We start from the raw sequence: 52,482 nt of genomic DNA on the forward strand, positions 1-52,482 counted from the left end.
AGGACATTCCGCTGAGCGAAACCGACGAGCGATATCTGGTGGAGGTGGTCGCGGATGACGGAGAGACGGTCGTTCGGTCCCAGATGGTCAGCGTGCCCGTGTGGGTCTATCCGTCAGCCGAAATCTTGGGCGACTTCGGCGTGATGCCGGATGCCGTCACCCTGCGGGTGAGGCAGATCAGCGTGAGGGTCGGGCCCGGAGTGGCCGCCGAACGCAGATTCAATCTGGCGTAAGTGTGGCATTGGCCGGGCCGATGGTTTTATGCTTAATTACGCTCCACGTTCATTCACCATTCATACGTGCTATCCTAAACCTCGCCTCATGACAAACGCCCGCCTGACCATTTTCGGACTCTTCGCCGCAGCAGCAACCCTGCTGGTTGCCGCGCCTGCCCGTGCTGCGGAGGACAATGCCCCGCTGGTTCTGGCGCAGGGCGCCGATTGCTATGCGATCGGGCAACGGGTCGCCGCCCAGATGGGAGGACAGCTCGCCGCCGCCAATGCGGAGAATCAGGGCGGACAGATCGTGTGCCGGATCGTCGTACTGATCCCGGGCGGGAATGGCGAGCGACCACGCCGCGAGGAAGTGGTGGTGCCCGCCCGATGAGCCAGCCGTTCATGTGACCGCAGTCAGTCAGAGACCGTCCCGCGATGAGAATCCTTGTTGTTGAAGACGATCGGGAGCTGAACCGCCAGATTACCACGGCGCTGGAGAATGCGAGCTACGTGGTCGACCGCGCCTTCGACGGCGAGGAGGGGCATTTCCTGGGAGACACCGAGCCCTATGACGCTGTCATCCTGGATATCGGCCTGCCGCGCATGGATGGCATCAGCGTGCTGGAACGCTGGCGGCGTGACGGGCGAAAGATGCCCGTGCTGATCCTGACCGCGCGCGACCGCTGGAGCGACAAGGTCGCCGGCATCGACGCCGGTGCCGACGACTATGTCACAAAACCTTTCCACATGGAGGAAATCCTGGCCCGAGTGCGGGCCCTGATCCGCAGGGCGGCGGGGCATGCGAGTTCAGAGCTCACCTGCGGGCCGCTGCGGCTCGACACGACCACGTCAAAGGCGGATGTAAACGGCATTCCGCTCAAGCTCACGTCGCACGAATACCGGATGCTCGCCTATCTCATGCACCACAAGGGCGCCGTCGTGTCCCGCACCGAGCTGGTGGAGCACCTCTATGACCAGGACTTCGACCGCGACTCCAACACGATCGAAGTGTTTGTCGGACGGTTGAGGAAGAAGATCGGCGCGGATCTGATCGAAACCGTACGCGGCATGGGCTACCGCATACGGGAACCGAATGAGTGAGAATACGCCCCATCCGTTCTCACTGAAGGGGCTCGCTGCCCGGCTGCGGGGCCTCGGCCAGCGGCTGACCTTCCGCGTCGTCGCCATTTCCTCCCTGTGGGCGATCATCTCGCTCATCGTCATCGCCACGGTCATCACCGCACTCTTCAGGCAGGTCAGTCACCGCGGTTTCGAGACCGTCCTTTCAGCTCACCTCTTCAACCTGATCGCTTCCGTCAGCGCCAACGAGGACGGATGGATCTCGGGCTCGCCCAATCTCGGCGATCTGCGTTTCTCCGAACCGCTCTCCGGCTGGTACTGGTCGGTGGAGCCCGTCTCTCCCGGCTTGAGCAACGCGCTGCGTTCCTCATCGCTCGCGGGCTTTCCGCCTCCTCCGGAGGATCCTTCCGTTCCGTTCGATTCCGACTACCGGCGGCAGTATCTGTCGACCGGGCCCCGCGGCGAGCAGGTCGAGGTGATCGAGGCCGAGGTGGTGCTGGGTCAGGGCGACCGGATCGTGCGGTTTCGCGTGATGGGTAACCGGACGGAACTTGAACGCGAGATCACAAGCTTCACCCGGCGGCTGCTCGCCTATCTCGCCATGTTCGGCGCCGGAATGGTAATCATCAACGTGGCGGCCATCCTGCTGGCGCTGAAGCCGCTTCGCAGCATCCGCGACGCGCTGGCGAACATCCGCGCCGGCACCGCCGAGAAGCTCACCGGACCTTTCCCCGCCGAAATCGCACCGCTCGCCGATGAAACCAACGCCCTCATCGACAGCAACCGCCGGATCATCGAGCGGTCGCGCAAGCAGGTAGGCAACCTTGCGCATTCGCTGAAGACGCCGCTCACCGTCATCATGAACGAGGGCCGCGCGATGGGCGACCAGCGCGGCGAGCTCATCAGCAACCAGGCGGAGGCGATGCAGAAGCAGATTGATCACTATCTGCAGCGCGCCCGCGCGGCCGCGCAACGCAGCACGCTGTCCGTCCGCACCGACGTGAACGATACCGTGCAGCGGCTGGCACGCGTGTTCGCCAAGCTGGCGCGCGACAAACAGCTGGCGCTGGACCTGCCCGAACGCCCGCTCTTCTTCGCCGGAGAGAAAGAGGACCTTGAGGAAATCATCGGCAATCTGCTGGAGAACGCGGCCAAGTGGGCGCAGAGCAGAATTGCCGTTTCGCTGACATCCACCGGCATGACACGGGTGGACCGGACGATGTTCCAGATCGCGATCGAGGACGACGGCCCGGGCATTCCGGAAGATCAGGCAAAGCAGGCGCTCAAGCGGGGGCGGCGCCTCGACGAGACGAAACAGGGAAGCGGCCTTGGCCTCGCCATCGTGGCGGATCTGGTCGATGAGTATGGTGGAGAACTGCGCCTCGTCCGGTCGGAACTTGGCGGATTGCGCGCAGAGGTGGAGTTGCGCATTGCTTGATTATAACGGGCTTATGCGCCTAAGTAGAACCTCCAGCAGATTCCGGTCTGGAAGGGCAGGGACGGTAAGGGATCTGACGTCTGGGAACTGGACGTGAGAATGAGGAGTTTCATGCGTCACGCATGTCTGATGATCAGCTCTCTGGCAGCGATGCTTCTCGCCGGATGCTCTGGCAGCAGGATCCCTGTTGCATCAGGAAGTGTCGCGTTCACGCCACCGCTGATGGGTGGCGCTGCGGCAACGTCCGGTCTCGTCTCCCAGGCGAACGTTCGGTTGTCGCGGGCCGATCTCGCTTCCGCGCTGGCGGCTGAGCAGCGCGCGCTGGAGGCGGCTCCCGCCGGCCAGCCGGTGGAGTGGCAGGGTAGCGGCGGCAGCAGCGGTACGGTCATCGCCGCCCAGCCCTACCGGGTGGGTTCGCAGGATTGCCGTCCCTACTCGCACGTGGTCCGCGCGGGCGGTCCCGCCCAGTCGCTGCGCGGCACGGCATGCCGCAACCCTGACGGGACATGGTCGCTGCTCAATTAGCGCCCGAATTCACCAAATCTTGTCAAAAGGCCGCAACCGCCTCGGTTGGCAGTGCTGGGAATTGTCGCTATTTGAGGCGCTATGCTGTTCTGGATCATAACCGCCGTTCTCACCGCTGCCGCCTCGCTGGCGGTGATGTATCCGTTTCTGCGGCGGGACAAGGGAGCTGCGGAAGCCGCCTATGACCTTGCCGTCTACAAGGACCAGCTGGCCGAGCTCGAGAACGAGGTGAAGCGCGGCCTGATCTCCGAGGCCGACGCCGCGGAGGCGCGCGCCGAAATAGGTCGTCGCATCCTCAAGCTAAACGCGACCCAGGAGCGTTCTGCAGCTGCCGGGACTTCCAGCAAGGCCGTCCGCGCGATCGCCGTCCTGGGCGTTCTTGCCGTGCCGGTGGTCAGCTGGGCGGTCTATTCCTATCTCGGCTCTCCCGGTGTGCCGGCCATGCCGCTGGCGGCCCGGCTGCAGGAAGATCCGGCGAACGCGCCGATTTCGGAACTCATCGCCAGGGCAGAGGCCCATCTGGCGAGCAATCCGGATGACCGGCGCGGCTGGGAGGCGCTTGCGCCGATTTACATGCGTCTCGGCCGCTTCGCCGATGCGGCGCGTGCTTACCAGCAGATCATTGCGCTCGGCGGGGCGACGGCCAATACCTACGCCATGCTTGGCGAGGCGCTCGTGGGTATCGAACAGGGCATCGTCACCGCGGAGGCTGTGAAGGCGTTCGAGAACGCGCTTGCCGAGGATCCGGCGGAGCCGCGGTCGCGCTTCTTCGTCGCGCTGGCCAAGGCGCAGGAGGGCAAGATCGAGGAAGCCCGCGCGCTCTGGACCCAGATGGTGGCCGACCTGCCCGAGGGATCGCCCTGGCGCGGCATCGCCGAGGAAGCTTTGAAGGGAAGGGGACCGGACGGCGAGGCATCCGCACAGGACCAGGCTGGCAGCGCGGGGCCTCGGGCTGATGGCGGCAGTCAGCAGTCGCCGGATGGCCAGCAGCAGATGATCGAGGAGATGGTGGCCAGGCTTGATGCCCGGCTGCGGGAAAGCCCCAACGATCCGGAGGGTTGGCAGCGCCTCGTGCGTTCCTATATCGTCCTGCAGCGCACTGACGCTGCCCGGGACGCCCTTCAGCGCGGAGTGAAGGCGCTGGGCGAGAACACGGAAGCTGCCAGGGATTTGAGCTCCTTCGCCAGGGGGCTCGGCCTTGTACTGCCTGAGGATGAGCAATGACGCGCAAACAGAAGCGGGCGATCGTGATCGCCGCCGGCATGTGTTTTCTCGCCCTGGCCGCGGGCCTTACCCTGGTCGCCCTCGGCCAGCAGACATCCTATTTTTACATGCCAGCGGATGTGCTGGCCAATCCCGTCCAGGCGGGTGAGCGCATCCGGCTCGGCGGACTTGTCGAAGACGGATCGGTCGAGCGGATCGACGGGACGACGGTCCGTTTCTCCGTGACCGATGGCCAGCATTCCATCAAGGTGGGCTACACGGGCATCCTGCCCGACCTTTTTAGGGAAGGGCAGGGCGTGGTGGCCGAAGGCACGTTCGGGGCGGATGGCACCTTCGTCGCCGACAGCGTGCTCGCCAAGCACGACGAGAACTACATGCCGCGCGAGGTTGCCGACCGGCTGAAGGAAAGCGGCGTGTGGGAAGGGCAGGAAGGCGGTTCGGACAAATGACCGTTGAGCTTGGCCATTTCGCGCTGGTCCTCGCGCTTGCGCTCTCCATCGTCCAGGCAGTGGTTCCGCTGGCGGGTGCCCGCCTCGAGAGCACGCAGCTCATGCGCGTCGGCGAGCCGGTGGCGGTGGCCGGCTTCCTTCTGGTGGCGGCCGCCTTCGCCACGCTGGTCCACGGCTATGTCACGTCGGACTTCTCCATTCTGAACGTGTGGGAAAATTCCCATTCGGCGCAGCCGCTTCTCTACAAGATCACCGGTACGTGGGGTAACCACGAGGGCTCCATGCTGCTGTGGGTGCAGATCCTCACCTTCTTCAGCGCGCTGGTGGCTGTTTTCGGGCGGAACCTTCCGCCCTCCCTCAGGGCGAACGTCCTGTCCGTGCAGGGCATGGTCGGAACCGCGTTCCTGCTGTTCATCCTCTTTACCTCCAATCCGTTCACCCGCCTGGTTCCGGCGCCATTCGAGGGCAAGGATCTCAATCCGCTGCTGCAGGACATCGGGCTCGCGCTGCATCCGCCGCTGCTCTACCTCGGCTATGTTGGCTTCTCGGTCGCCTTTTCCTTCGCGGCCGCCGCGCTCATCGAGGGTCGTATCGACGCCGCATGGGCGCGCTGGGTGAGGCCGTGGACGCTGATGGCCTGGGCGTTCCTCACGGGCGGCATCGCCATGGGCTCCTACTGGGCCTATTATGAGCTCGGCTGGGGCGGCTTCTGGTTCTGGGATCCCGTCGAAAACGCCTCGCTGATGCCGTGGCTCGCGGGCACGGCGCTGCTGCATTCGGCCATCGTCATGGAAAAGCGCTCGGCGCTCAAAATCTGGACGGTGCTGCTGGCGATCCTCACCTTCTCGCTGTCGCTGGTGGGAACGTTCCTGGTGCGATCCGGCGTGCTCACGTCCGTTCACGCCTTCGCCACCGATCCGACCCGCGGCGTCTTCATCCTGGCGATCCTGATGATCTTCATAGGCGGCTCGCTGGCGCTGTTCGCGCTGCGTGCGAGCTCGCTTACGGCGGGCGGACTGTTCCACCCGATCTCGCGCGAGGGGTCGCTGGTGCTCAACAACCTGATCCTCAGCACCTGCACGGCGACCGTGCTGGTGGGAACCCTCTACCCGCTGCTGATCGAGGCGCTGACGGCCGAGAAGATTTCCGTCGGCGCGCCCTTCTTCAACCTCACCTTCATCCCCCTTGCCATACCGCTGCTGATCGCCGTGCCGTTCGGGCCGCAGCTTGCCTGGAAGCGCGGTGACCTGCTTGCCGCCGCACAGCGCCTGTTCGCAGCCTTCGCCATCTCGGCGGCGGTCATCATCGGCGTCCTGTTCTTCGTCGACAGGGCCTCGACCGTCGCGGCGCTCGGCATCGGCCTTGGCTTCTGGCTCATCTTCGGTTCCCTCACGGACATCGTGTTCAAGGCGGGCGTGGGCAAGGCCAGCCCCGGCGTGGTCTTCAGCAGGCTCAAGGGACTGCCGCTTTCAGTCTTCGGCACGGCCGTCGCCCATGCCGGCATCGGCCTCACGGTCATCGGGCTTTCATGCGTGACCACCATGCAGGTGGAATGCATCACCGTCATGAAGCCCAACGATGTGGTCGAGGCGGGCGGCTATACCATGCGGTTCCGGGAAATCGCGGCGCTCAAGGGCCCCAATTTCGGCGAAGACCGGGCAGTCTTCGATCTTACGGGGCCTGATGGCCGCAGGCTTGGCGAGATCGCGTCGTCCAAGCGGATCTATACGGCGCGCGCCATGCCGACCACCGAGGCCGGCATCCGCACCTTCGGCTTCAGCCAGCTCTACGTCTCCATCGGCGATGCGACTGAGAGCGGCCTCGTGGTCCATGCCTGGTGGAAGCCTCAGGTGACGCTCATCTGGTGGGGCGCGGTGGTGATGATGTTCGGCGGGTTTCTGTCGCTCTGCGACCGCCGCCTGCGTGTCGGCGTTCCGACGCGGCGGAAGGCAGCCCTCCAGGCAGCCAAGGGGTAAATACCCATGCGCAAGATTCTGCTCGCACTTTTCCTCGTCTTCGCTTCGGCCAACCTCGCGGCGGCGGTCGTGTCGCCCGACGAGATGCTGGACGATCCGGCGCTCGAGGCGCGGGCCCGCGCGCTGTCGGCGCAGCTGCGCTGCATGGTCTGCCAGAACCAGTCCATCGATGACTCGTCCGCGGAACTGGCGCGCGACCTGCGCCTGCTGGTCCGCGAACGCATCCTCGCCGGTGACACCGACGAGCAGGTCATCAGCTATCTTACCTCGCGCTACGGCGAGTTTGTGCTGCTCAAGCCGCAGTTCAACGCGCGCAACCTCATCCTCTGGGGCACCCCGGTGATCGTGCTGATTGCCGGCGGCATCCTTGTACTGGCGGCGACGCGCCGGCGCGCCCGCGCAAACCGTCCCGTGGAACGGCTGACGCCCGAGGAGGAAGCCGCTCTGCGGAAGGCGCTCGATTCCCAGGATTGATACGCGGGATCGGCAGGTTCTTTCCCGCTCCTGCGGCAGCCGCACGGCTTCTTGTCAAAACATTACGAAAGTTTCATCAGTTGGAAATGGCGCCGTAAGGTGCGCAATCCTATCTCGTGGGCTAGACAGAGTTTCGGACAACAGCCCAAGAGGCTTGCGTAAGAGGAGCAGTTCCAGCGATGAATTCCGAGAAGATCAAGTTCCGGACCAGGAAGAGTCTCATTGCAACGGTGGCGACGCTCGCCCTTGCCGGTGCAGTTGGCCTCGGCGCTGTTGGTACAGGCGTAGCCCCCGTTTTCGCCGACCCGGTCAAGCTTTCCAAGCCGATCGATACTCCCAGTTTCGCTGATGTGGTCGAGCTGGTGTCGCCCGCCGTCGTCAGCGTGCGTGTAAGCAGCACCGAGCCGGATCGCGACATGGCAATGGCGCCGTTCCCCGGCTTCCCCGGATTCGAGGATCTTCCGCGGGATCATCCGCTGCGCCGCTTCTTCGACCAGTTCCGTGGCGAGCAAAACCAGCGCGGCGCGCGTCCGCCCCGCCGTGAGCGGGGACCGCAGAAGCCGCGTCCGGTGGCCCAGGGTTCCGGCTTCTTCATCTCCGAGGATGGCTACCTCGTCACCAATAACCACGTGGTCGAGGGCGGCAGCGAGTACACCATCGTGCTGAACGACGGCACCGAGCTCAAGGCCGAGCTTGTCGGTGCTGATCCCCGCACCGACCTCGCCGTGCTCAAGGCGCAGGCCGACCGCAAGTTCACCTATGTCGAATTCGCCGACGACTCGAAGATGCGGGTGGGCGATTGGGTCGTGGCCGTCGGCAACCCGTTCGGCCTCGGCGGCACGGTGACGGCCGGCATCATCTCCGCGCGCGGCCGTGACATTGGCGCAAGCTTCTATGACGACTTCATCCAGATCGACGCGGCGGTCAACCGCGGCAACTCCGGTGGCCCGACCTTCAACCTCGCCGGTGAGGTCGTCGGCGTGAACACAGCGATTTTCTCGCCGTCCGGTGGCAACGTCGGTATCGCCTTCGCGATCCCTGCGGGTCTTGCCAAGAACGTGGTCGAGGACCTGATCAAGGACGGCGCCGTCGAGCGCGGCTGGCTCGGCGTCCAGATCGCCGACGTGTCCAAGGAGATCGCCGAGTCGGTCGGCCTCGCCGAGGCAAAGGGCGCGCTCATTAATGACGTGAACGACGGAGAGCCCGCGGAAAAGGGTGGCATCAAGGCTGGTGACATCATCGTCTCCGTCAACGGCGAGACCGTCAGCTCTTCCCGCGATCTTGCCCGCAAGATCGGCAGCCAGAAGCCCGGCGCTGAGGTGGAAATCGGTCTCTGGCGCAACGGCAAGTCCGAGACCCTGACCGTCAAGCTGGGCAAGATGCCGGGCAACGACCAGATGGCCAAGGCTTCGCCCAGAGACAGGAATCAGTCCGAGGCGACGGTGACCAACTTCGGCCTGTCCGTCACTCCGGCTGAGGATGGCGAGGGCGTGCTGGTCACCGACGTGGAGCCGGACAGCGAGGCCGAGGCCGCGGGCATCATGCCGGGCGACGTGATCAAGGCGGTGAACTCGAAGCAGGTCGCTTCGGCCAAGGACATTCAGGACGCCGCGGAAGAGGCCCGCAAGGCCGGCCGCAGCCGCGTCTTCGTCCAGATCGTGCGCGACAACGCCAACCGCTTCGTCACGCTGCCGATCAGCTGATTTCTCCACCGCTGCATGCCGGGGGCGTGGTTCCATGCCCCCGGTCCTCCCTGTAAGTACGGTCCCACGTTTCCCGAAACTGCAGCTGGCGCATGAAGATCCTGATCATCGAAGACGACCGCGAGGCGGCGACCTTTCTCAAGAAGGCGTTCTCAGAAGCGGGGCATACCGCCGACATCGCCATGGACGGCGAGACCGGCTTTGCCATGGCCGACACAGGCAATTACGATGTCTATGTCGTTGACCGCATGCTGCCGCTCAAGGACGGGCTTTCCGTCATCCGCGAGCTGCGCGGCAAGGGCAACACCACGCCTGTGCTCATCCTCTCCGCCCTGGGCGAGGTGGATGACCGCGTCACCGGCCTCAGGGCGGGGGGCGACGACTATCTCATCAAGCCCTATGCGTTCTCGGAACTGCTTGCCCGCGTCGAGGCCCTGAGCCGCCGGAGCGGTTCCAAGGATGTCGAGACCGTCCACCGGGTGGGCGACCTGGAACTGGACCGGCTGTCTCACACGGTTACCCGCGCTGGCGAAGAGATCACCCTGCAACCTCGCGAGTTCCGCCTGCTCGAATATCTGATGCGCCACGCGGGGCAGGTCGTGACGCGCACCATGCTGCTTGAGAACGTCTGGGACTACCACTTCGACCCCCAGACCAATGTCATCGACGTGCACATCTCGCGGCTCAGGAGCAAGATCGAGAAGGGCTTCGACAAGCCGCTGCTCCATACCGTGCGCGGTGCCGGTTACATGATCCGGGCCGACTGATGCTGCGCCTGAGCGCCTTGATGAGAACCACGGCGGCGCGGCTCTCCGCGCTGTTCATTCTGCTGTTCACCGCCTGCGCCCTCGTGCTGGTGATCTATGTCTCGGCGCTGTCACAGCGCATGATCCAGGCGCAAACACAGGACGCGGTCCTCGAGGAGGTGTCCACGCTCACGCAGGTCTACGAAAGGCGGGGGCTCACGGGGCTCGTCCGGCTCATCGCCGTGCGGGCGCGACAGCCGGGAGCCAATCTCTATCTCATCACCGATCACAACGGCGTTATCCTGTCCGGCAACGTGGAGATGATCGAGCCCGGCGTGCTCGACATCGAGGGCTGGACGGAGCAACCCTTCTACTACAGCCGATACGGGGAGGCGAGCGAGGTCACGGATGTCCATCGCGCCGTGGCCCTTGTCGCGCGGCTGCCCAACCAGATGATCCTGCTTGTCGGCCGTGACCTGGGCGAGCCGGAGCAGTACCGCTCCATCGTCCGCCGGGCGCTCACCGCCGCGCTCGCCATGATGGGCCTGGGGGCTGCGCTCATCTGGTTCTTCGTCGGTCGCAAGGCGCTGAAGCGCATCGACAGCATCTCCGAGGCAAGCCGCCAGATCATGGGCGGAGACCTCACCCGCCGGCTGCCCGTTTCCGGGTCGGGTGACGAGTTCGACCGCCTGTCGGAAAACCTCAATGCCATGCTCGAACGCATCGCGGCCCTCAACGAGGGGCTTCGGCAGGTCTCCGACAACATCGCACACGACCTCAAGACGCCGCTGACGCGGCTGCGCAACCGCGCCGAGGCGGCCCTTGCCGAACAGGACGATCCTCAGGCCACGCGCGAGGCGCTTGAGCGGACCATCGCCGAATCCGACCAGCTCATCCGCACCTTCAATGCGATTCTGATGATCTCGCGTCTGGAGGCAGGGTATTCCGCCGAAGCGACGACGAAGGTCGATCTGGCGGCCATCATCGCGGACGTGGTGGAACTCTACGAACCGGTCGCGGAGGAGGCGGGCGTTGCCCTCAATGCGGATATTGCAGAAGGCGCCGAGATCAATGGCAACCGCGAGCTCATCGCGCAGGCGCTCTCCAACATCGTCGACAACGCGATCAAGTATTCCGCCGGCTCCAACGGGAAACCTGAAGTCACGGTGTCCCTCGCACGCAGTGGCGGCGCCGTCCGCCTCACCGTTACCGACAACGGTCCGGGCATTCCGGAGAGTGAGCGCCACCGCGCCACGGAGCGCTTCGTGCGGCTGGAGAAGAGCCGCAGCCAGCCGGGCTCTGGCCTGGGCCTCAGCCTCGCGCGGGCAGTCATGACCTTCCATCAGGGCGAACTCGTGCTTTCCGATGGCAAGGACGGGAAGGGTCTGGCTGTTGCCATGGTCTTTCCAGACGCTAAGAATGTCTGACACACGAGCGGCCTAGAACCCCGCGTTACAAGTCAGATCGGAATGCCCATGACGTCAGACGCCCAGCCCCTGGAACGTGAAGATGGCACCGCGTGGTTTGGCGTCCCGGTCAAACCCCTTCAACCGCTCGATCCCGCGCAGGCGGAAGAGGAGCTGAAGACCCTCGGCCGGTTCGCGGAAGAGAAGGGATGTGAGCGTCTCGCGGCCATGCTCGCCGCGGCAGGGCCGCTGAGGTCCTTTCTGGGTGCTGCCGCCGATCTCTCTCCTTACCTGCGCGACAGCATGCAGATCATGCCGGCAAGCCTGGAAGCGCTGTTCGACCATCCGTTCCGGGAACGGCTCGACGCGCTGAATGGCGAGATCGAGGCTGCCGCCATCGCGGAAGGCGCGACGGAAGCGAGCGTGATGAAGGCGCTGCGGCGGCTCAAGCGCGAGGCGCATTACCTGATCGCGCTCGGCAGCCTTGGGGGCGAGAGCGACGCCGAGACGACCGTCCGGCGGCTGAGCAGTCTCGCGGATGCCTGCGTGCGCGCGGCAGTCAAGTTTCTGCTGCTCGACGCCAACCGGCAGGGCAAGCTCAGGCTGCCCGATCCCACCGTGCCCGAGCCCGGCTCGGGGTGGATCGTCCTCGCCATGGGCAAGCTCGGCGCGCGCGAGCTCAACTATTCCTCCGACATCGACCTGATCGTGCTGATCGACCCGACGGCTCCCGCCGTTCCCGAGCCCTACGAGGCGGTGGAGACCTTCGTGCGGCTCACCCGTCGGCTGATCCGCATCCTGCAGGACCGAACCGAAGACGGCTATGTGTTCCGAACCGACCTCAGGCTCAGGCCCGATCCGGGCTCGACGCCGCTGGCCATTCCGGTGAATGCTGCGCTCCACTACTATGAAAGCCGCGGCCAGAACTGGGAGCGCGCGGCAATGATCAAGGCCCGCGCGGTGGCGGGCGACATTGCCGCGGGCGAAGCCTTCCTGCGCGAGCTGCAGCCTTACGTGTGGCGCAAGTATCTCGACTATGCGGCAATCGCCGACGTGCATTCCATCAAGCGGCAGATCCACGCCCACAAGGGCCACGGCGAGGTGGCCGTGCTCGGCCACAACGTGAAGCTCGGGCGCGGCGGCATCCGCGAGATCGAGTTCTTCGTCCAGACCCAGCAGCTCATCGCGGGCGGCCGCTTCCCGGAATTGCGGGAGCGCGAGACCGTGGCCAATTTGCACCGGCTTGGCTCGCGGGGCTGGATCACGCCGGAGGCCGAGAAGGATCTCGTCAGCAGCTACTGGTTCCTGCGGGAGGTGGAGAATGCCGTGCAGATGGTGGCGGACGAGCAGAAGCACACGCTGCCCGCCGACGGCGAGGGGCTCCGGCGCATCGCCTTCATGCTTCGCTTCCCCGACGAGGAAGCCTTCGCCGAGGCGTTCCGAAGTACGCTACGCACCGTCGAAAAGCATTATGCGGCCCTGTTCGAGGCGGCTCCGCAGCTTTCGCGCAAGCTCGGCAATCTGGTCTTCACAGGCGACGTGGACGATCCCGGCACGCTGGAAACACTCACGAACCTCGGCTTCCAGCGGCCCAGCGACATCTGCCGCGTGATCCGCGGCTGGCACTTCGGACGCTACAAGGCCACCCAGTCGGCGGAGGCGCGGGAGCGGCTGACGGAACTCACGCCGGCGCTGCTCGAAGCTTTCGGGCAGACGCAGCGGGCGGACGAGGCGCTGATGCGCTTCGACGAGTTCCTCGCGGGGCTTCCCGCCGGAATCCAGCTGTTCTCGCTGCTTCAGTCCAATCCCGGACTGCTGCAACTGCTCGTGATGATCATGGGGGCGGCTCCCCGACTGGCCGGCATAATCACGCGGCGTCCGCATGTCTTCGACGGCCTGCTCGACCCCGGGCTGCTGGCGGAGCTGCCTAGCCGGGAGTACCTGTCCGAGCGGCTCGACACGTTTCTCTCGGGCGCCACGGCACTAGAGGAAGTCCTCGACCGGCTGCGCATCTTTGCGGCCGAGCAGAAGTTCCTGATCGGCATCCGGCTGCTGGCCGGCAGCATCGACGGACAGCGCGCGGGTCGCGCTTTCTCGGATCTTGCGGACCTGACCATCCGGTCGGCGCTCGCCGCCGTGCAGCGGGAGTTCGAGCGCAATCACGGGGGCGTCGCTGGCGGGCGCGTGGCGATCCTCGGGATGGGCAAGTGGGGCAGCCGCGAACTTACCGCAGGGTCGGACATCGATCTCATCCTGCTCTACGACCACGATCCCGCGGCGGAGCAGTCGGACGGGCCGAAGCCGCTGCATCCGTCGCAATACTATGGTCGTCTCACGCAGCGGCTGATCGCGGCCGTCTCCGCGCCGACCGCGGAGGGCGTTCTTTACGAGCTCGACCTCAGGCTGCGGCCATCCGGCAACAAGGGACCGGTGGCGACGCATATCGAGGCCTTCCGCAAGTACCAGCACACGGAGGCGTGGACCTGGGAGCATATGGCGCTCACGCGAGCACGGGCGGTGGCTGGCGACGCGGACCTGTGCGAAAAGGTTGAACGGGAAGTGCGGGACATTCTCGCGGTGAACCGCCCGGAGCGGAAGATCAAGGACGACGCGCGCGAGATGCGGCAACTCATCGAGACGGAAAAGCCGCCGCACAATGCCTGGGATCTGAAGCTCGTGCCGGGCGGACTGATGGACCTCGAATTCATCGCGCAGGTGGGCACGCTCCTGGGCCGTGTCGTCGGCGAGAGGATGACAGGCACCTACGACATCCTCGCTCATCTGTCGCCCGACTTCGCCGATCCGCAGACGGTGGCGGAGCTCACCGAGGCGCACCGCCTCTACACGGAGATCGAGCAGGTGGCGCGCCTCTGCCTCACCGGGCCCGTCGACCCGGAGAACATCCCACCCGGCCTCGCCGACACGCTGCTCCGGCGGCTCGACCTGCCCAATCTCGAGGTGCTGGAGGCATACCTGGAAGACATGAGCGAGAAGGTCCGGGCGCACTTCGAGCGGTTGCTGGGATAGGGCTGCCGGGGCAGAAGGGGAGTGGTGCGCGAAGACTGACTGCTCTTTCGCGTCAGGCGTCCATCGGGATGCGGACGCGGACCACCGTACCCACACCCTCCTTCGAGCGGATGCGGAGCGAGCCGCCGTGCATGTCGGCGAGCGAGCGCGAGATGGCGAGGCCGAGGCCTGAGCCGGTGTGGCTCTTGGAGAACTGGTTCTCCACCTGCTCGAAGGGGCGGCCGAGCTTCTTCAGTGCCTCGCGCGGGATGCCGCAGCCGGTATCCTTGATGAGCAGGACCAGCGAACCGCTGACCGTGCGGGCGCGCAGGTTGACCTTGCCGCCCTGGCCGGTGAACTTCACCGCGTTTGACAGGAGGTTCAGCAGGATCTGCTTGAGCGCGCGGCGGTCGGCGTTGAGCGCGATAGAGTCCGGAATGTCGGTCGTGACCTCGATGTCCTTCTTGGAGGCCTGCAAGGAGACGACGCGCACGGCCTCCAGGATGAGCGGGCACAGGTCCACCGGCTCGCGGTGGATGGTGAACTGTCCGGCCTCAATCTTGGACATGTCGAGGATGTCGTTGATCACGCCGAGCAGGTAGGTGCCGCTGGCATAGATGTCGGAGACATATTCCTTGTAGCGCTCGTTGCCGAGCGGCCCGAAGATCTGCTGCTCCATGAGCTCGGAGAAGCCGATGATGGCGTTGAGCGGCGTGCGCAGCTCGTGCGACATGTTCGCCAGGAATTCGGACTTGGCGCGGTTCGCTGCCTCGGCGCGCTCCGTCTCCTTCATGTATTCGCGGTTGAGCTGAACCAGCTCGCGCGAGCGTTCCTGCTCGGCCTTGCGGGCCATGTAGAGGTCGTGGATGGTCGCCATCAGGCGGCGCTCGCTCTCGACGAGCTTGTCCTGCTGCTGCTTGATCTGGCTGATGTCCGTGCCCACAGCCACGGTGCCGCCGTCGCGGGTCTTGATCTCGGTGACTTGCAGCCAGCGGCCGTCGGCAAGTTGGCGCTCCAGGGTCACGGCGCCACTGGTATCGCTCATCGGCGTAAGGCGGCGCTCGGAGCGGACCGGGCTCATGCGCGCCTCGATCTCCTCGCGGCGCATGCCGGGTTCGATCTCGTCGGCGTTCAGGCCGCTATCCTGCAGGAACTTGGTGTTGCACATCACCAGGCGGTTGGACGAATCCCACAGCACGAAGGACTCGGTGATGTTCTCGATCGCGGTGCGCAGGCGCTGGTCCGCAGCTTCCGAGCGCTGGGCGAGCGAGCGCTGCTCCGACACGTCCACGGCGATGCCGATCAGGTGGATCTCGGACGCGTTCGGGTCCACCACCTGGGCGCGGGCGCGGATCCAGACCCACTGGCCCCAGGCATTGCGCATGCGGAAGATCTGGTCGATGTGGTCGACCTCGCGCGACATGATGCGGTTGGCCATCGCGAAGAGGTCGGTGTCCTCGGGGTGGACGATGCTCGCCACCTCGCCGAAGGAGAGCATGGAGTCGGTCGGCTCGTAGCCGAGGATCTCGAACATGGAGCGCGACCAGTACATGCGCCCGCGCGACAGGTCCCAGTCCCACAGGCCGCTCTTGCCGCGCAGCAGTGCCAGCTCGATGCGCTGGTGCGCCTCGACATACATGCGGTCGGCAGCTTCGGCGCGCGCGGCCTGGCTGAAATAGGCGTAGAGGATCGCCATCAGCACGCCCGCCATCAGCACGAAGAGCGTGACGTTGAGCGAGACCGCCCGGCGCCAGCCGAGGAAGATCGACTCCGTGGGGGCAAGCACGATCGCGGCGGCCTTGCGGCCCGGCACGATGTCGACGGCGGCAAGCCAGTCGACGTTGTTCATGGTGACGTTCAACACGCCCGCGCGGCTGCCGAACATCAGCAACGGCTGGGCGCCCGCGATCAGGTTCTCGAGCGGACGGTTGAGCATGAAATCGGAGCCGTCGCCAATCGCCGCGATGGCGACGAAATGCTCGTCGGTGAGAGCCACCACCCAGTTGCGCGGAATGCCGGCCTGCGCAGCCGTCTCGGTAAGCAGGTTGCGGGCCATCTCAGGATCGGGGGCGGTCTCGTTCGAGGCGAGCTGGATGGACTGGCTGAGCGTGGTCGCCATCAGGCTCAGCATCGAGCGCGTGTCCCGCTCGATGTCGTCGCGCCAGGCCATGAGCGACAGCGCGCGAACGGCGGCCATCACCAGCAGGAACAGCACGATCAGGATCGGAATGGCCTTGCGGAGATAGGGCTCGATGGCAAGCAGGCGCTCGTAGGCCGGGGCGGCAAGAAGCCTGGCATTGCCTGCCACCTTCGTCCGCCGGCTCAGCCGCCAGCGCCGCCATAGGCCACCCGCGGGCAAACCCCACGCGTCCGCCTTCGCCATCAAAAGGCTCCCTCGTTCCTTGTCCCCAGCCGCTTTAGCCCCAAAGGTTGAGAGCTCTGCGGAATGAATGATCCGTCACCCTCACGAATCACCCATAGGGAATCAGAGCCGATTCGCCTTGTCCAGTGGGGTCCAGCAGAAAGGGCACGCAACGACGCTGTGCGAGCGTTGCATGCCCTTGGTTAAGATACGGTTAAGGCCAGCCGGGCTGTTGAGAGGCCGGGCGAAGTCGTTGATCCGTCAGGCCAAAGTGCGTTCCACGATGTCCTTCACGTCGCGCGACAGCGAGGCTTCCGCGTTGATCCTCTCGAGCGCCTTGCGGGCCTCGAGCTGCCGGACCTCCTCCATCGAACGCCACGAGCGGAAGGCGGTGGCGAGACGGGCTGCAACCTGAGGGTTGTGCCTGTCAAGCGACAGGATGATGTCCGCCAGGAACTGGTAGCCGGCGCCGTCGGCCCGGTGGAACCCGGTCTGGTTGCCGGAGGAGAAGGCGCCCACCAGCGAGCGGACGCGGTTCGGGTTCATCAGCGAGAAGGCGGGATGGGCGGTCAGCGACTTAACCCGCTCCAGCGTCGCCGCGCCCGGGATGGTCGCCTGCACCACGAACCACTTGTCCATGACCAGGCCGTTGTCGCGGTAGCGCGCATCGAAGGCGGCAAGCGCCTTCCGGGTCGCCTCGTGCTCCGGGAACTGGTGGGCTAGCACGGTTAGCGCAGCCGCGCGGTCGGTCATGTTGTTGGCGGTCTCGAATTGTAGCGCGGCCAGTTCAGGTGCTGCTTCCGCCGCTGCAAGATAATCCAGCAAGACATTGCGCAGACTCCGCTTTCCGGCACTGGCGGCATCCGGGCTGAAGGGCCCGCTATCGGCATGCTGGTCGTAGATCCTGCGGAAGGCGTCACGTCCCTTGCCGCCGATCTCCCGGCGCAGGGCGTCGCGGGCGGCGCGTACCGCGTCCGGGTCCACATCGTTGCCGATCTCGCGGGCGACATCCGCCTCGGACGGCAGGCTCAGGGCCAGCGCCCGGTAGGCGGGCTCCAGGCCGTCATTGCCGGCAATCTCGATCGCAGCCTCGACGAGTGCCGCATCGAAGTCGTGCGGCTTGCCCTCCTTCTCCCGCGCGGCGGCGGCGATCAGCGCCTCGACGAAGAGGCTGTTCAGCGCCTCCCAGCGATTGAAGAGATCGCTGTCGTGGCGGGCGAGGAACAGGCGGTCCTCTTTCGTGAGATCCTGGTTGAGGACGATCGGGGCGGAGAAGCCGCGGTTGAGCGACAGAACCGGGCGCGAGCCCACACCCCGGAAGCGAATCGTCTGGCTGGCGGCGGTGAGGTGGATCACGCCGTCGTTCACCTCCGCGCCCTCGACGGAGCCCATTTCCATTTCATCGCCGTTGGGGCCGAGCAGGCCGAAGGCAAGGGGGATGTGCATGGGCTTCTTCACCGCCTCGGAGGGTGTGGGCGGAACCGTCTGGCTGATGTTCACCTCGAAATCGCCGGTGGCCGGGTCATGGCTGGTCGTGACCGTCACGCGCGGCGTTCCCGCCTGGTGGTACCACAGCGCGAACTGGGTGAGGTCGCGGCCGGAAACCTCCGCGAAGCACGCCAGAAAGTCCTCGATAGTGACGGCCTGGCCGTCATGCCGCTCGAAATAGAGGTCCATACCGGCGCGGAACTTCTCCGGGCCCAGGATGGTGTGGATCATGCGCACAACCTCGGAGCCCTTCTCATAGACCGTCGAGGTGTAGAAGTTGTTGATCTCCTTGTAGCGGCGCGGGCGGACCGGATGGGCGAGCGGGCCCTGGTCCTCGGGGAACTGGAGGGAGCGCAGGTTGCGCACCTCGGCAATCCGCTTCACGGGACGGGAACGCTGGTCGGCCGAGAACTCATGGTCTCGGTAAACGGTCAGGCCCTCCTTCAGGCAGAGCTGGAACCAGTCGCGGCAAGTGATTCTGTTTCCAGTCCAATTGTGGAAGTACTCGTGAGCGATGACCGCCTCGATGCCGGCATAGTCCACGTCCGTCGCGGTCTCAGGGTCAGCCAGCACGTACTTGTCGTTGAAGATGTTCAGGCCCTTGTTCTCCATCGCGCCCATGTTGAAATCCGACACGGCGACGATGTTGAATACGTCCAGGTCATACTCGCGGCTGAAGCGTTCCTCGTCCCAGCGCATGGAGCGCTTGAGCGCGTCCATCGCGTAAGTGGCGAGCGGTTCCTTTCCGTGCTCCACATAGATCCCGAGGGCCACCTTGCGGCCGGAGGCCGTGGTGAAGGTATCATGGATCGAGCCGAGATCACCGCCCACCAGCGCGAAGAGATAGGACGGCTTCGGAAACGGATCGTGCCAGACGGCATAGTGCCAACCGTCTGCCAAGTCCCCGTGCTCGACCGGATTGCCGTTCGACAGCAGGACCGGGGCCTCAGCCTTGCGTGCCTCGATGCGCACTTGGAAAGTGCTGAGATTGTCCGGCCGGTCGAGGTAATAGGTGATGCGGCGGAAGCCTTCAGCTTCGCACTGGGTGCAGTAGTTGCCCTTCGACTGATAGAGTCCCATCAGCGCCTTATTGGTTACAGGCGAGACCTTCGTCACGATCTCAAGCTCAAAGAACTTCTCGGCGGGAACAGCGCGGATCTCGAGCCGGTCCGGGGTGGCCGTGTAGCCTTCCCCGGCGAGCGGCGCGCCGTTCAGGCCGAGGCTTTCGAGCACCAACCCGTCGCCATCGAGCACGAGCGGCGCGTTGGCAGCCACGCCATCCCGGCGTTCGACCGTGAGCTTCGCGGTGACGAGCGTCGCGTGCGGATCGAGCCGGAACAGGAGGTCGGTGTGCGTTATGCGGTAATCGCTCGGCCTGTAATCCTCCAGACGAAACACCTGTCCGGTATCCGTGCGCATCTCTACTCTCCTGTTCGACTGCGGGACGTGAAAGGTTGAAGTGCGAGGACTTTACACACTGGTGAAGGTGAACAACACTAACCCCTGCATTTGATAGTCGCTTCATCAGTTGCAAGGAACCTTGCCGTGACAGTTATTACACGGAAATTCGGCGTGGGTGCGTCGGTCCTGCGCAGGGAGGACGATTCCTTCATCCGCGGGCGCGGGCGGTACACGGACGACATCGTCCCCGAAGGCGTGCTGCACGGCTATGTGCTGCGCTCGCCTGTCGCCAAGGGGCGGTTCACCATCGGTTCGCTCGAGGCCGCGCACGAGGCGCCCGGCGTGCACCTGATCCTGACGGGCGAAGATGTGGCCCATCTCAAGGATCTGCAGGTCGACGGCAGAATGCCGAAGGGACCGGACGGGAAGCGTCCGCCTTCGCGCGACATTCCAATCCTTTGCCGCGACCGCGTGCAATACGTGGGCGATGCGGTGGCCTTCATCGTGGCCGACAGCCGGCTCGCCGCACAGGATGCGGCCGAGCTCATCGAGGTCGATTACGAGGCGGAGGAGCCCGCCGTGCGGACGGCGACGGCGCTCGATCCCGAAACGCCGCTCGTGTGGCCGGAACTCGGCAGCAACCTGGCCTTCCTCCATCACATCGGCGACAAGGCGCGCACCGACGAGGCGTTTGCCAAGGCTGATCACCGTGTGAAGATCAGCTTCTACAACAATCGGCTCGTGGCGAATTACATGGAGCCGCGGGCGGCGATCGGCGAGTGGCGCGCTGATGAGGACCGCTTCGTGCTCACTGTCGGCTCGCAGGGTGTCCATTCGTTCCAGAGCAGGCTCGCAGACGTGTTCGGGATTCCGAAGGAAAAGCTCAGGGTCATCACCCCGGACGTTGGCGGCGGCTTCGGCACGAAGGGCTTCGTGTTCCGCGAATACGCGCTGGTGCTGGAGGCCGCGAAGCGGCTCGGCCGACCGGTCAAGTGGGCGAGCGACCGCAACGAGCATTTCCTCACCGACAGCCAGGGGCGCGACAACTGGGTGACGGCCGAGATGGCCCTCGACAGCACGGGCCGGTTCCTCGGCCTCAGGGTTGAGCTTCTCTCCAACCTCGGCGCCTATGTGCACGAGTTCGGCCCCTTCATCGCCACCGGCGGCGTGACGATGACGACCGGTGTCTACGACCTGCAGGCGATCGACGTGACCGTGAAGGGCGTCTACACGAACACCTGCCCGGTCGATGCCTATCGCGGGGCAGGGCGGCCGGAGGCCGCGTTCCTTATCGAGAAACTGGTCGAGGAATGTGCCCGTCAGCTCGGCATGCCCCGCGAGGAGATCCGGCGGCGCAATTTCATCAAGCCGGAACAGTTCCCGTACCGCACGCCGGGCGGCCGCACCTACGAGCTCTGCGAGTTCGACGGCCACATGACGCGGGCGATGGAGCTCGCGGGATGGCACACGTTCGAGGAGCGGCTGGAAGAGTCGCGCAAGCGGGGCAAGCTGCGCGGGATCGGCATGTCCACCTATATCGAGGCCTGCGCCTTCCCCGGTTCGGAGCCCGCACACCTGAAGCTCGAACAGGACGGTTCAGTCACGCTCTTCATAGGCACGCAATCGAACGGGCAGGGTCATGCCACGGCCTATGCCCAGATCGTCGCTGAGAAGCTCAACATCGACGTGTCGAAGGTGAACGTCCGACAGGGCGACACGGACGAGCTCGACTCGGGTGGCGGCACGGGCGGCTCGCGCTCCATCCCGCTTGGCGGCGTCTCGTCGGCGCTGGCGGGCGAGGATCTGGCGAAAAAGATCAGGAACCTCGCGGCGGATGAACTTGAAGCCTCGGCTGCCGACATCGAGCTCGTCGAAGGCGTGGCGCGCATCGTCGGCACCGATCGGTCGGTGAGCTTCGCGGAGATCGCGCGCAAGGCGAAAAGTCCCGAAGATATCAAGGGTTTCGGAGAATTCGTTCAGCCGGAACCGACCTATCCCAACGGCACGCACATCTGCGAGGTGGAAATCGACCCGGACACCGGCGCCACGAAGGTGGTCGCCTACACGATCGTCGACGATTTCGGTGTCACGGTCAACCCGATCCTGCTCGAGGGGCAGATCCACGGGGGCGTGGTTCAAGGCGTCGGTCAGGCGCTGCTGGAGGATACCGTCTATTCGGACGACGGGCAGCTCGTCACGGCCACTTTCCAGGACTACTCCATGCCGCGCGCGGACCTGATGCCGATGATCCGCTTCGAAACCCGCAACGTTCCCTCGACCTACAATGCCCTCGGCATGAAGGGCGCGGGCGAGGCGGGCACGGTCGGCGCGACGCCGGCGGCGCTCAACGCCGTGGTCGACGCGCTCTCGCGGGCATACGGCATCTCCCATGTCGAAATGCCGGCTACTCCGCGGCGGATCTGGGAGGCGATCCAGGCGGCGAGGAAGGCTGCTGGAAGGCAGTAGCCGACTCTGCGGCAATCGGTTAGGTATTATCAGGGATCAAGATCGCATGTCCGGCGGCAACGCAGCCGCCGGCTTTCATTCTTGAGTGGGCTTCATCTTCATGGCTGCCGGTGACCGCCGGCGGTCGTCTGGCAAGAAATCGAAACATGAATCAGTCGGCGCGGGGTGCGAGTGTTGAGCGGAAGCCGCTCGTCGGCATTGCCCTGAAGGTTCTTTCCGTCGCGTCCTTCATGCTGATGAACTCATTCATCAAGGCCGCGGGACAGGTGCCCGCCGGCCAGATCGTGTTCTACCGTTCGTTCTTCGCGCTGGTTCCCGTCTTCGCCCTGCTTGCGTGGCAGCGAGAGCTGGGGCTTTCCTCCTTCTACACGAAAAGGCCGCTCAGCCATTTCTGGCGCGGTTTCGTCGGCGTCTGCTCCATGTCGCTGGGGTTCTTCGCGCTCACCCGGCTGCCGCTGCCGGATGCGGTCACGCTCGGTTACGCGCAGCCGCTGATCGTGGTTGTGCTGTCAGCCGTCGTCCTCGGGGAGACCGTGCGCATCTACCGCTGGAGCGCTGTGGTGGTTGGCTTCATCGGCGTGGTGATCATCGCCTGGCCGAACCTCTCGCTGATCCGCGGGCACGGACTGGCAGCCGACCAGGTGCTCGGTGTGCTGGCGGCAATCGCCAGCGCGGGCTCGTCGGCGGTGGCCATGATGCTGGTGCGGCGGCTCGTCTCCACCGAGAAGACCAGCACCATCGTCATCTGGTTCTTCATCAACGCATCGATCCTCTCGCTGATGACGATGCCGTTCGGCTGGGTCGATCTTTCCGTCACCCAGCTTTCCTGGCTCATCCTCGCGGGCTTCTGGGGAGGGGTGGGGCAGATGTTGATGACCCACAGCTACCGCTTTGCGGAACTCTCGACCATCGCACCGTTCGAGTACACCTCGATCATCATGGCGATCGTCATCGGCTATTTCGTCTTCGGTGACATACCGACCGTCTACATGCTGACGGGTGGCGCGATCGTTGTCGGAGCGGGGCTGTTCATCATCTGGCGCGAACAGAAGGTCGGAGCGCAGATCGCGCCCGCCCGCAAGGTGGAGCGGCAGGGCGGCGTTTGAGCCGCCGGCGATCGCGGACAAAGTCCTTGAGCGTCCACGAGACCGCCCACGAGAAGCGGGAGGGTCAGGCGCTCAGTTCCTCCAGCTTGATCTGGATCTCCATAAAGTCATGCCAGGCCAGCTTCTTGTGCTGCGGATTGCGCAGGAGATAGGCCGGATGGAGGGTTGGCATGGTCGGGATCTGCTCGCCGCCCGGCGTCAGGTGCGCCGACCAGGTGCCGCGCAGGCGCATGATGCCGGTGGTGGTCTTGAGCAGCAGCTTGGTTGATGGATTGCCGAGGGTGACGAGCACCTTCGGGCGCACAAGCTCGATGTGCCGCTCGATGAACGGGCGGCAGATCTCCGTTTCCATCGGCGATGGGTCGCGGTTGCCCGGTGGCCGCCACGGAATGACGTTGGTGATGTAGGCGTTCGTCCGGTCGCGCCCGATGGCCGCCAGCATGCGGTCCAGGAGCTTTCCGGAGCGGCCGACGAACGGCTTGCCCTCGAGGTCCTCCTCGCGGCCGGGTGCCTCGCCCACCAGCATCAGGTCGGAATTCGGATTGCCGTCGGCAAAGACGAGGTTCTTCGCCGTGAACTTGAGATTGCAGCCATCGAAGCCCGCCAGGATCTCGTGCAGTTCCTCGATGGTCCTCGCCTCACGCGCCATCTCGCGGGCACGGGCGGCCTGGGTGTCGTCAGGAACGGCAACACCCCTGGATGAGATCTGCGCCACCGGCGCCGCCGGAGCCGGAATGGACGATGCTGCTGCCGGCCGCGGCGCCTGATCAGGTCGTTGCTGCGCCTGCCCCCGTGCGGAACCTCTTCCGGACGACTGCGGCGAGAGGCGGTTCTGGGGTATTTCCTCCAGGGCCGCATCCACGCCCGCATCGGCGTAGAACGCAAGCAGGTCACGCAGGGATGCAGGGTCAAACGGCGTCGAGGACATCATGGGGTCTAATGTTCACGTTGGGGATGGCAAGGCAAGTGCCGCAGGGCGATACCGCACCAAAAAATGGCTCATACGGGACAGGATGGCCATTCCTCCGGGGCGCCGTTCGGCCCCAGCGTGCGGGGGAATGAACCCTTCCGCACAGAATGACCGGTGAATCCGGGGAGCCCTGCGACAATCCAAAGGGCAAATAATGTTTTATCGCGTGACGTGATGCGCTATAGGCCCATCAGCACTAGCCACAGGCACGTGAGCGCGACGGTTTTGGAGGGATGAATGACTGAGCGTGAAAGCATGGAATTCGATGTCGTGATCGTCGGGGCGGGTCCCGCAGGCCTCGCCGCGTCGATCAGGCTGAAACAGCTTAATCCCGAGCTTTCCGTCGTCGTTCTCGAAAAGGGCGCCGAGGTCGGCGTTCACATTCTCTCCGGCGCCGTGGTGGACCCGATCGGTATCGATCGGCTGTTGCCGGGCTGGCGCGAGGAGGATGACCATCCGTTCAAGACCCCGGTCAAGGAAGACCACTTCCTGGTGCTCGGACCGGCCGGGTCCTTGCGGATGCCGAACTTCCTGATGCCGCCTCTCATGAACAACCACGGCAACTACATCGTTTCCCTCGGAAGCGTGTGCAAGTGGCTGGCGCAGAAAGCCGAAGCGCTGGGCGTCGAGATCTATCCGGGCTTTGCCGCCGCCGACCTCATCATCGACGAGAACAATGCCGTCACCGGCGTGATCACCGGTGACATGGGCGTGGAGAAGGACGGCACGCCCGGCCCGAACTACCAGCCGGGCATGGCGCTGCTCGGCAAGTATGTGCTGATCGGCGAGGGCGCCCGCGGTTCGCTCGCCAAGAAGCTCATCAATCACTACAAGCTTTCGGAGGGGCGCGAGCCGCAGAAGTTCGGCATCGGCATCAAGGAGCTGTGGGAGATCAAGCCCGAGAACCACAAGCGCGGCCTTGTGCAGCACTCCTTCGGCTGGCCGCTCGACGGCTCGACGGGCGGCGGTTCGTTCCTCTACCACTTCGACGAGAACCTCGTCGCCGTCGGCTTCGTGGTGCACCTCAACTACAAGAATCCGTATCTGTCGCCGTTCGAGGAATTCCAGCGCTTCAAGACGCATCCGGCCATCCGCGGCACGTTCGAGGGCGGCAAGCGCATCGCCTACGGCGCCCGCGCCATCACCGAAGGCGGCTGGCAGTCGGTGCCGAAGACGGTGTTCCCGGGCGGCGTGCTGATGGGCTGCTCAGCCGGCCTCGTCAATGTGCCGCGCATCAAGGGCTCGCACAACGCGGTGCTGTCCGGCATCCTCGCCGCCGAGAAGGTGGCCGAGGCGCTCGCCGCCGGCCGCGCCCATGACGAGCTCACGGCTTACGAGGAAGAGTGGTGCACGTCGGAAATCGGCAAGGACCTGAAGCCGGTCCGCAACGTCAAGCCCTTGTGGTCGAAGTTCGGCACCTGGCTCGGTATCGGGCTCGGCGGTCTCGACATGTGGATGAACACGCTGTTCGGCTTCTCGCCGTTCGGAACGCTGAAGCACGGCAAGACGGACGCCGCATCTCTGGAACCCGCCTCGAAGTACAAGCCGATCGATTACCCGAAGCCGGACGGCGTGCTCACCTTTGATCGCCTGTCGTCGGTGTTCCTGTCCAACACGAACCACGAGGAGAACCAGCCGGTTCACCTCAAGGTTGCGGACCTGGACTTGCAGAAGCGCTCGGAGCTGGAGGTGTTCGCAGGACCCTCGACCCGCTACTGCCCGGCGGGCGTGTATGAGTGGACCGACGCCGACGGCAACCCGGTTGCCGGCGCGCCGGAAGAGATCCGCAAGCGCGCGGACGTCCGCTTCGTCATCAACGCGCAGAACTGCGTCCACTGCAAGACCTGCGACATCAAGGATCCGAACCAGAACATCAACTGGGTGCCGCCGCAGGGCGGCGAGGGCCCCGTCTACATCAACATGTGATGCGGGAACGCATCCCTTGATTCACAAAGGCCGGGGCTGTCCCCGGCCTTTTCCGTCAGTGCATCCGGTACGGTCGCAGCCGTCGATCCGGGTCGGACATGAACGATGCCCGACGAACAAATCAGGTCGTTTTCCAGTCGCTGCGGGATGCGGTGCCGACCGGGCCGGTCCTTCTGATTGTCCAGTTCCAGTTGTTGCGGCGGACGTGCACCGCAGGCTGGGGCTCGGTCGGCAGGATGCCGAATTCGAACAGCAGGGGCAGATGGTCGGACCCCACTGACTCCAGGCGTGTGACGGATACGGGCACGACCCGGCCCTTCACGAAGATGTTGTCGATCGGAAGGCCCGCATAGCGGCGGACCACGTCGGGCGCACTGCGGATGAACCAGGTCGGACCGATGTTACCGAGCGGCTTGAGATCGCCGGCCGCAGCCAGCATGCGGACCGTGTGGCTCCACCAGACAGCGTTGAGATCGCCCGCCAGGATGGCGGAGAAGGGCAGCTTCTCCTGGATGATCGGCGCCAGGATCTTGCGCACATGCCAGTGCTGCGCGTGTGGCCAGGGCCAGCCGAGATGGATGGCCCCGATGTCGACCGCCGCTCCGCCGAAGTTGACCGTCGCGATGGCGAGCGAGCCGCGGCTGTAGCATTCGGCGCGAGAAGGGTGCAGGAACGGGCGCCGCGAGAGAATGGCTACACCGCCCACATGGCTCGAGCCCTCGCAGATGACGCGATAGGGATAGGCGTGCTCGATGAGCTTCAGTTCCTCGCGCCAGGCGTCTGAAACCTCGTCAAGGGTGATCACGTCCGGCTGAACGCGGCCAATCAGCGACAGCACCTGCTTCGGCGTGCGGTTGTCATAGCGCAGGTTAAGCTGCAGCAGACGGTAGCGCGCGGGGCCGGCGTCCATGGCCGTGGCCGCCGCGTTGGCAACGCTGATGCCCGACGGGTTGGCGAGCGTGCTGGCAATGGCCGCTACCGACAGGATGGCGAGCGCAAGCGCGATGCTGCGCAGGGTCCGCTCAAAAGAGGTCGGAATGGCCAGCAGGGCGATCAGAACCGCCAGATGCAGCCGAAAATGCGCGAGGCTGTCCAGGGCCGGATGCACAGCCCCCCAGTATCCAAGCACGAGCGGGATCGTGAGGATCACTGCAATCAGAGCTGCCCTGGGCGCCCAGTGTCGAAGCTTTGTCATTGGAATGTTGTATATGGAACCCCGATGCCGAACCAAGCTGGCGCATCGCCACACGCGAAAAAATGACGCTGCCGACCGAATGATCAAATCATATGATGTGGAAAAATGTCTTTGGAAAAGGCGCAAGTTCAGCGTCTATATTGAAAACTGATAGTAGACTCTAACAATTCTTAAGAAGCACTTCCGTTGACGCATGAATATCGGAGCTCAGGGGGGGGCGTTCCCTGCTTCCTGTAGGGGCGATTTTTCTGCAACGGCGTATGACGTCATTGTCTCACGCTGTGTCCTTTGCCTAAGGCTGAGCCTGAGCCGTCAGACATGCCATCGGTCGCGGACGTGAAGGGCGACGAGGCCCTTCTCATCTGCGACCAAATGCGCTGCAGAATGATGCACCCTTACTGGAAAGCGGTTTCGGCGAAGCTGCGCAGCTTGCGGGAGTGCAGACGCTCCACCGGCATCGCCGCCAGCTTCTCCACGGCACGGATGCCGATCTTCAGATGCTGGGCAACCTGGCGCTTGTAGAAATCGGTCGCCATGCCGGGCAGCTTAAGCTCGCCGTGCAGCGGTTTGTCGGAGACACACAGCAGCGTTCCATAGGGCACGCGGAAGCGGAAGCCGTTGGCGGCGATGGTGGCCGATTCCATGTCCAGGGCAATGGAGCAGGACTGCGAAAGCCTCTGCACCGGCCCGCGCTGGTCGCGCAGCTCCCAGTTGCGGTTATCGATCGTCGCCACGGTGCCGGTGCGCATGATGCGCTTCAGCTCGTAGCCCGACAGGCCGGTGATCTCCGCCACGGCCTCCTGCAGCGCGACCTGGATCTCGGCAAGCGCAGGAAGCGGCACCCAGATGGGCAGGTCGTCGTCGAGCACATGGTCCTGGCGCAGGTAGGCGTGGGCCAGCACGTAGTCACCCAGGTTCTGCGAGTGGCGCAGGCCCGCGCAGTGGCCGAGCATCAACCAGGCATGGGGACGTAACACGGCAATGTGATCCGTGATGGTCTTGGCATTGGAGGGGCCGACGCCGATGTTCACCATGGTGATGCCGGAATGATCGGACCTCTTCAGGTGATAGGCAGGCATCTGCGGAAGCCGCTGAAGGGGCGTGCCCTCCGGAGAGGTCTGGCCGGCGCGGGTGATCGCGTTGCCGGGCTCCACGAAGCTTTCGTATCCGCCGCCGCCGGAGGCCATGAGCTCCCGCGCATAGGCGACGAATTCGTCGATGTAGAACTGGTAGTTGGTGAACAGCACGAAGTTCTGGAAATGCTCCGGCTTGGTGGCCGTGTAGTGCGTCAGCCGGTGAAGCGAGTAGTCGATGCGCGGCGCGGTGAACGGGGCGAGCGGCATCGGTTCGCCCGGCGCGGGCTCGTAGGTGCCGTTGACGATGTCGTCGTCCATGGTCGCCAGATCCGGCACATCGAACAGATCGCGCAACGGACGGCTCAGCTGCTGCACGGCGCCTTCGATGTAGGTGTTCTCGATGAAGGCGAAGTGCAGCGGAATGGGCATTTTCGATTCCGCAACCGTGATGGCCACCCCATGGTTGCGGATCAGCAGGTCCAGCTGCGTGATCAGATAGTTCTCGAAAAGGTCCGGCCGCGTGATCGTCGTCGCGTAGGTGCCGGGCGCGGCAACATGGCCATAGGCAAGACGGGAATCGACGTGCGCGAAGGACGAGGTGGAAAGGCTCACCTCCGGGTAGAAGGCGCGGTAGCGCCTGTCCACCTCTCCGGTGTTGAGCACGTGCTGGAATGCCTCCCGGAGAAAGGCCGTGTTGCGTTCATAGATGGTCCGCAGCGCAGCCACCGCTTCCTCGCCGGTCGTGTAGTCGCGAGGTTCCACGGGATCCGGGCTGGCCACGATTTCAATCGGCTGAGGGTAGATTCGCTTGTCCATGCCTCATTATATGGAGAAGAACGATTTCTTTCGAGGCGTTTGTTTCCCGGAAGAGAGGCGTTTGTTTCCCGGAAGACATGAGCGAAGGAGGCCGTCTCCAGCGAGGGCTGGCCCGCCATTTGGAGGTCATCCACATGAGCAGGTTCAAACGAACCGATCCCGGCTCGTTCCGGAAGCGTTCAGTCTCCCACGCAGGACCGCGAGGATGCCGTATCGCAAGGAACAGCCGAAGTTGGCGTCGGATCAATCTCTGCGGCGCGGATTGCTGCATAGATGCCCAGCAAGGCGGTAAAGACGCAGATCATTGAAAAGCGGCGAGCGAGCATGGCTCATTCCCCTTGATTGTCGATTGAGAAGCACCCTTCTGACACTGACACTCAACAGGAACCGAGACAGTCGCGTTTATGGACCAAACCGTGACATAGCTAAGGCACAGATTTTAGTCCAGTAAGGCGCTGGCAAGTTTCGGCCAATCGTCCTACGAAATGCGGGATTAACGAGGAGCAACAGAATGACGGTTCAAAACGCCCCGATTCAACTCCACTACTGGCCGACCCCCAATGGCTACAAGATCACGATCTTCCTGGAGGAGGCCAATGTTCCTTACGAGGTTCATTATGTGAACATCGGCAAGGGCGACCAGTTCAAGCCCGAGTTCCTCAAGATTTCGCCGAACAACCGCATGCCGGCCATCGTCGATCCGGAGGGCCCTGGCGGAGAGCCGATATCCGTCTTCGAGTCCGGCGCGATTCTCCAGTACCTCGGACGCAAGTTCGGCAAGTTCTATCCGCAGGAGGAACGGGCCAGGGTGGAGGTTGAGCAGTGGCTGTACTGGCAGGTCGGCGGTCTCGGGCCGATGGCAGGCCAGGCCCACCACTTCCGCCTGTACGCAAAGGAAAAGATTCCGTATGCGATCGAGCGCTACACCAATGAATGCAATCGCCTCTATGGCGTCATGAACAAGCGCCTGGCGGACCGGGAGTTCCTCGCGGGCGAATACTCGATCGCCGACATGGCCTGCGTCGGCTGGATCCGCTCGCACGAGGGGCAGGGGCAGGACCTCAACGACTTCCCGCACCTCAAACGCTGGTACGAGACGCTGATGGCGCGTCCGGCCGTCCAGCGGGGCATTGCCGTCGGGCAGGAGATGCGCAAGCCGATGACCGACGACGAAAAGAAGATCCTGTTCAACCAGAAAGCACAGTGACGGGAGATGCGGACGGCGTCCCGCGCACCGCCGGACGCTGGCTCCGTCCTGTCCACAGGGCTTCGGTTCCGGCCGAAGCCCTTTGTCTTTGCGGTCCCGGTTAGCAGTCCCGCCTGATTCCATGGTTAGCGGGGGGTGAATGCAAAGGTTAACGATGCGAGGCCCGACTTTGCCGCAAGGCGGCTTTGGTCCGCGCATCTCATGATTAACGCCCACGGGCAATTTACGGAAAGTTGGGAGTTCCTTTTCCCCTTGTTAATCAAGGGATTTAACCTGCCTTTCAAGGCTCCGGCGCCATTCTTCACCCATGAACGCTGAACTGTCCCACAGAAGGACGGGCGGTTCTCAGGAAGGACAGGGACGAAGACAATGAACCACGCCAGCAACAAGGTTTTCGAGACTGCCGGTGCCCATAATGCCAGCGCCGAAGCGCTGTTCCGGCTGGGACTGATGTATGCCGAGGGCCGGGACTGCGAACAGGACCTGGTGGAGGCCCACAAGTGGCTGAACATCGCCGCGATCAGGGGCTCTGTCCAGGCAGCACGGGTTCGTGCAGAACTTGTCTCCCGCATGTCCAAGCTGGAACTGGCGCGGGCGCTGCGCGAGGCACGCACCTGGATGACGATGCACTGACCGTTCCGGCGGTCGATCCGCCAGACATCTCGCTTCACGAAAGAATTCCGGGCTCCCGGGAAACCTGTTCCCTCGTTTCCCGGGGCTGCTCACAAAAGGCGGGCGAAACCGCCTGTCACACCGACCTCCACGCTCTGGGCGGGTGAGCGCTTCCGGCTCCCCGCCCTTTCTCTTCCGTGGCGGCGGAACAGCCCTAACCATCCTCGAACTGGATCAGCACCGTGCCATCTGAGACCTGGACTCCCTCGGCGACGACATGGGCGATCACGCCGTCGCGCGGCGCGATGATCGCGTGTTCCATCTTCATGGCCTCCAGAACGAGCAGGGGCTGGCCCTCCTGCACCTTCTCCCTCTGGGCGACACGGACTAGCTTCACGAGGCCCGGCATGGGCGCACGGATCTGGCTGCCGCTGGCTCCTCCCTTATCCTCGACGCTGAAATCGCGCGTCGAGAAGGTGAAGCTCTCCGCGCGGTCGAAGACCGTCACATGGTTGAGCCAGCGCGCGGCCGGAGGAACCTCGGACGCACCGAAGGTGAAAATCGCCGTGCCTCCCGCGTCGTCAGGCGTCTCGACCCGAACCTCGAAGCGTCCGCCCGCGATGCCACGGATCCAGTATCGCACCGGGCTGTCGCGGTGATAGAGAACGCCCCGGTGCTCGACCGGGTGGAAATGACCGTATGACGTGAGCGCGTCGAACGGATCCTGTGCGTCCGGGGTATGGGAGATGCCGCTCAGGGCAAGGGCCGCCTGGGCGATCACGTGGGGCGAGGGGGAGGGGACGGTGGTGAGCTTCCCCTGGTTGCGGGCGATCAGCCCGGTATCAACCTCGCCGGCCGCAAACTCGTCGTTGGCGACCAGCCGGTGGAGGAAAGTCGTATTCGTGGTGCAACCCGCAATCCGAGTCTGCTCAAGGGCTTCCTTGAGCCCCCGGATTGCGGTTTTCCGGTCCCCCGCGTGAACGATCACCTTCGCGATCATCGGGTCATAGTAGGGACTGACGGTGTCGCCCTCGCGGACGCCCGCGTCGATCCTGAGCTTCACTCCCTCGATGCTTTCCGGAAAGCGGACGTGATGAAGCGTGCCCGTGGCGGGGAGGAAGTCGCGCTCCGGGTCTTCCGCGTAGATGCGGGCCTCGATCGCGTGTCCGCGAAGGTTGATCTCCGACTGTGAGAGCGGCAGAGCCTCGCCCGCCGCGATGCGGATCTGCCATTCCACCAGGTCGATGCCGGTGATCATTTCGGTCACCGGATGCTCGACCTGAAGCCGCGTGTTCATTTCCATGAACCAGAAGGCGTCGGGCCGCAGGCCGCGGCTGGCGTCGGCGATGAACTCGACGGTTCCCGCTCCATAATAGCCAACTGCCCGAGCCGCGCGCACGGCGGCTTCCGTAATGGCGGCGCGCATCGCCTTGCCGATGCCGGGGGCAGGGGCCTCCTCGATCACCTTCTGGTGGCGGCGCTGGCAGGAGCAGTCGCGCTCGAACAGATGCACAATGTTGCCGTGCCTGTCGCCGAAAACCTGTACTTCGATGTGGCGCGGCTTTTCGATGAGCTTTTCGACCAGAACCCGGCCATCGCCGAAGGCTGCCTGCGCCTCGCGCTTGGCCGCCATGAGCGCGGCTGCGAAGTCCTCGGGCCGGTCGACCCTCCGCATGCCGCGCCCGCCGCCGCCAGCGCGCGCCTTGATGAGAACCGGATAGCCGATCTTCTGCGCAGCACCTGCCAGGACGACAAGCTCCTGGGCGTCGCCATGATAGCCCGGCACGACGGGTACACCCGAACGTTCCATCAGGCGCTTCGCAGTGTCCTTGAGTCCCATGGCGCGGATGGAAGAGGGAGAGGGGCCGACGAAGACGAGGCCCGCGGCCTCGACGGCCTCGGCAAACTCGGGGTTTTCGGACAGGAAACCATAACCGGGATGAATCGCCTCCGCCCCCGTGCTCAGGGCTGCGGCAATGATGCGGTCACCCGCAAGATAGTTTTCCGCTGCGCTCAGGCCACCGAGGGCGACGGACTCATCAGCCATTTCCACGTGGAGGGCATGACGGTCGGCATCCGAATGGACCGCGACCGTCGCTATTCCCATCCGGCGCGCCGCCCGAATGATCCTGACAGCGATCTCGCCACGGTTCGCAACCAGAATTTTGCGGAACATCTGCTTCTCCCGGTCCTGTTGGCGGGTCCCCTTTCCCGACTGACGTTTATAACCGGTATCCCGGGCAGCCGCTACTCGCGAGCCGCCGGTCCCCCCTGGCAGCTTTCCCTCAAGCGTTACGGTAAACGCTCCTTTCCGCTACTTATTGCAGGCAGTTGCCCCGCTTAAGCTCAGCCTAGTTGTTCGTCTGCACCCCGGCACGTGGGTGCCCTTGTTTCCCGGTTTTCGTTGGTCCGAGTCCACTGCCTGTTCGGCAGTTAGCAGCCTTGCCGAAGAAGAGGACTGTCCATGGAAACTCCCTGCGTGGCTCGCACATGCCCGGCAGAATCCAAATCGCCCTTCGCTCGCAGAGCGAGGGCAGCCGAGAACAGAGCCTGTTCCCACAAACGGAGCATGCCGCGGCAGTTACTGCCAGCGCATGTTTCTTACGCGCTGGCGTTCCGCACGTGCGGGCCAAGGGCAATTCGCGCGACGAACGCACGCCAGGCCGCTTCCGGTTCGGTCGTCCAGATCTGACAGCCGATTGAGGTAATCACATGACCCCCAGAGATCATGCAATTTTCATAATGGACATTGGAATTCTGGATATTGTGCGCAAGCGTCTGCTGTTTGCTTCCACCGCCATGGCTGCCGTCATGCTGGTTGCAACGGGTTACACGGCTGATCTGGATGAAAAGATCATCGAGAAGGGAAGTGTCGAGCTTGACCACAATTGCTCGGATGACAGGTGCGAGCCACCCCGGATGCGGGGCAAGATGTACGACAACAGCGCCGTTGGCCGACTTCCCATTACGCCCAACCTCGAACAAGAGACGCCGGAAGACTATTTGGCGGTACCCTTCCGCATCAGCGTCGATGGCCAGCTGGTGGACGAGTCGGGCAACATCGTCGGAGGAAGCACCTTCGGCTCCAACCCCGACGATCCGCACGTCTTCAAACAGCGGAAAACCGACGTCGATCTCGCCGCGGTCGATATCCAGCTCAAGTTCGACGGGCTGGACCAGAAGCCTCTTCTGAACGTGTCGACGGTTCCTATCCGCCGGGCCTATGCGGCGGGTGAAACCGTCAGCTTCCTGGCAACGTCCAACTACTCGGCCTTCATTTCGCGCGCCGAAATCCGGGTTTACCGCGAAGGGAACATGGAGGATTGCATCGCCATCCTTCCGGTCGGGATCACCGGCGTGGCGGACTGGACGATGCCTGACGGCCCCGAAAAAGAATTCACCTATGTCTTGCGCGTCTATGATGACGCCGGCCGGTTCGACGAAACAATCCCGCTTTCCCTGGTGCGGTCCGAAAGCCACGCGGCTTCCGATTCCTCCAACGCGGTGGCACCGGGCATGGCCGAGGATCGGACCGCATTCCGGAACATTCCGGTGCATGGCGGGGCCGTGACCGTGTATGGCAAGAACGTTCCGGAAGGCTACAGCGTCACGATCTTCAACGAACCCGTGCCCGTTGATGCGAACGGTTCCTTCGTCGCGCAGCGCATCCTGCCGCCGGGGGATCATGTGGTCGATATCGGCATTGACGGCCCGATGAAGGGAGGCGGGCTCTACTTCAGCCGCGATGTCAACATTCCCACCAACGAGTGGTTCTATGTCGCCCTGGTCGAGGCAACGATCGGAAAGCAGACCGGCGATCCCGGCATCGAGGATGTGCGTGAAGGGGAGTTCGACAAGATCTACAAGAAGGGCAGGATCGCCTTCTATCTGAAAGGCAAGGTCAAGGGCGAGTACCTGCTGACCGCCGCCGCCGACACGGGCGAGGATGACCTCAAGAACCTCTTCAGGAATCTCGACGCCAAGAGCGCCCGCGAATTCCTGAAACGTATCGATCCGGACAAGTACTATCTCGTCTACGGCGACGACTCCACCTGGGTGGAGGACGCTCCGACCAAGGGCAAGTTCTACGTCCGGCTCGAGCGCGGCGACAGCCACGTTCTCTGGGGCAATTACAAGACCCAGATCACCGGTACCAGTTTCATGGCGAGCAGCCGCGGCCTTTATGGCGCGAATGTCGTCATCAAGTCCGACGGGCAGACGAGCTACGGCGAGAAGAAGACCGAGATCACGGCCTACGGCGCGCTTCCCGACACCGTGCCGCAGACGGACGAGTTCCTGGGGACGGGCGGTTCGACCTACTTCCTGCGGCGCCAGGATATCCTGATCGGGTCCGAGACGGTCATCGTCGAGGTCCGTGACGACGTGAGCGGATGTGTCGTTGAAAGGAAGTACCTCGTCCAGGGCGAGGACTACACCTTCGACCACATCCAGGGCGTCATCATCCTCAAGCGTCCGCTCAGCTCCAGCACGCTCGGTCTCGGTCCGGTGCGCTCCGGCGCGCTCGGCGGAGAGAAGCAGTATCTGGTGGTGAGCTACGAATACATTCCGAGGGCCAGGGACACCAAGGACTACGCCTATGGCGGACGCGTGCAGCGATGGCTCGGCGACAGCGTTCGCGTCGGCATCACCGGCAACGCCGAACGTATCCAGCAGAGCAAGGGCAATGCCGTGGGCGCCGACATCCTGGTGAGACGCTCCCAGTCCACCTACGTGGAGGCCGAGGTGGCGCGCACGACCGGCGCGAACTCGGTGGTGGCAAGGTCCACGGACGGCGGCCTGACAATCACGGAAGGCAGCGGGACCACAGGGCGTTCCGCGCTCGGATGGCGGATCGGGGGACAGGTCGACATGGCCGACATCCGCCGGTTTGGTCTGGAGACCGGAAAGGTCGGCGGCTATTACGAAAAGAAGCAGGATGGCTTTGCCTCACTGAGCGAACGCCTCAATGCCAGCAAGCGCGTATGGGGTGCGCACGCGGCCCTGCCGGTCACGGCCTCGCTGGATGTCGGCGGATCGCTGGATGACCTGAAAGACGGCAACGGGCAGCGCCGGCGCGACACCAAGGTCACCTCGAGCTGGGAGATGACGCCGCAGTGGAAGATCACCGCCGGCGTAACCCACACGAACATCCATTCGCCGACGGCCATCGCCGCCGGCAAGTCCGGCTATGACGGCAACCGCATCGACGTGGGCCTGCGGCTCGATTTCATCCAGAGCGAGGACTACACCTACTACGTTTTCGGCCAGCACACGCTGGTGCGCAAGAACGACATCGGCAAGAACGACCGGGGAGGCATTGGCGCCGAGATCCGGTTGACCGAAAAACTGACCGCAGAAGGCGAGGTCTCATACGGGCGGACCGGTATCGGCGCTCTGGCCGGCTTGAACTACCATGCGACCGCCGACGATCACTATTATATCGGCTATCGCCTGGATCCGGACCGGGCCTACGACATAAGCCGCAGCGACCTGCTGGAGGGCAGGGATCTCGGCAGCCTCGTGGGCGGTGTCCGCAAGCGTATCGACGAGGTGACCACGGCATACGCGGAATCCAACTTCGACATCTTTGGCCGAAAGCGGTCGCTGGCCCAGACCTACGGGGTCGTCTACACGCCGAACGCCCTCTGGAGCTTTGATGCCGGCGCAGAGGTCGGCCGGATCCGCGACGATCGGATCAACCCGGCAACCAACCTCGAGTATGCCGATTTCGACCGTTACGCGGGATCATTCGCGGTGGCCTACAACGACGAGGAAGCAGGCCTTTCCGCACGGACCCGCGCGGAGGCCCGAATGGAGCGGTCGGACGACAACACCCGCAACGTCAATACCTATGCGCTGTCCACATCGGCGGCCTGGCAGCATGACGAAAGCGGGCGGCTGCTGGTCAGCGGCGACGCCGTACTGTCACAAAGCGAGGCGGGTGCCTATTACAACGGCGATTACATCGAGGGCTCCATCGGATACGCCTATCGTCCTGTGACCCACGACCGCCTCAATGCCCTGTTCCGGTACACGTTCCTTTACGATCTGCCGACGCTCGGGCAGGTGCCGGCAGCTTCCTCGGCTGCAGCCGGACCGATGCAGCGCAGCCACATCGTGTCTGCGGACGTGAACTACGACCTGCTGCCGTGGCTGACCGTGGGCGGCAAGTATGGCGCGCGTATCGGCGAGGTGGCCGTCCGCAACGACAGCACCAAGACGATCGGCGCCTGGCAGCAGTCGTCCGCCCACCTGGGCGTGGTACGCGCCGACCTGCACGTGGTGAAGAACTGGGATGCCCTGCTGGAGGCCCGCGCCTTCTTCACCCCCGCGGTAAAATCCGTGGACTACGGTCTGCTCGCGGCGCTGTATCGGTACATCGGCAACAACTTCAAGGTTGGCGCCGGGTACAATTTCGGCCGGTTCTCGGATGACCTGAGAGACCTGACGCTGCACGACAAGGGGCCGTTCCTCAACATTGTCGGCAAGTTCTGACGGGAAGGAACCGCGCCAGTTGCGTCAGGGGGGAAGCGGAGACGGCGCGGACAGTCGGGCGGCGAGCCAGTCCAAGGCACAGCCTCCCGCTCGAAGGCGATCGCATGGTGCGATTGGCAGAGGGGAATGCCCCAGCCCGGCTTGCCAACCATCCATCAATCTCTTACCCCACTGGGGACAGGAGATTGATGGATGTTGTCACGGCTCGTCATTGCGGCCGCCACCGCAGCCACCGTCTGCACGACCGGAGCCGTTGCGGCGGAGTGGGAACCGATCGAAAAGATCGAGACTTACGCGATCCGCGGCACCTCCGGCATCGGGCTCTACCGTTCCATAGGCGAAAACGGTCCCGGCACGGGCAAGGGACGGGCGATCGCCATTACCGACTTCAGCCTGAAATGGTCGCGGGATTACCGGCCAAGGGATGGCGGCTGCGTGCTCGCTGCCGCGCGTCCGCACCTGACCATCGTCTACCGGTTGCCGCGCCCCGCGAATAAGCTGCCCGAGGACGTTCAGGCGCTTTGGGACACGTTCATCCGCGGCGTCGAGGCCCATGAGCGGGTGCATGGACGCATGATCATCGAGACAGTGAAGAAGATCGAGGCGGCCACCGTCGGCACCTTTGTGCCGGACGATCCGGGCTGCCGCAAGGTGCGCAAGGAGGTGGAGCGCCGCACCGTTCCAATTGTCGAGGAGCAACGGCGTCAAAGCCGTGCCTTCGACCGCGAAGAGCTGAGCGACGGCGGCAACGTGCACAAGCTCGTGCTCGGCCTTGTCAACGGCCTGGCTGCAAGTACGGAACCCCTGCCTTAGGACGGTTCAGGCTCTTGCAAGAGAGCAGAGCCGGGTCAGCTCACCGTTTCCGGGAAACTCGAATGGGTCGCCGATTCCACGTCGCCGGACCGGGAACCGGACACTCGCCATCCGGAAGTGTCGACTGCGGCTGTCCGGTGCGTACCCTGTTGGTCGGGAACCGTGCCGGTCCGCTTCCCGCCCGTGGTTCGCCCTTTCGAGCCCAGGTTGTAAATAAACGAGCGGATAAGCTTGTAGGCCTGGATGACATTGCCCCAAAGCGACCGGAGCACGTTTCTGCGCTCGCGGCGCGTCTGCCGTTCCTGCTCCAGCAGCGAGCCGCCAAGCTCATGGCTGATCTCGGTCACGAGGTTTGGAGAAACGGACCAAACCGTCAGGTCGAGTTCCCAAGGCCAGGAGAAATCATCGTCGACGGCGCGGAAGAAGCGTTTCCTGCGGAGAAGTTGCCGGGCCGCCTTCCTGCTGATCAGATAGGCCACCGCTCCCGACGCGGCATACTTGTACCGCACGACGGTGGTGCCGTCCAGCTGGCGGCATTCGATCACGCGCTTGGGCCTGAAGTCGAAGAACTTCAGGATATCCCAGACATGCGCGTGGTTCAGGGCGTCGCGGATCGCCTCCTTCATGCGGCCGGCGTCGGTCACGCAGAAGTCGTCTTCCAGCACAAGGGCATGGGAGTGCCCGGAGGAGAGGAACTCACGCCAGACCTTCCGGTGGCCGCAGTAGACGGCAATCTCACCTTCGGTCAGGGAGCGCTTGCTTCTCAGAAGATTCATCCAATGGTTGTACTCGGCGCGGATGCCGGGATCCGATTTTAGATAGCCGGCTACAAATATTTCCTGTAAACCAAGTTCCCGAAGCTGGCGCGTTGCGTTCAACCTGCGCGCACCGCCTTCGGAATCGATGGTCAGGATGTAGCACGGAATTTCCACGGTTCCCCGCCGCACTTGCCAGTTCCTGGGATGGACGAATATATAATATAGGTGCGTCTATCACACTAAGCAATAATAAGCAGCCGGAAAAATGAAGATTCCCAAAAGGCTTGGCCACATATGGATTGGCCCGAAACGTCCTCCGCAGGAGTGGATGCAGACCTGGATCGACAGGCATCCGGACTGGCATTACACGCTTTACGGGAACGAATATCTGGCCTCCCACAATTTTCAGACCAAGCCCCAGATGGAGGAATATTTGAGGCGGGGGTGGTATGCCGGGGTCGCCGACTTGCTGCGCTACGAGATACTGTATCGCGAAGGCGGTTTCCTGGCTGAAGCCGACAGTTTATGCCTGCATCCAATAGACGAGCTGCTGGGCGACGGGAAGGAATTGTACACCGTATACGAAAACGAGTTCGTGCGTGGCAAGCTGGTTTCGCCCATCGTGGCGGCCGCACCCGGGCATCCCTTCCTCAAGGAACTGATCGAACGGCTCTCAAGAATTCCTCCGGCCGATCTCGACCGCCCTTGGAAGCAAACCGGCAATCTCTTTGTTGCCCAGCTGATCGAGGAACTGAAACCGGACATAACGATCTGGCCCTCCTACACACTGATCCCCGAGCACTATACCGGACTGCGTTACGAGGGGCCCGGCAAGATCTACGCGCGGCAGATGTTCGGGGAGACCAACAATGCCTATGAGTACGTTTCCATTATGGACTGGTTGTGCGCTCTCAGGCAGAAGCTATATGCGTTGCGTGTGCGCAAACATTTGCGCAAGCTCAGGCGGCAACGAGGCTGACGGAAGCTTGGGCAGGGGGCGAGGGGCGCCCCGGTGGCACGCAATCAGCTCGGTCCTTTCACGGATGCACAGCGGTACACCCCCGTGCGCCCACAGGGGCCGGGCAAGGAAGGGGCCTTTTCCCGAGGCCCCGTCCGCTGAACACTTACTGCATCAGGCGTGCAGCCAGGGCTGCGCACTGAACCCGGATTTCCGGGATGGCGTCGATCTCGAAGAAGCGGCTGCGCGTCAGCGGCCCCAGGGCGAAGAGGCTGTCCGACGGCTGTCCGTCGCGTCCGATCAGTCGGCAGTCCTGCGTGACATGGAGGCTCAGGTTCAGCGGGTCGGCGCGGGCAATGCCCGCGTCCACCAGCTGGCGCAGGAGTGGATTGGTGGTCTTTTCCACGTTGCGGATGATGCCGGTACAGTCATAGACGCGCGCGACGCGCAGGGTCTCCACCATATCGGAGCCGCGCGGGCGGATGCGGACCCGGGTGGCGTCGCCCTCGCGTGCCATGTCCTGCACCTTTGCCGCGCGTACAGTCAGGCGGCCGGCCTCGATGGCATGGCACACGCGGTCGTAGATCTCCGGCGCCATGCGGTGGCGGTGGGTGTCCCACCAGGCTTTTCCATGGCGCAGGAACGGGCGGCGCTGCTCGTCGGTCCAGCTCTGCCAGATGCGCTGGTTGAAAGGCCGCAGGCCATCGACGACGTCGCGCCAGTTGCCGCCTGCTTCGACACGCTTGCGGACTTGACTGCGCAGCCAGCTCAGAAAGCGGGAGGGCGGTTGCCCGAAGGGCAGATCGTTCTCGGCGAAGGGAATGGGCGAAGGCAGTTCATGCCGCTGCGGCAGCAGACCCCGGCGCGAAACCGCCGTGACATGCCCTCGGTGGCCGCGCGCTTCGAGCATCAGCAGTGCATCGACCATGCTGAGCCCTGTGCCCAGGATCAGCACCGGCGCGTCCGGATCAAGCGGTGTGTCGCCCGCGCCGTTCAGGCGGAAGGTAATGCGGTCGGATCGCTCAGGCTCCAGGTCATGCCCAATGGCGAGCACCGCCGTCCCAGTCTCGATCGAGCCACCGGAGGCAAGCTCTATTCTGGCGTCGCCGGACGGCAGGGGTTCGATCGCTACCGCCTCGTCGCGCAGGATATCCAGGCGGCCGGGGCTCTGCGCGGCAGCCTCGTCCAGAAGATCATTGAGATAGTCGCCATAGGTGGCCCGCGGCGCGAAGTAGAAGGGCGTGTCAGGGGCGGCCAGGCCCTTCGCCACGAGCCAGCGTAGGAAATGGTCGGGATCGTCCGGCAGGGCGCTCATGTTCTGGGCGCGAACGTTCAGCACATGGTCGAGCAGGGTCGTGGAGTAGGCGAGACCACGGGCGATGCGCTCGCCCTTCTCGATGAGCACGATGCGGCGGTCGCCCGGTACCTTCAGCAGGTGTGCGGCCAGAATGACGCCCGACGCTCCTCCGCCGATGATCGCAATCATGCCGGACGCCCGCTGCTGCCGCGAGAAACGGAAGGATGGAGCAGAGGCAGGGCACGCATGAAAAATTCTTCCCTCAGTATGGCAACAAACGGAATCTGATAGGCTGCCGGACGGCGCCAATGAGAATTCCGTTTCCTCTTAGCGGGAAATGCAAGTGCGTTGCGTGCCTCCGTCACAGGCGCGGACTGCGCCTGTCACATCCGCCAGACGCCGACCCGCGTGTCTTCGATGGGAGCATTAAGGCTTGCGCTGAGGGAGAGCGCAAGTGTCTCACGCGTTTTTGCTGGGTCGATGATACCGTCATCCCAGAGCCGCGCCGAGGCGTAGAGCGGCTGGCCCTCGCTTTCGTACTTCTCCAGGATGGGCCCGCGGAAAGCCGCCTCTTCCTCCGCGCTCCAGGTCAGTCCCTTGCGTTCCAGGCTCTCGCGCTTGACGATCGACAGGACCGTGGCCGCCTGCTCGCCGCCCATCACCGAGATGTGCGAGTTGGGCCAGGTCCAAAGGAAGCGCGGCGAGAAGGCGCGGCCGCACATGCCGTAGTTGCCCGCGCCGAAGGAGCCGCCGATGATCGCCGTGATCTTCGGCACGCGGGCGGTGGCGACCGCCGTCACCAGCTTGGCGCCATCCTTGGCGATCCCGCCCGCCTCGTACTTACGGCCGACCATGAACCCGGTGATGTTCTGCAGGAAGACGAGCGGAATCTTCCGCTGGCAGCACAGTTCGATGAAATGCGCTCCCTTGAGCGCGGACTCTGAAAAGAGCACGCCGTTGTTGGCGAGGATACCGACGGGAAAGCCATGCAGAAGGGCAAAGCCTGTCACCAGCGTGGTGCCATAGTTCTGTTTGAATTCGTCGAACTCGGAGCCGTCCACGATGCGGGCGATGACTTCTCGCGCGTCATAGGTCTGGCGCGGATCGGCGGGGACGATGCCATAAATCTCCTGCGGGTCGTAGAGCGGCCGCTCGGGCTTGCGTACAGCCAGCGGCACGCACTTCCTCCGGTTGAGGTTGCGCACGATCTGGCGGACGATCGACAGCGCGTGAAGATCGTCCAGCGCGTAATGGTCCGCCACTCCGGATTCGCGCGTGTGTAGGTCGGCCCCGCCGAGCTCCTCGGCGGTCACCACCTCGCCGGTGGCAGCCTTCACGAGAGGCGGGCCTCCGAGAAAGATCGTCCCCTGGTTGCGGACGATCACGGTCTCGTCGCTCATTGCCGGCACGTAGGCGCCGCCGGCGGTGCAGGAGCCCATCACGCAGGCGATTTGCGGGATGCCGCGGGCGGACATGTTCGCCTGATTGTAGAAGATGCGGCCGAAGTGATCCCTGTCGGGGAAGACCTCGTCCTGGTTCGGCAGGTTGGCCCCGCCGGAATCCACCAGATAGATGCAGGGCAGGTTGTTCTCGAGCGCGATTTCCTGGGCGCGCAGATGCTTCTTGACCGTGAGCGGATAGTAGGTGCCGCCCTTTACCGTCGCGTCGTTCAAGACAATCATGCACTCGACGCCTTCGACGCGGCCAATGCCCGCGATCAAGCCTGCAGACGGCACCTCGTTGTCGTAAAGGTTCCAGGCTGCGAACTGTCCGATCTCCAGAAAGGGAGAGCCGACGTCGAGCAGGGTGGCAAGGCGCTCGCGGGGAAGCAGCTTGCCACGCGAGATATGACGCTCCCGCGCTTCCTCCGGTCCGCCAGCCGATACCCAGGCGGCCTTGTCCGCAATGTCGGTGACAAGCGCCTGCATGCGCGCCGCGTTTTCGCGAAAGGCAGGAGAGGTCGGGGAAATCTGGGATCTAATGACGGGCATATACACTCACCGGATCACAAGGGTGCGTTGAAAAGAGGGTCCCCACGGATGACCATAGCGCGCAGGCGCGCCGAACGAAACCGGACAGGAACCAGCGCGCAGTGAGCGGGTAGCCTGTGCCCGGAAAGATGGTATGCGGCTCGGGGATGGCTCCGTCGCGTGCCATGCCCTAGCGCACCCCCACGATCTCACGGCCGATCAGCCAGCGGCGGATCTCGCTTGTACCGGCGCCGATCTCGTAGAGCTTGGCGTCGCGCAGGAGGCGCCCGGCCGGGTACTCATTGGTATAACCGTTGCCGCCCAGAAGCTGGATGGCGTCCAGCGCCACCTGCGTCGCCCGTTCCGCGGCATAAAGAATGCAGCCCGCCGCGTCCTTGCGGGTGGTCTGGCCGCGGTCGCAGGCGGCGGCCACGGAATAACTGTAGGCGCGGGCTGAGTTCATGGCCACATACATGTCGGCGATCTTGGCCTGCACCAGCTGGTTGGCGCCGATCGGCGCCCCGAATTGCTTGCGCTCGCGCACATAGGGCACGACCAGGTCGAGACAGGCAGCCATGATGCCGAGCGGTCCACCGGAGAGCACCACGCGCTCGTAATCCAGGCCGGACATCAGTACTTCCACTCCTCGCCCTTCTTCGCCCAACACGTTCTCGCGCGGAACTTCCACATTGCTGAAGACCAGCTCGCCCGTGTTCGATCCGCGCATGCCCAGCTTGTCGAGCTTCTGGGCAACGGAGAAGCCTTCCATGGCCTTTTCGATGAGGAAGGCCGTGATGCCCCGGCTTCCTGCCTCGGGATCCGTTTTTGCGTAGACCACCAGCACGTCGGCGTCAGGGCCGTTGGTGACCCACATCTTCGAGCCGTTGAGGATGTAGCGGTCTCCGTCCTTCGTGGCGCGTAGCTGCATGGAGACAACGTCCGACCCCGCCCCCGTCTCCGACATGGCCAGAGCTCCAACCAGGGTGCCCGCGCAAAGGCCGGGCAGGTAGCGCCGTTTTTGTTCCTCGGTTCCCCAGCGGCGGATCTGATTCACGCACAAGTTGGAGTGGGCGCCATAGGAGAGGCCGACCGAAGCAGAGGCACGGCTGATTTCCTCCATGGCCACGACATGGGCGAGATAGGTGAGACCCGAGCCGCCATATTCCGGTTCCACCGTGATCCCCAGCAGGCCCATGTGGCCCAGCTCCTTCCAGAGGAAAGAGGCAAAATCGTTGTTCCGGTCAATCTCCGCCGCCAGTGGAGCTATTCGCTCGGATGCAAAGCGGTAAACGGCCTCGCGAAGGCTGTCGATGTCTTCTCCAAGTCCGAAATCCATGGTTTCAGCAAACATGATCGGCCTCCCAACCGCAAGCGCGCAGAAGACAGCCTTTCCTCCATGGTTTCAGGCTGAAGCATCGCGCCTGTACTAAACATCAAAGCAGATGCGGCAACATACTGCACCATCACTGTTAGCTTGGATGTGGACAAATCTAAGTTTGCAAGGCAAACAATAACATAGCTGCTATAATCTTGCCTCAATCTGTGAGCAGGTGTAGTAATTCGCTTGACTTATCCCCCATACCTCTTGGAATCGTTAACGAGCGCGGCGAGTCGCGCGTCCTAACGGGGAAGGCGGTTTCATGAGTGAGCAAACGGCGAGGTCGAGCAGTTCTGGGGGGCTCGATTCTTTCTTCAAGCTGACAGAAAACGGAACGTCGGTCCGCACCGAGGTGCTGGCTGGCCTCACGACGTTCCTGACGATGGCCTACATCATCTTCGTCAATCCCAGCATTCTTTCCACCACCGGCATGGATCGCGGCGCCGTGTTCGTCGCCACCTGTCTTGCCGCGGCGCTGGGCTCGGCCATCATGGCCTTCGTGCCCCGCTGGCCGATCGGCATGGCGCCGGGCATGGGCCTGAATGCATTCTTCGCATTTACGGTCGTCGGCGCCATGGGCTTCACCTGGCAGCAGGCGCTGGGCGCCGTTTTCATTTCCGGCGTGATCTTCCTGATCCTGACGGTGACGGGCGTTCGCAGCTGGCTGATCGATGGTATTCCGAAGTCGATGCGCAGCGCCATTGCAGCGGGTATCGGCCTCTTCCTTGCAATCATCGCGCTGGAGAGCTCGAAGATCGTTGTCGACAATCCGGCAACGCTGGTGGGTCTCGGTGACGTGACGGCTCCCGAGCCGCTGCTGGCGATCCTCGGCTTCCTGATCATCGCCGCGCTCGACGCGATGAAGGTTCGCGGCGCCATCCTGCTCGGCATCCTGATCATCACCGTCATTTCGATGGTTCTCGGCATCAGCACCTTCGGCGGTATCGTCGACACGCCGCCGTCCATCGCGCCGACGTTCCTGCAGCTCGACATCGCCGGCGCCCTGCACATGGGCCTGCTGCACGTCATCCTCGTGCTGGTGCTGGTCGAGGTGTTCGACGCCACCGGTACGCTGATCGGCGTGGCCAAGCGCGCCAACCTGCTGCCGGAAGGCAAGCCGAACCGTCTCGGCCGGGCCCTGCTGGCCGATTCCACGGCCATCATCGCCGGCTCGCTGCTCGGCACGTCCAGCACCACGGCCTATGTTGAAAGCGCCTCGGGCGTGCAGGCCGGCGGCCGCACGGGCCTCACCGCGCTCGTCATCGCCGTGCTGTTCCTGGCCGCGCTGTTCTTCGCGCCGCTCGCCGGCTCCGTGCCCGCGCACGCGACCGCTCCGGCACTGCTCTACGTGGCGTGCCTGATGATGCGCGAGCTGCTCGAGATCGAGTGGGGCGACATCACCGAGACGGCTCCGGCCGCTCTGACGGCGCTGATGATGCCGCTCACCTACTCGATCGCCAATGGCCTTGCCTTCGGTTTCATCAGCTACGCTGTCGTGAAGACGCTGACCGGCCGCTTCCGCGAGGTGCATCCGGCCACCTGGCTCGTCGCGGTGCTGTTCGTCATCCGCTTCGTGATGGTTGGCGGCGAATAGCCGGCCTCAAGGCTCGAAACGAAATGGCCTGGCTGCCTGGCAGCCGGGCTTTTCTTTTGTACGCGCCGCAGTTCGGGAGATCCCGGGAGACGCCCACGCGTTGTCACACCCCGAAAGAGCGCGTGCTGGATCCCGAAAGAGCGCGCCTCTCACCCCTCCCGTGCCGCCTTGAGCGCCTCGGGAAGAGCCTCAGCAAACAGGTCAAGGGCACTGTCCGGGCCGACGCTCACGCGGATGTACTGGTCCTGACCGGCAGCCATGGGCTTGCGCACGAAGACGTCGCGCTTGCCGAGCTCCTGCAGCACCCGCAGGGCAAAGGCCCCGTCGGCTCCGCAATCGACGGCGACGAAGTTTGTGGCCGAGGGCAGGGCGGTCAGGCCATTGGCGGCGGCGATGCGACCGATGCGCTCGCGCCCGGCGGCGACCCGCGCGACCGTGTCTCGCAGATATTCCTGATCCTCCAGGGCGGCGAGTGCCGCGATCTGCGTCAGGCGCGTGATGCCGAAATGATTGCGTATCCTGTCGAAGGGCTCGATGGCCGCGGCGTGGCCGAACACATAGCCGCAGCGCATGCCGGCAAGTCCATAGGCCTTGGAGAAGGTGCGCAGGCGCAGCACGTTCGGGCGGTTCACGTCGATTGGCGGTACCGAATCGGCCGGCGCGAATTCGCAATAGGCTTCATCCAGGATCAGCATCGTCGTTTCCGGCAGCGCCTCGATGAAAGCTGAAATACTGCCCGCGTCCCACCAGGAGGCCATCGGGTTGTCCGGATTGGCGAGATAGACCAGCGGCGCGTTCTCGCGGCGGACCGCATCCAGCAGGCCCTCAAGGTTCTCGCGGTAGCCGTCGTAGGGCACCGGCACCAGCCTGCCGCCGAAGCCGGTGACATGGAAGTTGAAGGTCGGATAGCCGCCCAGCGAAACAACCACCGGCGTGCCGGGCTCCATGTACTGGCGCACGATCAGGCCAAGAAGGGCATCCACGCCTTCTCCGGCGGCGACATTCTCGAAAGCAACACCGAGATGCCGGGCGATGGCCGTCTTGAGCTCGTGGTTCTCGGGGTCGCCATACATCCAGACATCCGGGGCAGCGTTGCGCATCGCCTCGACCACGCGCGCAGAGGGGCCGAAGCCATTCTCGTTGGCGCCAAGCCGAGCCCGGAACGGAAGACCTCCGCGTCTCCGCTCAAGAGCTTCAGGCCCGACGAAGGGCACGGTTGCCGGGAGGGATTCAATCAGTGGTGTAAGACTTGGACGCTTGGACATGCCGTCCCTCCTTCCATAAGCAATCAACCTCTCTGTCCCCCGGGGACGGAGGCTGTCTTATATTAGCCCATGTTATTACAGCTGGTTAAGGCAGTGCCGCGCACGGCATTTTGATACAGACCGAGGCTGTCCACACACCTGCGGAAAACAGGGCAGGGCGGGACGGAATTAGCCGCAGACACCCGTTGCGAAGATCGGAAGGAAGTGCGGCGGTTGGCAGCGGCCACCTTTGGCCACGCCCGCGCCGCCCCGACGGCTTGTCGGTCCAAGACGAGGGGATCCGCCCGTAAGTCGAATGACCCGACGCTCGCAAGGCAAGGCCGCGCTCGTGGTTCGCCAGGATGTTGCGCCACCTCCCGGCAGCCAGTGCTCTCGCTCGTACAGCCCGCGCATTGCCTCGCGTCTTCGCAGGTTTGCGCTCGTAGTCCCGCCGAAGCACGATCATCTGTACCGGCGATCATCCAGACAGCCGGACGCCGTCGGAATGAGACAGGGCAGCCTGCTACCGCCCTGCCATCTATCTTGGTGCCGTTACCCGGCTTTTCGCCTGCGCGGCTTCCGTTCCAGAACGTCCACGCACGGATCCAGGTCGTTGGTGGCGAGATGCGCGCAACGCATCGTCATGGTCAGGGTCTGGTGCCCCAGCCACATCTGCACGCGGCGCAGGTCTATTCCACCTTGGACCAGACGCGAGGCGCAGGTGTGGCGCAGGGCGTGAGGCACGAGCTGGTCGTCGTCGCCCATGCCGACTTCCATCTTCGCCTCATTCCAGATGGCGCGGAACGACGCCTGTCGCAGCATGGCGAAGGGACCTTCGTATCCGTTCTTCGGTATCTTCACGACCGAGAGCGCGCGCTTGGTCAGGGGAACAGTGCGGCTGCGTGCCGACTTGGTGATCCAGAAGCTCGCGCGGCCGCCCTGGACGTCGTTCCAGGTGAGATTCAGCGCTTCACCCAGCCGGCACCCCGTGTCGACCAGGAATATGGAAAGCCGCCAGGCGTCTTCACTGCGCTTCCGGATCGCCGCAAACAACCGTTCTTCCTCGTCGTGGTCGAGGAAGCGAATTCTGCCCGCCGGCTCCTTCTGCCTGCGGAATTCCGGCAGGCTGTGAATCGTTCCCATCTTGTAGGCCTTGCGCAACAGCTTGCTTAACGCGGCCATCTTACGGTTGATAGTTGCGTTGCTGTTTCCTCGCGCGCGGAGCTTGCCGATCAGTTCGTCAAGCATGTCCTGGGTAAACGCGCTGAAACGCCGGCCCATGAGCAGCTCATCGAGTTCGCCTATGAAGAAGGTTACGTTGTACTTGTGCTTGCCCGGTTCCCAGAGAATATCTCCGTACTTCTCGAAGAGCTCCCGCAGGCTGTACTCCGAGACAATACGTAGCTCCGGGCTGCCGTAGCTCACCGAATACCGGTTCAGCACATGCGCAGGCCAAGTGTCCGGTCCTGCAACCGGTTCAATTCCGTGTGTCATGCGTGGCCTCGTAGCGAAACCGATCGCTCGGTTACACCGTGACCCGCCCAGCGACGACCTGAATGCAGGAACTTTCGCCTGACAGGCCCATCCAGCCCGTCAGATTACCTGCGCTTGGCAACCTTCTGTCATGCGACAGACGTCCGTCGCCCCCCATCACGAGAAGCATGACTACCCCCCCCCCATCTGCTTTTCTTGTCCCCGCGCGAATTAAGAGGGTAGCCATGCAACAAATCAACCCCCGGCGGCTGAAGCCGCCGGAGGTCTGTTGATAAACGGTTTAGAAGTTGCGCTGCAGACGGAGGAAACCGCCCCAGTGGTTGGCGTCGCTGCTGTAGCTGTCGCCGTCGTAGTAGTTGACGGCCAGCTTGGTCGCGAAGCCCTTCACGACTTCGTAGTCGACGACGCCACCGATAGCCCAGTCGTTGTTGTTGGTGCCGTACTGCTTGCCGAAGTACTCACCACCAAAGCCGACGGCCAGCTTGTTGGTGACCTTGTACTTCAGGTGAGCGCCAGCGGCCCACTTGTAGTCGCCACCCGGAGCGTAGCGGTTGGCGCCCGAAGCGTAGGCAGCGGCAACCTGGAGCGTGAGCGGATCAGCCAGCTTGAACTCGCCGATAGCCTTGGCGTTCCACTTCTTGTCGTCGGCGTCATAGCCACCCCAGACGTTGACAGAACCCCAGCCCTGGGAAATGCCGAGCTTGCCGACCACGTTGACGCGGTAGTTGGTGTTCTCGCCAGCCTTTTCCACGCCGAGGGCCAGGTTTACGCCATTGCCGAAGGCGAAGTTGTGACCGACCGTGTGGATCTCGTCGGAGAAGCCCCAGTCGTCGTACTCACCAGCCAGATCGCCATCCCAGAGGGTGACCTTGTTACCGAAATACAAACCGCCCAGCTCAATGAAAGCCTGGCGGACACGCACCGAACCGGTGTAACCCGGGGTGTTGCTGGTGTCGCGCTGGAACCACAGCTCCGCATAGCCGCGCAGCGTGCCGTACTCGGTCTCCGAACGGGCGTCGAAGTTGATGTTCGCGCGGGCACGCTTCTTCCAGCCGTTGTCTCCCTCATCCATGTTGATCTGGTAACGGACGTAGCCGCCGATCTTGAGGCAGGTCTCGGTGCCCGGAATGTAGAAGAAGCCAGCGCCATAGACGTCGCAAACGCGGACGTACTCCATGGGCTCCGGCTCCGGAACGAAGATTGCGTCAGCAGCCTGAGCGCCGGTGAAGCTCACCGAGGCGACCGCGGAGCCAAGAAGAAGAAGGCTCTTGATGTTCATAATTCTGACCTCCAGTCAGAATTCACCAATGAATTATTTGAAATCAAATAGTTATGCCAGATTCATACGCATTTCTGGCCCCAACAGGGGTTGATCGGCCCCCACGGACGGGTCCAATTTGATTGTTAGTGCAATGATGGTCGTGGCGCCAGCGTGGGCGGCATCGCTGGTTGGGGTTGCAGGGCCGCCCGCGCGAATGCCGGGATGAAGACCTCCGGCGCCGGCGGCTTGTAGCCGAGCGATCCATGCGGACGCACGGTTTTGTAATGCCGACGCCAGCTTTCCACGATGATCCTGGCCTCTTTGAGCGTGTAGAAGATCTCGCCGTCGAGGAGTTCGTCGCGCAGGCGAGCATTGAAGCTCTCGATGTAGCCATTCTCCCATGGGCTTCCGGGTGCGATGTAGGCAGGGTCGCAGGGGTGACGTCCGTTGAAATCGCCATCATCGATGGCTCCAGCGAAAGGCGCGATCGCCGGAGTGGCATCTTTGCGCTTGATGAGATCGGTGAACTGATCGGCGTGCCCGATGCTGGAGAAGCGCTGCTGGAGCTTCGGGCAAATTTTGCCTGCCGTGTTCAGGAGGAGATCCGGGCGGCCTGTCTCCGTGCGATCGGCGACGTCGATGTTCGCGGCAGCTTTGGGGCTGACGACGAACACGGCACCGACGATGTCGCTCTCGACGACGAGATCACGTCAGGGGAGGGGTCTGAACATGCGGTCGCTGGTGTTGACGACAAAGGTGCGCACCGCGCCTTGGCAGATGACGTTGAGACTGTATTGACCGGGAAACGCAGCGGAACTCGTTGCGGCGGAGGCAGCGGGATAGATGTGCGGTCGGAACAGCGGCCGATCCTCGTTGGATTTGCACGCGGCGAAGTCCCTTAACACCGTCTCAGCAACCAGCCTCAACCTCAAATCTCGACCATCACACCATGCGTGCTCGCCGCGCCACAGGAGCTTTTTGCCATGAACGACAGGATCATCCCATTCCCGCAGATGCCTCAGTCAGCGCAGCAGCCACCTCGGGAGGCTTTCCTCGGTCCAAGCCGCAGCGCTGCCCATCATGTGCCCGCTATTCATCCAGCAGCAGGGATGAACCATGCAGAGGATACCGCCCCTGGCTCTTTCGCCGATAGCCCGATCGCGGCGGTGCTTGATGCAGCTGGGCACACCAGGGCCTGCATCACCCGCATCCGTTCTGGTCTCAGCATCTCATGCTCCTGCGAAACCGCCCCGGAGCCGTCTGACGTCGCAGCGCGGGCGGTTGGACTGGCGATCAGATATGCCGGCATCTCGGCGGCCCGTCAGGTGCCGATTCCTCCTCGTGTCATTACCGAGCTGGTCGAGCAGGTCGATGCAGGAAATGCTGCCGCGGTCCTGGTGTGGAGGTGGTTGGTACAGCGCGGGCAGATTCCTGAAAGCTGCACGGCACGTCCCCAACTGCGCATCGCCTGTACGCCGTCGTGACGTCAGAATGGAAGAAGCCCTGCCTCTTCCTTTTTGGATTCCATCGAATAGCTCCGACTTAGATTTCTCTGCGACGGCTCGCCGAGAAGACAGCGACCGCCCTTCCTGAGCTGATGGCCAACGCCTTTGCGCTGCTCGAGATGGTACTTGCTTCGCTCGAACCACATCGCCGTGGCAAGACGGTTGTGGTCAGCGAGATCCAGCGGCCGTTGATCCACCCCGCCCGGATGGTCCAGCAGCAGCTTGAGTGGCTGACATGGGTGGCAGTGCCGGCACCCAAGGGATTTCATCCGCACGCGATCCACCACAGGCCGATCGTCAAGGGCGACCGTTGGGACGAGCTGCATGCGACCCTCTACAAGCTCGGCTCTGTGGAACAGTGGCCACGTGCGGCGGAGGTGGGCGCGTGGCTGAACGACAGCGTGGTCCCGCAACTTGCCTGGCTTCTTGGAGATCGTGCCGACAAGGCTTTTGCAGCAGTCGAAAAGTTCGATGCGGCTGCGGCAGCTGAACGGAAGAAGGCTGCCGATGAGAAGACGGCGGCCAGGCTCGCGCGCAAGAAGGCGAAGCTCGAGCAGGAACGCGTAGCAGGGGAAGCTGTATCGTCGCTTCCTGACGACCTGTCGGACAGAGACGTCGCATAGCGGCGTCCGCAGTCTGCCAGCTCGTGACCTGCTGTCATGGAAACGCCCGGCCTCGTGCCGGGCGTTCCCATTTCGCCCGATATGCTACTTGCTTTCGCACTAGTCGAAATGTGACCTCGGGATGATGTCCCGAGAGGTGGTGTAGCTTATGCGATCGCCGTGCCTTCCGAACTGTGCCGGATCAGCTTGCCGCAGCGGGCAGGCTGATGAGCGGATCATCGCTCA

General features: G+C 63.8%; 36 protein-coding genes and 2 pseudogenes (1 of these 38 running past the window's edge). 24 read left to right on the forward strand and 14 right to left on the reverse strand.

Features of this window, described 5'->3' with window-relative positions:
- The 13 genes and pseudogenes from ABD906_RS16070 to ABD906_RS00910 form a co-directional block, all read left to right on the forward strand.
- Positions 1 to 233: pseudogene (locus ABD906_RS16070) on the forward strand (baseplate multidomain protein megatron); it begins 3,653 nt to the left of the window's first position.
- A gap of 88 nt (positions 234 to 321) precedes the next feature.
- Positions 322 to 606, forward strand: a complete 285-nt coding sequence (locus tag ABD906_RS00855) for a hypothetical protein (protein WP_345097689.1) — start codon at positions 322 to 324, stop codon at positions 604 to 606.
- Positions 607 to 650: 44 nt separating this feature from the next.
- Positions 651 to 1,316 carry a response regulator transcription factor gene (locus tag ABD906_RS00860; protein ID WP_345097690.1) on the forward strand — a complete coding sequence of 222 codons (666 nt, stop codon included), beginning with the start codon at positions 651 to 653 and terminating at the stop codon, positions 1,314 to 1,316.
- Positions 1,309 to 2,733 (forward strand): sensor histidine kinase, encoded by a 1,425-nt coding sequence (locus tag ABD906_RS00865; RefSeq protein WP_345097691.1) that lies wholly within the window; start codon positions 1,309 to 1,311, stop codon positions 2,731 to 2,733. The genes ABD906_RS00860 and ABD906_RS00865 overlap by 8 nt, the downstream gene beginning before the upstream one ends.
- Before the next feature lie 111 nt (positions 2,734 to 2,844).
- Positions 2,845 to 3,258 (forward strand): hypothetical protein, encoded by a 414-nt coding sequence (locus ABD906_RS00870; protein ID WP_345097692.1) that lies wholly within the window; start codon positions 2,845 to 2,847, stop codon positions 3,256 to 3,258.
- Between the two features lie 81 nt (positions 3,259 to 3,339).
- Positions 3,340 to 4,482: a c-type cytochrome biogenesis protein CcmI gene (gene ccmI, locus ABD906_RS00875; protein WP_345097693.1), complete on the forward strand. Its 1,143-nt coding sequence runs from the start codon at positions 3,340 to 3,342 to the stop codon at positions 4,480 to 4,482.
- A complete protein-coding gene (ccmE, locus tag ABD906_RS00880) occupies positions 4,479 to 4,931 on the forward strand; it encodes a cytochrome c maturation protein CcmE (protein ID WP_345097694.1) in 453 nt (150 codons plus the stop codon). The genes ccmI and ccmE overlap by 4 nt, the downstream gene beginning before the upstream one ends.
- Positions 4,928 to 6,907 (forward strand): heme lyase CcmF/NrfE family subunit, encoded by a 1,980-nt coding sequence (locus ABD906_RS00885; RefSeq protein WP_345097695.1) that lies wholly within the window; start codon positions 4,928 to 4,930, stop codon positions 6,905 to 6,907. The genes ccmE and ABD906_RS00885 overlap by 4 nt, the downstream gene beginning before the upstream one ends.
- Positions 6,908 to 6,913: 6 nt before the next feature.
- Positions 6,914 to 7,381 (forward strand): cytochrome c-type biogenesis protein, encoded by a 468-nt coding sequence (locus ABD906_RS00890; protein ID WP_345097696.1) that lies wholly within the window; start codon positions 6,914 to 6,916, stop codon positions 7,379 to 7,381.
- A 179-nt stretch (positions 7,382 to 7,560) separates the two neighbouring features.
- The gene (locus tag ABD906_RS00895; protein WP_345097697.1) at positions 7,561 to 9,084 is read left to right on the forward strand and encodes a Do family serine endopeptidase; all 1,524 of its coding nucleotides are present in this window, start codon (positions 7,561 to 7,563) and stop codon (positions 9,082 to 9,084) included.
- A 92-nt stretch (positions 9,085 to 9,176) separates the two neighbouring features.
- Complete coding sequence (locus tag ABD906_RS00900; protein ID WP_345097698.1) at positions 9,177 to 9,851, forward strand: response regulator transcription factor; 675 nt, start codon at positions 9,177 to 9,179, stop codon at positions 9,849 to 9,851.
- Entirely contained in the window at positions 9,851 to 11,257 is a 1,407-nt protein-coding gene (locus tag ABD906_RS00905; protein ID WP_378188480.1) for a sensor histidine kinase, read from the forward strand. The genes ABD906_RS00900 and ABD906_RS00905 overlap by 1 nt, the downstream gene beginning before the upstream one ends.
- A gap of 48 nt (positions 11,258 to 11,305) precedes the next feature.
- Positions 11,306 to 14,263, forward strand: coding sequence for a bifunctional [glutamine synthetase] adenylyltransferase/[glutamine synthetase]-adenylyl-L-tyrosine phosphorylase (locus ABD906_RS00910; protein ID WP_345097699.1), 2,958 nt, complete (start codon positions 11,306 to 11,308; stop codon positions 14,261 to 14,263).
- A gap of 52 nt (positions 14,264 to 14,315) precedes the next feature.
- Here the strand turns inward: ABD906_RS00910 and ABD906_RS00915 are convergent, their stop codons facing one another.
- Positions 14,316 to 16,625 carry a PAS domain-containing sensor histidine kinase gene (locus tag ABD906_RS00915; protein WP_345097700.1) on the reverse strand — a complete coding sequence of 770 codons (2,310 nt, stop codon included), beginning with the start codon at positions 16,623 to 16,625 and terminating at the stop codon, positions 14,316 to 14,318.
- Between the two features lie 240 nt (positions 16,626 to 16,865).
- Complete coding sequence (gene pepN / locus ABD906_RS00920; RefSeq protein ID WP_345097701.1) at positions 16,866 to 19,511, reverse strand: aminopeptidase N; 2,646 nt, start codon at positions 19,509 to 19,511, stop codon at positions 16,866 to 16,868.
- A gap of 126 nt (positions 19,512 to 19,637) precedes the next feature.
- Between pepN and ABD906_RS00925 the strand changes: the two genes are divergently transcribed.
- Together ABD906_RS00925 and ABD906_RS00930 are read left to right on the forward strand one after the other, a co-directional pair.
- The gene (locus ABD906_RS00925) at positions 19,638 to 21,959 is read left to right on the forward strand and encodes a xanthine dehydrogenase family protein molybdopterin-binding subunit (protein ID WP_345097702.1); all 2,322 of its coding nucleotides are present in this window, start codon (positions 19,638 to 19,640) and stop codon (positions 21,957 to 21,959) included.
- Positions 21,960 to 22,105: 146 nt separating this feature from the next.
- The gene (locus ABD906_RS00930) at positions 22,106 to 23,065 is read left to right on the forward strand and encodes a DMT family transporter (RefSeq protein ID WP_345097703.1); all 960 of its coding nucleotides are present in this window, start codon (positions 22,106 to 22,108) and stop codon (positions 23,063 to 23,065) included.
- 64 nt (positions 23,066 to 23,129) lie between these two features.
- Here ABD906_RS00930 and ABD906_RS00935 read toward each other — a convergent pair whose 3' ends face one another.
- On the reverse strand, positions 23,130 to 23,996 hold the full coding sequence (locus ABD906_RS00935) for a uracil-DNA glycosylase (protein WP_345097704.1): 867 nt from the start codon (positions 23,994 to 23,996) through the stop codon (positions 23,130 to 23,132).
- A gap of 276 nt (positions 23,997 to 24,272) precedes the next feature.
- Here ABD906_RS00935 and ABD906_RS00940 point away from each other — a divergent pair, with 276 nt between their 5' ends.
- Positions 24,273 to 25,961: an electron transfer flavoprotein-ubiquinone oxidoreductase gene (locus ABD906_RS00940; RefSeq protein ID WP_345097705.1), complete on the forward strand. Its 1,689-nt coding sequence runs from the start codon at positions 24,273 to 24,275 to the stop codon at positions 25,959 to 25,961.
- Positions 25,962 to 26,082: 121 nt separating this feature from the next.
- Here ABD906_RS00940 and ABD906_RS00945 read toward each other — a convergent pair whose 3' ends face one another.
- On the reverse strand, positions 26,083 to 27,156 hold the full coding sequence (locus tag ABD906_RS00945; protein WP_345097706.1) for an endonuclease/exonuclease/phosphatase family protein: 1,074 nt from the start codon (positions 27,154 to 27,156) through the stop codon (positions 26,083 to 26,085).
- Between the two features lie 395 nt (positions 27,157 to 27,551).
- Entirely contained in the window at positions 27,552 to 29,048 is a 1,497-nt protein-coding gene (locus tag ABD906_RS00950; RefSeq protein ID WP_345097707.1) for an AMP nucleosidase, read from the reverse strand.
- A gap of 511 nt (positions 29,049 to 29,559) precedes the next feature.
- Here ABD906_RS00950 and ABD906_RS00955 point away from each other — a divergent pair.
- Both ABD906_RS00955 and ABD906_RS00960 read left to right on the forward strand, forming a co-directional pair.
- Complete coding sequence (locus ABD906_RS00955) at positions 29,560 to 30,255, forward strand: glutathione S-transferase N-terminal domain-containing protein (RefSeq protein ID WP_345097709.1); 696 nt, start codon at positions 29,560 to 29,562, stop codon at positions 30,253 to 30,255.
- 369 nt (positions 30,256 to 30,624) lie between these two features.
- Positions 30,625 to 30,888 carry an SEL1-like repeat protein gene (locus ABD906_RS00960; RefSeq protein ID WP_345097710.1) on the forward strand — a complete coding sequence of 88 codons (264 nt, stop codon included), beginning with the start codon at positions 30,625 to 30,627 and terminating at the stop codon, positions 30,886 to 30,888.
- A gap of 193 nt (positions 30,889 to 31,081) precedes the next feature.
- Here ABD906_RS00960 and ABD906_RS00965 read toward each other — a convergent pair whose 3' ends face one another.
- Positions 31,082 to 33,043, reverse strand: a complete 1,962-nt coding sequence (locus ABD906_RS00965) for an acetyl/propionyl/methylcrotonyl-CoA carboxylase subunit alpha (RefSeq protein WP_345097711.1) — start codon at positions 33,041 to 33,043, stop codon at positions 31,082 to 31,084.
- Positions 33,044 to 33,609: 566 nt separating this feature from the next.
- Here ABD906_RS00965 and ABD906_RS00970 point away from each other — a divergent pair.
- Positions 33,610 to 37,362, forward strand: coding sequence for an RHS repeat domain-containing protein (locus ABD906_RS00970; protein ID WP_345097712.1), 3,753 nt, complete (start codon positions 33,610 to 33,612; stop codon positions 37,360 to 37,362).
- 192 nt (positions 37,363 to 37,554) lie between these two features.
- Positions 37,555 to 38,175 (forward strand): DUF922 domain-containing Zn-dependent protease, encoded by a 621-nt coding sequence (locus ABD906_RS00975; protein ID WP_345097713.1) that lies wholly within the window; start codon positions 37,555 to 37,557, stop codon positions 38,173 to 38,175.
- A gap of 35 nt (positions 38,176 to 38,210) precedes the next feature.
- On the opposite strand, the gene ABD906_RS00980 is transcribed toward ABD906_RS00975, so the two are convergent.
- Complete coding sequence (locus tag ABD906_RS00980) at positions 38,211 to 39,122, reverse strand: glycosyltransferase family 25 protein (RefSeq protein ID WP_345097714.1); 912 nt, start codon at positions 39,120 to 39,122, stop codon at positions 38,211 to 38,213.
- A 76-nt stretch (positions 39,123 to 39,198) separates the two neighbouring features.
- On the opposite strand from ABD906_RS00980, the gene ABD906_RS00985 reads away from it, so the two are divergent.
- The gene (locus ABD906_RS00985) at positions 39,199 to 39,912 is read left to right on the forward strand and encodes a glycosyltransferase family 32 protein (protein ID WP_345097715.1); all 714 of its coding nucleotides are present in this window, start codon (positions 39,199 to 39,201) and stop codon (positions 39,910 to 39,912) included.
- Between the two features lie 145 nt (positions 39,913 to 40,057).
- Here the strand turns inward: ABD906_RS00985 and ABD906_RS00990 are convergent, their stop codons facing one another.
- From ABD906_RS00990 to ABD906_RS01000, 3 genes are all read right to left on the reverse strand, one after another.
- Positions 40,058 to 41,377: an FAD/NAD(P)-binding protein gene (locus ABD906_RS00990; protein WP_345097716.1), complete on the reverse strand. Its 1,320-nt coding sequence runs from the start codon at positions 41,375 to 41,377 to the stop codon at positions 40,058 to 40,060.
- Between the two features lie 194 nt (positions 41,378 to 41,571).
- The gene (locus ABD906_RS00995; protein ID WP_345097717.1) at positions 41,572 to 43,179 is read right to left on the reverse strand and encodes a carboxyl transferase domain-containing protein; all 1,608 of its coding nucleotides are present in this window, start codon (positions 43,177 to 43,179) and stop codon (positions 41,572 to 41,574) included.
- Between the two features lie 169 nt (positions 43,180 to 43,348).
- Positions 43,349 to 44,509 (reverse strand): isovaleryl-CoA dehydrogenase, encoded by a 1,161-nt coding sequence (locus tag ABD906_RS01000; protein WP_345097718.1) that lies wholly within the window; start codon positions 44,507 to 44,509, stop codon positions 43,349 to 43,351.
- Positions 44,510 to 44,798: 289 nt separating this feature from the next.
- On the opposite strand from ABD906_RS01000, the gene ABD906_RS01005 reads away from it, so the two are divergent.
- On the forward strand, positions 44,799 to 46,130 hold the full coding sequence (locus ABD906_RS01005; protein ID WP_345097719.1) for an NCS2 family permease: 1,332 nt from the start codon (positions 44,799 to 44,801) through the stop codon (positions 46,128 to 46,130).
- Positions 46,131 to 46,279: 149 nt separating this feature from the next.
- Here the strand turns inward: ABD906_RS01005 and ABD906_RS01010 are convergent, their stop codons facing one another.
- The 4 genes and pseudogenes from ABD906_RS01010 to ABD906_RS01025 all read right to left on the reverse strand — a co-directional run.
- Positions 46,280 to 47,395: a pyridoxal phosphate-dependent aminotransferase gene (locus ABD906_RS01010; RefSeq protein ID WP_345097720.1), complete on the reverse strand. Its 1,116-nt coding sequence runs from the start codon at positions 47,393 to 47,395 to the stop codon at positions 46,280 to 46,282.
- A 531-nt stretch (positions 47,396 to 47,926) separates the two neighbouring features.
- Positions 47,927 to 48,868, reverse strand: a complete 942-nt coding sequence (locus ABD906_RS01015; protein ID WP_345097721.1) for a tyrosine-type recombinase/integrase — start codon at positions 48,866 to 48,868, stop codon at positions 47,927 to 47,929.
- A 280-nt stretch (positions 48,869 to 49,148) separates the two neighbouring features.
- Positions 49,149 to 50,147, reverse strand: a complete 999-nt coding sequence (locus ABD906_RS01020) for a porin (protein ID WP_345097722.1) — start codon at positions 50,145 to 50,147, stop codon at positions 49,149 to 49,151.
- 125 nt (positions 50,148 to 50,272) lie between these two features.
- Positions 50,273 to 50,551: pseudogene (locus tag ABD906_RS01025) on the reverse strand (integrase core domain-containing protein); the annotation flags it as partial.
- 561 nt (positions 50,552 to 51,112) lie between these two features.
- On the opposite strand from ABD906_RS01025, the gene ABD906_RS01030 reads away from it, so the two are divergent.
- Together ABD906_RS01030 and ABD906_RS01035 are read left to right on the forward strand one after the other, a co-directional pair.
- Positions 51,113 to 51,613 (forward strand): hypothetical protein, encoded by a 501-nt coding sequence (locus ABD906_RS01030; RefSeq protein ID WP_345097723.1) that lies wholly within the window; start codon positions 51,113 to 51,115, stop codon positions 51,611 to 51,613.
- A 113-nt stretch (positions 51,614 to 51,726) separates the two neighbouring features.
- On the forward strand, positions 51,727 to 52,257 hold the full coding sequence (locus tag ABD906_RS01035; protein ID WP_345097724.1) for a hypothetical protein: 531 nt from the start codon (positions 51,727 to 51,729) through the stop codon (positions 52,255 to 52,257).
- The last annotated feature ends 225 nt before the right edge of the window (positions 52,258 to 52,482 follow it).

Source organism: Chelativorans composti, from assembly GCF_039541695.1.
Lineage (GTDB): Bacteria > Pseudomonadota > Alphaproteobacteria > Rhizobiales > Rhizobiaceae > Chelativorans > Chelativorans composti.

Bases quoted from the DNA above. Each gene is read 5' to 3' on its own strand.
- ABD906_RS00855 (WP_345097689.1), top strand. From the start codon at position 322: ATGACAAACGCCCGCCTGACCATTTTCGGACTCTTCGCCGCAGCAGCA.
- ABD906_RS00860 (WP_345097690.1), top strand. From the start codon at position 651: ATGAGAATCCTTGTTGTTGAAGACGATCGGGAGCTGAACCGCCAGATT.
- ABD906_RS00865 (WP_345097691.1), top strand. From the start codon at position 1,309: ATGAGTGAGAATACGCCCCATCCGTTCTCACTGAAGGGGCTCGCTGCC.
- ABD906_RS00870 (WP_345097692.1), top strand. From the start codon at position 2,845: ATGCGTCACGCATGTCTGATGATCAGCTCTCTGGCAGCGATGCTTCTC.
- ccmI (WP_345097693.1), top strand. From the start codon at position 3,340: ATGCTGTTCTGGATCATAACCGCCGTTCTCACCGCTGCCGCCTCGCTG.
- ccmE (WP_345097694.1), top strand. From the start codon at position 4,479: ATGACGCGCAAACAGAAGCGGGCGATCGTGATCGCCGCCGGCATGTGT.
- ABD906_RS00885 (WP_345097695.1), top strand. From the start codon at position 4,928: ATGACCGTTGAGCTTGGCCATTTCGCGCTGGTCCTCGCGCTTGCGCTC.
- ABD906_RS00890 (WP_345097696.1), top strand. From the start codon at position 6,914: ATGCGCAAGATTCTGCTCGCACTTTTCCTCGTCTTCGCTTCGGCCAAC.
- ABD906_RS00895 (WP_345097697.1), top strand. From the start codon at position 7,561: ATGAATTCCGAGAAGATCAAGTTCCGGACCAGGAAGAGTCTCATTGCA.
- ABD906_RS00900 (WP_345097698.1), top strand. From the start codon at position 9,177: ATGAAGATCCTGATCATCGAAGACGACCGCGAGGCGGCGACCTTTCTC.
- ABD906_RS00905 (WP_378188480.1), top strand. From the start codon at position 9,851: ATGCTGCGCCTGAGCGCCTTGATGAGAACCACGGCGGCGCGGCTCTCC.
- ABD906_RS00910 (WP_345097699.1), top strand. From the start codon at position 11,306: ATGACGTCAGACGCCCAGCCCCTGGAACGTGAAGATGGCACCGCGTGG.
- ABD906_RS00915 (WP_345097700.1), bottom strand. From the start codon at position 16,625: ATGGCGAAGGCGGACGCGTGGGGTTTGCCCGCGGGTGGCCTATGGCGG.
- pepN (WP_345097701.1), bottom strand. From the start codon at position 19,511: ATGCGCACGGATACCGGACAGGTGTTTCGTCTGGAGGATTACAGGCCG.
- ABD906_RS00930 (WP_345097703.1), top strand. From the start codon at position 22,106: ATGAATCAGTCGGCGCGGGGTGCGAGTGTTGAGCGGAAGCCGCTCGTC.
- ABD906_RS00935 (WP_345097704.1), bottom strand. From the start codon at position 23,996: ATGATGTCCTCGACGCCGTTTGACCCTGCATCCCTGCGTGACCTGCTT.
- ABD906_RS00940 (WP_345097705.1), top strand. From the start codon at position 24,273: ATGACTGAGCGTGAAAGCATGGAATTCGATGTCGTGATCGTCGGGGCG.
- ABD906_RS00945 (WP_345097706.1), bottom strand. From the start codon at position 27,156: ATGACAAAGCTTCGACACTGGGCGCCCAGGGCAGCTCTGATTGCAGTG.
- ABD906_RS00950 (WP_345097707.1), bottom strand. From the start codon at position 29,048: ATGGACAAGCGAATCTACCCTCAGCCGATTGAAATCGTGGCCAGCCCG.
- ABD906_RS00955 (WP_345097709.1), top strand. From the start codon at position 29,560: ATGACGGTTCAAAACGCCCCGATTCAACTCCACTACTGGCCGACCCCC.
- ABD906_RS00960 (WP_345097710.1), top strand. From the start codon at position 30,625: ATGAACCACGCCAGCAACAAGGTTTTCGAGACTGCCGGTGCCCATAAT.
- ABD906_RS00965 (WP_345097711.1), bottom strand. From the start codon at position 33,043: ATGTTCCGCAAAATTCTGGTTGCGAACCGTGGCGAGATCGCTGTCAGG.
- ABD906_RS00970 (WP_345097712.1), top strand. From the start codon at position 33,610: ATGGACATTGGAATTCTGGATATTGTGCGCAAGCGTCTGCTGTTTGCT.
- ABD906_RS00975 (WP_345097713.1), top strand. From the start codon at position 37,555: ATGTTGTCACGGCTCGTCATTGCGGCCGCCACCGCAGCCACCGTCTGC.
- ABD906_RS00985 (WP_345097715.1), top strand. From the start codon at position 39,199: ATGAAGATTCCCAAAAGGCTTGGCCACATATGGATTGGCCCGAAACGT.
- ABD906_RS00990 (WP_345097716.1), bottom strand. From the start codon at position 41,377: ATGATTGCGATCATCGGCGGAGGAGCGTCGGGCGTCATTCTGGCCGCA.
- ABD906_RS00995 (WP_345097717.1), bottom strand. From the start codon at position 43,179: ATGCCCGTCATTAGATCCCAGATTTCCCCGACCTCTCCTGCCTTTCGC.
- ABD906_RS01000 (WP_345097718.1), bottom strand. From the start codon at position 44,509: ATGTTTGCTGAAACCATGGATTTCGGACTTGGAGAAGACATCGACAGC.
- ABD906_RS01005 (WP_345097719.1), top strand. From the start codon at position 44,799: ATGAGTGAGCAAACGGCGAGGTCGAGCAGTTCTGGGGGGCTCGATTCT.
- ABD906_RS01010 (WP_345097720.1), bottom strand. From the start codon at position 47,395: ATGTCCAAGCGTCCAAGTCTTACACCACTGATTGAATCCCTCCCGGCA.
- ABD906_RS01015 (WP_345097721.1), bottom strand. From the start codon at position 48,868: ATGACACACGGAATTGAACCGGTTGCAGGACCGGACACTTGGCCTGCG.
- ABD906_RS01020 (WP_345097722.1), bottom strand. From the start codon at position 50,147: ATGAACATCAAGAGCCTTCTTCTTCTTGGCTCCGCGGTCGCCTCGGTG.
- ABD906_RS01030 (WP_345097723.1), top strand. From the start codon at position 51,113: ATGAACGACAGGATCATCCCATTCCCGCAGATGCCTCAGTCAGCGCAG.
- ABD906_RS01035 (WP_345097724.1), top strand. From the start codon at position 51,727: ATGGCCAACGCCTTTGCGCTGCTCGAGATGGTACTTGCTTCGCTCGAA.